This window comes from Butyrivibrio sp. INlla21, from assembly GCF_900116875.1.
Classification (GTDB): domain Bacteria; phylum Bacillota; class Clostridia; order Lachnospirales; family Lachnospiraceae; genus Butyrivibrio.
In genome coordinates this window covers 1-42,218 of the sequence record NZ_FPCC01000025.1, presented here as the reverse complement: position 1 = coordinate 42,218, position 42,218 = coordinate 1, and the positions used below count along the sequence as shown (strand labels likewise).

Genomic DNA, 42,218 nt, shown 5'->3' with positions numbered 1-42,218 from the left:
ACGCGAGCTGGGTTCAGAACGTCGTGAGACAGTTCGGTCCCTATCCGGCGCGGGCGTAGGATATCTGAGAGGAGCTGTCCTTAGTACGAGAGGACCGGGATGGACGGACCGCTGGTGTATCAGCTGCATCGCCAGATGCATAAGGCTGGGTAGCCACGTCCGGAAGGGATAAACGCTGAAGGCATCTAAGCGTGAAGCCCCCCTCAAGATGAGATATCCCTGCATATGCAGTAAGACCCCTTGGAGAGTACGAGGTTAGATAGGCACAAGGTGTAAGCATGGTAACGTGTTCAGCTGATGTGTACTAATAGGTCGAGGGCTTATCCAAACTAGGAGAACTTGATGAGGCATGGCCGAATCTAGTTCGAGTGTTGTTCTGGCGAGACTATGAAATAGTCGAGAGCAGAACTTCACCTGTATAGAAATTATCTGGAAATATTCAGTGTTCGGTTTTGAAGGTACAATAAAGGAAATAATCCTCCTTAGCTCAGTCGGTAGAGCATTCGGCTGTTAACCGAAGTGTCGTTGGTTCGAGTCCGACAGGGGGAGCTAAAGTGGTCGTCTGGCCAAATGGCTCAACTGAAGTTCTAAGTTCGGAAAGACCTCACTAAGAACTACAGCAGAGCCTACTGCTAAGCGTTCAAAAGACGCCCGCTAAGCATTAGGCTCCGTGGTCAAGCGGTTAAGACATCGCCCTTTCACGGCGGTAACACGAGTTCGATTCTCGTCGGAGTCATTAATCAAATATTATGGTGACATAGCCAAGCGGTAAGGCATAGGTCTGCAACACCTTGAGCGGCGGTTCAAATCCGCCTGTCACCTCTAATCTGTAAGTGGAATGCTTACAGATTTTTTTGTACTTTTTTTCTATATGGTATAATCATATGGACTAATAATATTGGAGGCACAAAATATGGCAGAAGAGACAATGAAAGATTATACCAGGGAGATAGAGAACTCCTTCAGAAAGATAAAGGAAGGAGATATTATAGACGGTACAGTCATCGGAGTGACTGATTCTGAAGTTATTCTTGATATCAAATACTATACGCAGGGAATTATCAGGGCTGAGGAACTCAGTGATGATCCTAAATTCTCAATCCATAAAGATATAAATGTTGGAGATGAAGTATCTGCTACTGTTATATCTACAGATGATGGGGAAGGAAATATTCTTTTATCCAAGAGAAAGGCCAATGAAGTTCTTGCATGGGATAAACTGAAGGCATTCCTTGAGTCGGAAGAATATGTTGATGTTAAGATCTCTGAGGCGGTAAAGGGAGGTGCTGTTGCTTTCCTCGAAGGAATAAGAGGATTTATTCCGGCATCCAAGCTTGACCTTTCATATGTTGAAGAAGACAACATAAAGGATTATGTCGGAAAAACAGTAAAAGCAAGAGTTATAACTGCTGATGAAGAGAACGGAAAGCTTGTCCTTTCAGCGAAAGAATATCTCAAGGAACAGGCTGATATTAAGAGAAAAGAGATGATCTCAAATGTGGAGGTCGGTCTTGTGACAGAGGGAACAGTTGAGAGCTTACAGAACTACGGAGCGTTCGTTGACCTTGGAAACGGAATGAGCGGACTAGTGCATATATCTCAGATCTGCAATAACAGGATCGCACATCCTTCTGCAGTACTTAAAGTCGGACAGAAGGTGAAAGTAAAAGTTATCTCGATCAAGGACGGAAAACTCAGTCTTAGCATGAAAGCACTTGAAGAAGTGGCAGCTACCGAGATTGCTGAGGAAAAGATTGAATATACGAGTGACGGTGATGCAACAACATCACTTGCAGCCCTTTTAAAGAATGCAGGATTTTGATAAAGCACCGAACAAACCGGTTTTTGTGATTCCGGAGGTAAACGATGAAAGGAGATAATATGGACGAGGCGGTAAAAGAGCTAAAAAAAATGATTGACGAATCCGACAATATTGTCTTTTTTGGCGGAGCGGGTGTTTCAACGGAAAGCGGAGTTCCGGATTTTAGAAGTGAAGACGGACTCTATCATCAGAAATATAAATATCCGCCCGAGCAGATACTTAGCCATACCTTTTATGAAAGAATGCCTGAGGAATTCTTCCGATTCTATAAGGACAAGCTTCTGATCACAGGTGTTAAGCCGAATAAAGCACATCTTAAACTTGCTGAGCTTGAGAGTAAAGGAAAGCTCAAAGCTGTTATAACCCAGAATATTGATGGCTTACATCAAGCGGCCGGAAGTAAGAAGGTTCTGGAATTACATGGCAGCGTTCATAGAAACTACTGTGAGAGATGCCATAAGTTCTATGATTTTGATTTTATGGCAAGTTATGACGGAATTCCCACATGTGAATGCGGAGGCAGGATTAAGCCTGATGTAGTCTTATATGAGGAAGGTCTTGATATGCAGGTCATAGAGGAGTCTGTGAATTATATCAGGAACGCAGATGTGCTTATTATAGGTGGCACATCACTTGCTGTTTATCCTGCAGCAGGTCTCATAGACTATTATTCCGGAAATAAACTTGTTTTGATAAATAAGTCGGCAACACCAAGGGACAGACAGGCGGATCTTGTTATACAAGGCCCTATTGGGGAGATTTTGGATCAGATTTAATGGACATTCAGGTTGGAAACATAATAAAACTAAAGAAACAACATCCTTGCGGTAGCTATGAATGGGAAGTTTTGCGAGTCGGAGCAGATTTTAGGCTTAAGTGCCTGGGCTGTGGACATCAGATTATGGTATCCCGTAAAAATGTGGAAAAAAACATTAGGGGAATACGATAAAAAGCTTGCATTTATCATGGGTATATGATAACATATCATCCTGTGATAAATTCCTTGCTGCTTGACTGATACAAGTAGCCAGAGACCAAAAGGAGGTAACAAATAGCATGAACAAATACGAATTAGCCGTTGTTGTTAGTGCAAAGATCGAGGACGATGCCAGAACAGCCCTCATCGAGAAGGTTAAGAAGACTATCGAGAAGCATGGTGGTCAGATTACCAACATTGATGATTGGGGAAAGAAGAAGCTCGCTTATGAGATCGAGAAGATGACAGAAGGCTTCTACTATTTCATCCAGTTCGATGGTGAGTCTACAACTCCCGCAGAGATTGAGACTCGCATGCGTATCATGGACGGCGTCATCAGATATTTATGCGTTAAGAACGAGGCTTAAATACAAGAGGACGAAAATATGAATAAAGTTATACTAGTGGGACGTTTGACAAGAGACCCTGATGTTAGATATTCACAGGGAGACACAGCAACAGCAGTCGCAAGATATACTCTTGCTGTTGACAGAAGATTTGCAAGAAGAGACCAGCAGGATGCTCAGACAGCTGATTTTATCGGTATTGTTGCATTCGGTAGAGCAGGCGAATTTGCAGAGAAATATCTTAAGAAGGGCACTAAGGTTATCGTAACAGGACGCATCCAGACAGGTTCTTATACGAACAAGGATGGCGTTAAGGTATACACAACTGATGTAGTTGCGGAGGACCAGGAATTTGCTGAATCCAAGAACGCTGCTTCCAATAACGGAGGTTCATTCGGTTCTGATTTTTCAGCTGAGGCACCGGCTCCTGCTGCAGCAAGCGATGGCTTCATGAATATTCCCGACGGAATTGACGAGGAGCTGCCGTTTAACTGATTCGAGGATATTGCTTTGGCATGACCGTTACAGTTATGTAAGCGTTATCCGTAGTTAAGGAGGAATAAACAATGGCTTTCACAAAGTCTGAGAAATCCGATGCTCCTGTAAGGAGAAAGGGTGGAATGCACAGAAGAAAGAAAGTTTGCGTATTCTGTGGCAAAGATAATGTTATTGATTATAAGGATGTAGCTAAGCTTAAGAAGTTCGTTTCTGAGAGCGGCAAGATTCTTCCCAGAAGAATCACAGGTAACTGCGCTAAGCACCAGAGAGAGCTTACATCTGCTATCAAGAGAGCAAGACATCTTGCACTTATGCCTTACGTAGCTGAGTAATTGGCAGTTAGATAAAAGAATTAGAGACACTTTTTGGAATAGATTCCAAGAAGTGTCTTTTTTATCATTTATAAATTCGGATTTAAGAGTATAAATATTAAATAAAGAATATTGATATGGGTATGACCATATACTACAATCAATGTTATGAAGTCAGAATATGCTTATAAGTGGGAGTGGTATGAGAATATTGTAGGCAATCCGGAATCTTACAAGACCGATCCATTCCGAATATATGGAAATCTGTTTTTCGTCGGAACCAAAGACAGTTCGAGCATTCTGGTTGATACAGGCGACGGGCTGATGCTTTTTGACACGGGATATCCGAATATGCAGGAATTCTTACCTGAGTCAATCGAAAAGCTTGGATTCAAGATTTCTGATATAAAGTTGATATTTCATACACATGGGCATTTCGATCATTTCGGAGCGACAAAGCTTCTTATCGAGAGAAGCGGTGCCAAGACACTTATGAGTGCAATAGATACACGTATTCTTAGAGATAGACCTGAGCTTGCTCTGGACTATTATCTTCCCGGAATTAAGACGGAATTTTTTACCACAGACAAGGAACTGGAAGACGGAGAAATAATTGAACTTGGAAACACAAAAGTAAAGTGTATCCTTACTCCGGGACATACCCCGGGGGCAATGAGCTATGAGATAGCACTTAAGGGTGATGAAGGGGAGAAGAAAGCTCTTTTGTGCGGAGGAACAGGATTAAATACGCTTAACCTTGAATTTATGGAGAAATACGGGGTTAATTACAGGAAAGATTTTGAGCGGAGTATAAAGCTTTGGAAGAGCATGGAGCCGGATATATATTTGGGAAATCATACAACTCAAAGCGATATTCTTGCTAGACATAAAGAGGGAAGATCATTTATTGACAAGGAAGCCTTGCGAAAATATATCTCTGATGTTGAGCATAATTATCTAAAGATGCTAAGGGATGAGGGCTGACTTATGGAGGGTGTCAATGTATACTTTGGTGATCGTCGATGACGAGCAAAAGATATTGGATGGAATAGCAGATCTTTTTCCGTGGGAGAATATAGGTTTTAAGGTGGTTGGAAAGTTTACCAATGCTAAAGAAGCATTGGAGTACCTTGACAGTAATCCGGCGGATGTTGTTATGACTGATATTAAGATGCCCGGTATTGACGGTCTTTCTTTTGCCGAAAAACTCAAAAAAGATCCAAACAGCATAGTGGTTATATTAAGCAGTTACAGCGATTATGAATTTATGCGTAAGGCGCTTAAGGTTGAGGTTACGGATTATCTTTTGAAACCGATCAATTACGGGGAATTATCTGAGTGCTTTGATAAAATAAAGGAAATTCTTGATTCCAGAAATAAGTTGAGCACAAACGATGAGGCGCCGTATTATTACAAGATTATCCGTCAGATTGACGACTACCTTGAGGAAAACTTTCAGAGAGCGAGTCTGGTAGGTGCGGCAGAAAATGTAGGGATAAGCTCGGGGTATCTTTCTAAAATATATAAAGAAAAAAAGGGTGTGGGTTTTCAGGAACAGTTGAGCAATGTGAGGATGCAAAAGGCAGCAAACATGCTTATGGATCCTTCGTATAAGAGCTATGAGATCGCATATCAGGTGGGTTATGACAGTCCTAAGAATTTTACAAGAGCTTTTAAGGCCTATTTTGGTGTTACACCGAGAGACTACAGAAACGGTATAAGGGGTAAAGAGTAAAATTGCTGAGGAAATATTTTATCAAACGTGCAAGATGGAACTTTATCGTAATGATAATACCCACTTTGCTTATATTTTTTCTTTTTGGGGTTTTCTTTTTGCATTCTCAGAGAGCAAGCGTTGAAAAAGAGTCGGTTAAATCGCTTGAGAGCTTTGAGGACAGTCTGGAAGCTTCTATATATAACATGGGGTATCAGCTGGATACTCTCATGAGTAATTCTTCTTTTTCCCTAGCATTTAAAACGATGCTGGATTATCGTGGTTTGAGCCATTCGGACCTTACTACTTTTAATATGCTTAAATATCTTTTTAACAGCTATGAGGCCTCATACTCATATATCCATTCGGTTTATATGTATTTGGATGGCAGGGAAAGATTTCTTACTTCGGATACAAGACAGATTGCCAATGTAGATACCTATTTTGACAGGGAATGGCTCGATGAGTATAAGAGCATGGCAGAGGATGAGAGGGTTTACACCGACCACAGATGGATTCAGAGGCATTCGTATGCGGAGCCTGTAGAAGTAATAAGTATTTTCTATAGGATGACATATATGGACGGCGTCATTGTCATTAACATCGATAAAAGCGAGTACGGAAAGCTTCTTCGCAGCGTGCTGATATCGGAGAATCAGAAGGTCCTTCTTTATAATTCCAAAGGCGACATTATATGTATTACGGATCCTGAACTTGAAGATTTTGAAGCTTCGGTGATAAACGAAGATATCAAAAAGAGGATTCAGGGAAAAGAGACTGAACTTGGGTCAAAAAAATGGGTCAAACTGGACGGGAAATACTATTTTGCGGATATGCTTTATTCAGAATATCTTAATCTGTACGAGGTATCCGTAACGTCGCGTGCACAGCTCATGGAGGATCTGCGCATCTACATAATCATGGCTGTAGTTATCCTTTTTGTTGAAATTATCTTAATGATCCTTCTTGCGTACATATATACAAAAAGGAATTTCTCATATATCGAGGAATGTGTGGATGTTTTTTCCGCTGCAGAAAGAGGAGAAGCGGTGGAAGAGAGATTCCGGTCGGCGGATGATGAGTATTCTTTAATCTTTAATAATGTTATCAGGATGCATCTTAATAATTCCAAAATGCAGATGGATCTTCTTGAAAAGCAGCACGAGGCTCAGATGGCACAGATGAATGCATTGCAGCTTCAGATCAATCCGCATTTTATATTTAATACACTTCAGACTTTGGACTTTGAGGCGATAAAAAAAGAAGGCTATGATTCCGAAGTTCACAGGATGATACAGAATCTATCAATGGTAGTAAAGTATGCACTTTCGGAGCCGACCAGAGATGTGACGATCAGGATGGAGCTTGAATATTTAAAGGCTTATCTTGAGATACAGAATATAAGATTTGGCGGAAATGTCATTACGTATTTTGAAGTTGATGAGACCATTTATGAATGCAAGGTATTCAGGCTGATGCTTCAACCTGTTCTTGAGAACTGTTTTGAGCATGGAATCAACAACGATGAGGGCAAGATCCATGTTAAGGTCAAGATATTTGACCGAGGTGACGAGATCACTGTTTTTGTGGTTGATAACGGACGCGGAATTACGGGTGATGAACTCAAAAAGCTCTATGAAAAGATAAATAATAAGGACTCCAGAAATATAGGTCTGACCAATCTGAACAGGAGACTTATATTAAGATACGGAGAAGACCATGCTTTAAAGATAAGAAGTAAAGCGGGCTTTGGAACAGAAGTCTCATTTTCGGTTCCGAAAAACGATCCGATACAATAAAAAGAAACTATACATTCATTAAAGAAACCAATAATAAAAAAATGATACCAATAACAGAATTCCTATAAAAAAAGAGTCTTTTTTGTAAGTGGGAATTCTGTTTTGTTTTTCGAGTGAATGCTAACATAATTTTACCTAATACGATATTGGAAACAAAAAGGGAGGTTACGTAATGACGAGAAAGAAATTGATTGCACTTGTTACTTCTGTAGCTATGCTCGCAGGCGTTATGTCCGGATGTGGAATCAGCGCTCCTGAGCAGACTACAGGCACCGGCGCAGATCAGAATGCACCTGCAGCACCTAGCGCTGCTGCTCCTGCATCAGACAGTTCCGAGCCGGTTACACTGCGATTCTCTTGGTGGGGTGGAGATGCAAGACATGAGGCTACACTTGCTGTTATTGAGGCATATGAAAAGCTTCATCCAAATGTAACTATAGAGCCTGAATATGGATCATATGACGGATATTCAGAGAAAAAGACTACTGAGTTTGCTTCAGGCACAGCTCCTGATATCTTCCAGATAGAGACAGGACTCGGACCCGAGTACTATAACCAGGGAGTGCTCTATAATCTGACAGAAGGTGGAATGGATTTTTCAAACTTTGATGCTTCATTCCTCGAAGAGAACGGTCAGTTTGGTTCAGGCGCACAGTATGCTATGCCTACAGGACAGGCAGGAACCGCACTTATTGTTAACAAGACACTTATGGACAAGGTAGGAATCGATCTTTCTCAGCCTTATGATTGGGATCAGTTCTTTGAGTGGGGTAAGAAGGTAAGAGAGTATAGCAAGGATTGTTATCTCCTTTCAGCTAATACATCTTATGCTTCAGCATTCTTTACACGTACATATTCAAGACAGAAGAACAATAAGCCTATCATCGACGATGATTACAATCTGAACATGACAGAGGAGCAGTTCGTTGAACTCTTCACATATATCAAGAGACTTTATGATGAAGAAGTATGTGCTCCCGCTGCATACAAGGCTCCTTTCGGAGATCAGGACCAGGAAGATCCCAACTGGATCAAGGGTAACTATGTTGCTTCTATCGGTTATACATCATCAGCAGACGTACTTTCGGCAGCTAATGATTCTGTAGATTATATTGCAGGACAGCTTCCTCTTTATGCAGACAGAAAGAGCGACGGATGGGTTAACGACTGCCCTCAGCTTATGGGTGTATATGCAGGAACACAGCATGCTAAGGAAGCAATCGATTTCCTTAACTTCTTCTACAATGATGAGGGTGCTATGAAAACTCTCGGCACTGTAAGAAGTGTTCCTCCTACAGCAAAGGCACAGGAGATCTGTGCTAAGGAAGGCACACTTAATCCTTTGACCAAGCAGAGCGTTGAGGTCAGCATGCAGTACAACGGAAAATCTGACAGTGGCCCTACAACCGGATCGGAGGTTACAGCCATTTTGACAGATGCTTATGAGAATATATCTCATGGCACAATGAGCCCTGAAGAAGCAGCTAAGGAAACAATGGAACTTCTTAAAGACTTCTGTGAAGCTCATAAATGATCCTTATAAATATAAGATTGAATGCGCGCCGGTTATGTCGGCGCGCAGGCTATCTTAGGTAGAAAGAAGAAGTATTATGAAGAAAAAGAAACTTTTTTCCCGTGATAATCAGGCTTATTTATACTTGCTTCCGTGGATCGTAGGAATGCTTGTTTTACAGATCTATCCTTTTATCACATCGTTTTATTATTCTTTAACTGAATACAATGCACTTACCGATCCGAAATTTGTAGGGATGGCGAATTATATACGCCTTTTCACCAGAGATAAAGAGTTTTTCAAGTCACTTACAGCGACGGTGACATATGCGGTACTTACCGTTCCTTTTAAGATAATCATGTCTCTTTTTATTGCGATTCTTTTGAATAAGGGAAGAAAAGGAATAGGTGCACTTAGGACGATCTACTATCTGCCTTCATTGTTTGGCGGAAGCATGGCAGTATCGATTCTTTGGAAAATAATGTTCATGGATGACGGAATGATCAATGCTTTCCTTCACAGCTTTGGACATGAAACGATATCTTTTCTCGGAAATCCCGCTACAGCTTTGCCGACACTGAGCGCACTTGAAGTATGGCAGTTCGGATCGTCAATGGTAATGTTCCTGGCGGCACTTAAGCAGGTACCTCAGTCGTTATACGAAGCTGCGAGAATTGACGGAGCAGGAAGGATAAAAAGCTTTTTCTCCATAACAATTCCTCAGATTTCACCGATCATTTTCTTCTGCATCATCATGCAGACAATAAACGCACTTCAGAACTTCACATCGGCATTTGTTGTTACACAGGGCGGACCGGTAAAGAGTACATATATGCTTGGTCTTAAATTGTATAACGACGGATTCCTTTTCATGAAGATGGGTTATGCAAGTGCAACGAGTTGGATAATCTTCGGTCTTGTAACAATCTTTACTTTGGTATTGTTCGGGACATCCAAATTCTGGGTATTTTACGGAGATGAATGATAGGAGAAGGGTATGTCAAAGAAATTAAAAAACAGGATCAATGAGGTAATCATGTATGTGGTTCTGATCACTATCGGAATTATAATGATCTACCCTCTCATATGGATGTTTTTTGCAAGCTTTAAAACAAATGAGGAAATATACGGAAGCATCGCACTCCTTCCGAAAAGCTACAGTTTTCAGGCTTTTGTGGACGGATGGAATGCGATAGGCGGAAATACGTATGCGGTATTTTTCAGAAATTCTTTTCTTCTGGTACTTCCCACAACGATACTTACGGTTGTTGCAAGTACGCTTACGGCATATGGATTTGCAAGGTTTAATTTTAAAGGAAAAAAGGCAATGTTTGCGCTGCTTATGTCAACTCTTATGTTGCCCAACGCTATCCTTATCATTCCAAGATATGCGATCTTCAGAGACTTGAACGTGCTCGACGGATACGGACCGTTTTATCTCATGGCGGCATTTGCGTGTTATCCGTTCTTCTCATATATGCTTATTCAGTTTTTGAGAGGACTCCCCAGAGACCTTGACGAGTCCGCATATATAGACGGCTGCGGAACATTTAAGACGCTCACGCACATTCTTTTGCCGCTTTTAAAACCGGCATTATTCTCCGCAGGATTGTTTCAGTTTTTGTGGACCTACAATGATTACTTCAATTCACTTATATACATAAATACAGTAAAAAAATATACAGTATCGATGGCTCTCAGGCTTTCACTTGATACCGAGTCGGTAGTTATTTGGAAAAACGTAATGGCAATGTCATGTCTGGCAGTTTTGCCGGTAGTTGTCCTGTTCTTCTTTGCCCAAAAGTATTTTGTTGAGGGAATTGCCACAACGGGCCTTAAGGGATAAAAGAGGAGTAGATTATCATGAACGTAAAAGACAAGGTTATAGTAATTACAGGTGGCGCTGGAGGCCTGGGATCCGAGATGGGAAGGCTTCTTTGCAAAGAAGGCGCAAAAGTCTATCTTTTGGATCTGGACGAAGAGAGGGGAAAAGAAACAGCGAAATCGCTTGAAAATGAGGGTGGAAAAGCAGCTTTTTACCGAATCGATCTTACTTCGGAAAAAGATTGGAACAATGTTATCTACGATATTAAAAATATTGAGGGAAAGATTGATGTTCTTGTAAATAATGCAGGCATCAACATCAGGAAGCCGATTGAAGAGATGAGCATTGAAGAGTGGGATAAGATGATGCTTGTAAATACAGGCAGCACTTTCCTTGGATGTAAAGCGGTTATTCCTATCATGAAAGAGCAAAAAGGAGGAGCTATCATCAACACTTCTTCTGTGTGCGGTCTGATAGGGCATAAGTATACACCGGAGGCATATACAGCAGCCAAAGGTGCGGTAACAATGTTCACAAAAGCAGTTGCATCAAGATACGGACAATTCGGAATAAGATGTAACTCGATCCATCCCAGCACTGTTAAGACTCCTTTGGTAGAGGAGATGCTCAAAAATCCGGACAGAGCAGCGGAAAGACTTGGCGAAGTACCTCTGGGAAGACTTGCAACAGCACAGGATGTTGCCAATGCGGTTCTATATCTTTCCAGTGAAGAGGCTTCTTTTATAAATGGAATAAGTATGCCGATTGATGGCGGAGTAACATGCTATTGATCAGGAGTTTGTCATTGTCAGAAAAAGGACACGATTGGGAGAAAACCCATGAAGTGTCCTTTTTTTGTAAAGATAGCAATAATTGATAAAAAATTAGCAAGAATATGTATAGTATATCTGCCTGAAATATTTTAGTTTATTATGGATGCAAAAGTTTCTATGAGCAGCCAAGTGACTGCGAGTATTAACATACAAGTAGTAAAGGAGAGTTAAGTATGAACCACAACGAATTAACAGACGAGTACTTAGCCAAAATGGACGCCTATTGGCGTGCGACTAACTATCTCGCTGCAGCTCAGTTATATCTTCTTGAGAATCCGCTCCTTCGTGAGCCTCTTAAGAAAGAGCATATCAAAAAGAAGATCGTAGGACACTGGGGTACAGTTCCCGGACAGAACTTTATCTATGTACACCTTAACCGTGTCATCAACAAGTACGATCAGGATATGATCCTTATTTCAGGTCCCGGCCACGGCGGAAACTTCTTCGTAGCCAACACATATCTTGAGGGATCATACAGTGAAGTATATCCTAACGTAAGCCGTGATATGGACGGTTTGCAGAAGCTCTGCAAGCAGTTCTCATTCCCCGGCGGTATCTCAAGCCACGTAGCTCCCGAGACACCCGGTTCTATCCATGAGGGTGGTGAGCTTGGTTATTCAATCGCACACGCTTTTGGTGCCGTATTTGATAACCCCGATCTTATCGCTACTTGCGTAGTAGGTGACGGTGAGGCTGAGACAGGACCTCTTGCAACATCATGGCAGTCAAATAAATTCCTTAACCCCGTTACAGACGGAGCTGTTCTTCCTATTCTCCACCTTAACGGATTTAAGATTTCAAATCCTACAATTCTCGCTCGTCTTTCACATGAAGAGCTTGAGTCATTCTTCAAGGGAATGGGATGGAAGCCTTACTTCGTAGAAGGTTCAGATCCTAAGGAAATGCACCGTAAGATGGCTGAGACTCTCGACAAGGCTATGGACGAGATCAAGGCTATTCAGAAGAATGCTAGAGATAAGGGCGATGCAACAAGACCTGTATGGCCTATGATCGTTCTTCGTACACCTAAGGGATGGACAGGTCCCAAGGTTGTTGACGGTAACAAGATCGAGGGATCATTCCAGGCTCACCAGGTTCCTGTAATGATGGATAAGCCCGAGCATCTTGATATCCTCAAGACTTGGCTTGAGAGCTATCATCCTGAGGAGCTCTTTGATAAGAACGGACGTCTTATTCCCGAGCTTGAGGAGCTTGCACCTAAGGGAGATAAGCGTATCGGTGCCAACCCTCACGCTAACGGCGGTAAGCTTCTTCACGACTTAAGACTTCCTGATTTCCGTGATTATGCTATTGATGTTCCTACTCCCGGTTCTGTTGAGAAGCAGGATATGATCGAGCTTGGCGGATACATCAGAGACGTATTCAAGCTTAACGACGATCAGAAGAACTTCCGTATCTTCGGACCCGATGAGACAATGTCTAACCGTCTCAACAAGGTATTTGAAGTAACAAATCGTGATTGGAACAATGCTATCGATAAGGATACAGACCAGTTCCTTGCACAGGACGGTCGTGTAATGGATTCAATGCTTTCCGAGCATATGTGCGAAGGATGGCTTGAGGGATATCTTTTGACAGGAAGACACGGATTCTTCGCTAGTTACGAAGCATTCATCCGTATAATTGATTCAATGGCTGCTCAGCATGCTAAGTGGCTTAAGGTATGTAACGGACTTTCATGGAGACGTCCTATTGCATCTCTTAACCTTCTTCTTACATCAAACGTATGGCAGCAGGATCACAACGGATTCACACACCAGGATCCCGGATTCCTTGATCATATCTCAAATAAGAAGGCAGACGTTGTAAGACTTTATCTTCCACCCGACGCTAACTGCTTGCTCTCAACTATGGATCACTGCTTGAAGAGTAAGAACTATGTAAATGCTATCGTAGCAAGTAAGCATCCCAGACCTCAGTGGCTTACAATGGAACAGGCTGTTAAGCACTGCACACAGGGTATCGGTATCTGGGATTGGGCTTCAACAGACACTGGTGAAGAGCCTGATATCGTACTTGCATGCTGTGGTGACACACCTACACTTGAGGCACTTGCAGCTGTTGATATTCTTCACAAGGAGATGCCTGAGATCAAGGTTCGTTTTGTTAACGTTGTAGACCTTATGAAGATGGAGCCTAAGAACAAGCATCCTCACGGACTTTCAGACGTAGAGTACGATACAATCTTTACAAAGGATAAGCCTATTGTATTTGCATTCCATGGATATCCGACTCTTATCCATGAGCTTACATATACAAGAACAAACAGAAATATCCACGTTTACGGATATCATGAGGAAGGAACCATCACAACTCCTTTCGATATGAGAGTTCAGAACAAGATTGACCGTTTCAATCTCGTTATCGCTATGCTCAACAATATGCCTCAGCTTGGTAATAAGGGAGCATTCCTCATCCAGAAGATGAAGGATAAGCTAGTTGAGCACAAGGCTTACATCCATGATGTAGGTGTTGATATGCCTGAAGTTGCAGAGTGGAAGTGGACAGGCGTTAAATAATCTTTTGCGGATTTAAATAACGATATATATAAGTAGGGCATTTGCGATTATTTCGCAGATGCCCTGCTTATGTTATAATAAAACTTGGAATGTCCGTTGGACAGGAAGAGGACAACATAATGTCAAATAAGAACAGAGTTAAATTAAAGGGCAAGTTGATAACATATCTTAGGATATTTACATATCTCGGTATTTTACTGGCACTTGTTAATGTGGCGATATTTACAATGAATCTGACGGCAGGTCTTATGCTTCTTGCATTTACCGCTTTGTATTTTATCGCGATCGTGTATCTTAATTTCTATAACAGGCCGATCATCATGAATGAGCTTGTAAGCTTTGCTACGGAGTACGGACAGATTCAGAAAAGGCTTCTTAGAGAGCTTGATCTTCCGCATGCCGTGCTCGATGATTCCGGCAAGATCGTATGGACCAACCAGGCGTTTGAGAGAGTGGTTCATCAGGAAAAAGGCTTCAGGAAGACTATCTTTTCTCTTTTTCCTACCATAACAGCAGATAAATTCCCACAGGGAAATGAAGAAGTTTCCTATAAGCTTGATTATGAGGACAGTAACTATACCATCAAACTCAAGAGAATATCGCTCAGAGAGATGGCTATGAACAGTGACATAATCGACGCTGACGGGTATGAAGGTAGTCTTATCGCTGTATATCTTTATGATGAGACGGCTCTTCGTCTTGCCATCCAGGAAGTAGATAACCAGTCTCTTGCGGCAGGTCTTATCTATCTTGATAACTACGAAGAAGCTCTGGACAGTGTTGAGGAAGTAAGAAGATCTCTTTTGACTGCTCTTATAGACAGAAAGATCAACAAATATATCGCATCCTGCAACGGAATCGCGAAGAAGATCGAGAAGGATAAATATTTCGTTGTTATGCCCAAGAAATCATGTGAGATGCTAACTGAGCAGCGCTTTGATATCTTGGAGGATGTTAAGACGGTAAATATCGGTAATGAAATGGCTGTTACCCTCAGTATCGGTATAGGAATTAACGGTCTGTCTTATGCGCAGAATTACGAATTTGCAAGAAACGCCATTGATCTTGCGCTCGGTAGAGGCGGAGATCAGGCGGTAGTTAAGAGTGCTGACAATATTTCTTATTACGGCGGAAAGAGTCAGCAGATTGAAAAAAGTACGAGAGTTAAGGCAAGAGTCAAAGCTCATGCCCTTAGAGAGATCATTTCCGGAAAAGATTCCGTTATCGTCATGGGACATAGAATGGGCGATGTGGACAGTTTCGGAGCATCGGTCGGAATATATAGGATTGCCAAGACTTTGGACAGAAAATGCCATATCGTATTAAATGACGTTACGGCTTCGATGTCACCTTTGGTTGATCTTTTCAGAAGCAATCCCGACTATGAAGAAGATATGATAATAAACAATCAGCAGGCAATCGATATTGCGGGCAGCAATACGGTTTTAGTTGTTGTTGATGTTAATAAACCAAGTATTACAGAGTGTCCTGAGCTTCTTAGGTTCTGTAAGACAATAGTGGTTCTCGATCATCACAGACAGGGAACAGAAGTTATTGAGAACGCAACGCTTTCTTACGTAGAGCCGTATGCTTCATCGGCATGTGAAATGGTTTCCGAGATTCTTCAGTATATAGGTGAAAACGTCAAGATCCATAACGAAGAAGCAGACAGTCTGTATTCGGGAATGATGGTTGATACCAATAACTTCATGAACAAGACAGGTGTAAGAACATTTGAGGCAGCTGCTTTTCTTAGAAGGAACGGCGCCGATGTTACAAGAGTGCGTAAGCTCTTTAGAGAAGATGCCATTGAATATAAGGCTAAGGCCGATGCGGTCAGCCAGGCTGAGATCTATAGAGACAGATATGCAATTTCCGTGCTTAGAACGGGTGATATAGAGAGCCCGACTATAATTGGTGCGCAGGCAGCCAATGAGCTCCTTAACATCAAGGGTGTAAAAGCAAGCTTTGTATGTACCGAGTATCAGAATCAGGTATATGTAAGCGCGAGATCCATTGATGAGGTCAATGTTCAGGTGATCATGGAAAGAATGGGAGGCGGCGGCCATATGAGCTCTGCCGGAACCCAGATGCAGGATGTGCCCGTAGAGGAAGCGATAGAAGCTGTTAAGCGTACAATAGACGATATGATTGAAGAAGGAGAGTTATCATAAATGCAGGTAATATTACTCGAAGATGTAAAAAGCCTTGGTAAAAAGGGCGAAGTTGTCAAAGTAAATGACGGTTATGCAAGAAACTTCGTTATTCCCAAGAAACTGGGAGTTGAGGCTACACAGAAAAATCTTAATGAACTTAAGAACCAGCAGAAAAGAGATTCAATAATTGCAAAGCAGCAGCTTGATGCGGCTAAGGAATATGGTGAGAAGATCAGCAAGGAGACGGTTCAACTTACCATGAAAGCAGGCGAGGGCGGAAGAGTATTCGGATCGGTTTCTTCCAAAGAAATCGTTACTGCCGCTAAGACACAGTTTGGATTTGATATAGATAAAAAGAAACTTCAGATGCCGGAACCTATTAAAGCATTCGGTACATATGAGATTCCGGTAAAGCTTCATCCACAGGTCACCACTACACTTAAGGTTTGCGTAAAGGAACAGTAAACATGGCAGATGAAACCCCTATAAAGCGCGTTTCTCCCAACAGTTTGGAGGCTGAACAATCCGTTGTCGGCGCCATGCTGATGGATAAAGAGGCGATAGAAATTGCATCCGAAATAATAATCCCGGAGGATTTTTACAACAGGCAGCTGGGGACAATATTTGAGACAATGGTGGAACTCAACAAGGAGGGCAGCGCCGTTGACTTTGTCACCTTGCAAAACCGACTTAGGGAAAAGAATGTTCCTCCGCAGGTTAGCAGCGCTGAGTACATAGGAGAACTGGTTTCCGCAGTTCCCACTTCGGCCAACATCAAGTACTATGCACAGATTGTGGCTGATAAATCAACGCTCAGAAAGCTTATTCATGTAAGCGAGGATACCATCAACACCTGCTATTCCGGTGGCGAGGATATGGAAGGGATTCTTAATGACGTTGAGAAGAACGTATTTAAGATCACTCAAAAGAGAAATATAGGGGAGTTCGTATCGATCGATCAGATCGTAATGAATGCCCTTAACAGAATAGAGAAAGCCAGTAAGATGAAAGGCAACGTAACGGGTCTTTCCACAGGATTTTTGGACCTTGATTACAGCACGGCAGGATTCCAACCTTCCGACCTTATTCTTATCGCTGCGCGTCCTTCAATGGGTAAGACTGCATTCGTTCTTAATATTGCGGAACATATGGCATTCCACGACGATAAATGTGTTGCTATCTTTTCGCTGGAAATGTCGAAGGAACAGCTTGTTAACAGACTTCTTGCGATGGAATCTCATGTTGATTCACAGCATATCAGAACGGGTAACATGTCAGATATGGACTGGGAGAAACTAATTGAGAGCGCAGATGTTGTCGGCAGTTCCAAACTTATCATTGATGATACTCCGGGTATTTCTATTCAGGAGCTTCGTTCAAAGTGCAGAAAATATAAGATGGAGCATGATCTTCAGATTATCATGATCGACTATCTTCAGCTTATGACAGGAGGAACCGGAAGAAGTTCTGAGTCAAGACAGCAGGAGATCTCAGATATTTCAAGATCGCTCAAGGCTCTTGCAAGAGAGCTCAATGTTCCTGTTGTTGCACTTTCGCAGCTTTCCCGTGCAGTTGAGCAAAGACCGGATCACAGGCCGATGCTTTCCGATCTTCGTGAATCGGGAGCTATCGAGCAGGATGCCGATATGGTTATGTTCATCTACAGAGATGATTATTACAATAAAGATACCGAGAAGAAGGGTATCGCGGATATAATCATAGCCAAGCAAAGAAACGGCCCGATCGGAACGGTAGATCTTTTATGGCTTCCGGAATTTACGAAGTTTGCAAATCTGGAGAAGGGTCATTAAAGAGATAGCGGAAGGGATAAGCCAATCTCTCAGGGCTAAAGCCAAGCGAGCACCCTCGGGGCTAAAACCAAGCCGAGCACTCGGAAATGCTGACGCGTTTCCTCGTTCTATCGGCTGCGCCAAATAAGAAAATAAAAAAGAGCATTTTCCTAAGTGAACTTGGAAAATGCTCTTTGTTTATTTCCTTGCTTGGTTTTAGCCCTGAGTGATAGCACCTACAGGACACTGAGCTGCACAAGAACCGCAATCGATGCATGTGTTAGCGTCGATAACGAACTGTGAATCTCCCTGAGAAATAGCTGAAACAGGGCACTGTGCTGCACATGATCCGCAGCTGATGCAACCATCACTTATAACGTATGCCATAATTAATCTCCTTCCATAATGTAATACAGAATAAAATTTGTAACAAAAACAGATTGGCTTTGCCGTTACCAACCTTTGATACATAGTAATGATATAATAATACACTTTTTTTAGCAATAGCATAAACGAAAACTTTTATCAGATGAAAACCTTAAATATTTATAAATTGTCAGATAATAAAGATGTAGACTGGGATTGTGATAAGAAATCATAAAAGCCTCTAAACCCTTGCCACCATTGACATACAGGGCGTTAAGATGATACTATTGAACTTGGCAGAATATGAGTAAGAAATCTCCGCACATCCGTTATTTTCAAGGGCGGGTTGGATGTGCAGAGTGTTTTTTGCGCTATTTCAAAGTTATTTTTTTATAATTTAATATAGCAGCCAAATTAATTCCAAAATAGAAGGTAGGAGGAAACCAAATGGCAAGAAACATGAAAACCATGGACGGTAACGAGGCAGCAGCATATGCTTCATATGCTTTCACCGAAGTTGCAGCCATGTACCCAATCACACCCTCATCAGTTATGCCTGAGCATGTAGATGAGTGGGCAACTGCAGGCAAGAAGAACATCTTTGGCAGAACTGTTCAGATTACAGAGATGCAGTCTGAGGCAGGTGCAGCCGGAGCGGTTCACGGCTCACTCGTAGTAGGTGCGCTTACATCTACATACACAGCTTCTCAGGGACTTCTTCTGATGATTCCCGACATCTACAAGGTTGCCGGTGAGAGACTCCCCGGAGTATTTAACGTATCAGCTCGTTGTGTGGCATCACACGCGCTCAACATTTTTGGAGACCATTCTGACGTATACGCTTGTCGTCAGACAGGTGCTGCAATGCTTTGCGATTCAAGTGTACAGGAAGTTATGGATCTTACACCTGTTGCTTATTGCTCAGCTATCGAAGGACGTATTCCTTTCATTAACTTCTTTGACGGATTCCGTACATCACATGAGATTCAGAAGATCGAAGTGTGGGATTACAAGGATCTTGACGAGATGGTAAATCATGAGGCAATCGATGCGTTCAAGGCTAATGCTTTGAATCCCAATCATCCTTGCCAGATGGGTTCTGCTCAGAATCCTGATATTTTCTTCCAGACAAGAGAAGCTTGTAACACAGGCTATAATGAACTTCCTGATATCGTTCAGAAGTATATGGATAAGGTCAATGCCAAGATCGGTACTGACTACAAGCTCTTCAACTACTACGGAGATCCCAATGCAGAGGTAGTTATCGTTGCTATGGGTTCTGTAAACGATACAATTGAAGAGACAATCGACTACCTTGAGAAGCAGGGCAAGAAGGTCGGCGTTGTAAAGGTTAGACTTTACAGACCTTTCTCAGCAAAAGCTCTTGTAGCAGCTATTCCCGATTCTGTTAAGAGAATCCAGGTTCTCGACAGAACTAAGGAGCCCGGATCATATCGTGAGCCTCTCGCTCTTGATGTTATCGCTGCTCTTAAGGGAACAAAGTTTGAGAGCGTTCCCGTATTTTGCGGACGTTACGGACTTGGTTCAAAAGATACAACTCCTGCACAGATCGTTGCAGTATTTGAGAATACAGATAAAGAAGAGTTCACTATCGGTATCGAGGATGATGTAACCAATCTTTCACTTAAGGTTGGTGCTCCGCTCGTTACTACTCCCGAGGGAACAACAAACTGTAAGTTCTGGGGACTTGGTGCTGACGGTACTGTTGGTGCTAACAAGAACTCTATCAAGATCATCGGTGACAACACTGACATGTATGCACAGGCATACTTTGATTATGACTCCAAGAAGTCAGGCGGTGTTACAATGTCACACCTTAGATTCGGTAAGACTCCTATCAAGTCTACATACCTTATCAAGAAGGCAGACTTCGTAGCATGCCACAATCCTTCATACATCCGCAAGTTCAACATGGTTCAGGAAATTGTGGACGGAGGATCATTCCTTCTTAACTGTCCTTGGACAGTAGATCAGCTTGAGGCTGAGATTCCCGGACAGGTTAAGAAATTCATGTATGATCACAAGATCAACTTCTACATCATGAACGGTTCCAAGATCGGTGTTGAAGTTGGAATGGGACCTACAAGAATTAACACAATCCTTCAGTCAGCATTCTTCAACATCACAAAGATCATTCCTGAAGAGGATGCGATCAAGTTCATGAAGGACGCTGCTCAGAAGACATACGGCCGTAAGGGTGAGGACGTTGTTAAGAAGAACTGGGCTGCTATCGATGCAGGTGCAGATCCGAAGAACCTTATCAAGGTTGAGATCCCTGAGTCTTGGAAGGATGCCAAGGACGAAGGTCTTGACTTCAAGAAAGCAGAAGGATCAAGAAAAGACGTTATTGATTTCGTTAATAATATCCAGACCAAGGTTAACGCTCAGGAAGGTAACAACCTTAAGGTTTCAGATTGTCTTCCTTATGTTGACGGTGCTACACCTTCAGGATCTGCTGCATACGAGAAGAGAGGTATCGCAGTTAACGTTCCTAAGTGGGATGCAACAAAGTGCGTAGAGTGTGGATTCTGTTCACTTGTTTGTCCTCATGCTGCTATCCGTACAGTCGCTCTTACAGACGACGAAGTTGCTAAGGCACCTGAAGGACTTCAGACTAAGGATGTTAACGGTGTTCCCGGATACAAGTTCTCAATTGTTATCTCAGCTCTTGACTGTACTGGTTGCGGATCTTGCGCTAATGTCTGCGTAGGAAACAAGCAGGGCGAGACACTTACAATGGGGGCTATCGCAGATAACAAGGATGAGCAGAAGTATTTCGATTATGCTGTAACTCTTCCTGAGAAGACAGAAGTAATCGAGAAGCTTAAAGAAACAACTATCAGAGGTTCTCAGTTCAAGCAGCCTCTCCTTGAGTTCTCGGGAGCTTGCGCAGGTTGTGGTGAGACACCTTATGTTAAACTCGTTACACAGTTGTTCGGTGACAGAATGTATGTTGCTAACGCAACAGGATGTACCTCTATCTGGGGTAACTCCTCACCTTCAACTCCTTATACAGTAAATGCCAAGGGACATGGTCCTGCTTGGGACAACTCACTGTTCGAGGATAACGCAGAGTTCGGTATGGGTATGGTACTTGCTCAGAACGCACTTCGTGATGCTATCAAGGAGCAGGTTGAGGCTGTTGTAGCTGCAGGCGGCGCTGCTAAGGATGCTGCTCAGAAGTGGCTTGATACATTCAGCAACGGTGCCGAGAATACAGCTGCTACAGATGCACTTATCGAAGCACTTAAGGGCGACAGCTCAGATGCTGCTAAGTACATCATTAAGAATAAAGACTTCGCTGCTAAGAAGTCACAGTGGATCTTCGGTGGTGACGGATGGGCATTCGATATCGGATTCGGTGGTCTCGACCACGTACTTGCTTCTGGTAAGGATGTAAACGTTCTCGTTGTTAACACTGAGGTTTACTCAAATACAGGCGGACAGTCATCTAAGGCTACACCTACAGGAGCTGTTGCACAGTTCGCTGCAGGCGGAAAAGAGATCAAGCAGAAGGATCTTGCTTCAATCGCTATGAGCTACGGTTATGTATATGTAGCACAGATCGCTATGGGTGCCGATATGAATCAGACACTTAAGGCAATCGCAGAGGCTGAGGCTTATCCCGGACCTTCACTTATCATCGCATATGCTCCTTGTATCAACCAGGGTCTTAAGGCCGGCATGAACAAGGTTATGGATGAAGAGAAGAAGGCTGTAGCTACAGGATATTGGGATATGTTCAGATTCAATCCTCAGGCTGAGCAGAAGTTCACACTTGATTCCAAGCCTGCTACAGAAGACTTCCAGAGCTTCCTTGACGGTGAGGTTAGATACCTTTCACTCAAGCTCAAGAATCCCGAGAGAGCTGCTAAGCTCAACGCTATGGCTGCTGAGCACGCTAAGGAGCACAGAGCTTATCTTGAAAAGCTTGTTACTCTTTACGGAGACAAATAATAGGTCATAAAAGCCTAAAAGACATAAAAAGGGCAGGTCCGAAAGGACCTGCCTTTTAATGTTGTAATTCCAAATAATTAAAGCGGTAATCCTGCGCGTATCAGATCTTTGCAAGTGTCTGAACGGCATTATCCTTGATGACTACCTCGTAGTGCTCTGCCAAATACTGTTCTTCGGCAGTGCTTCCTATCTCAGTCTTTCCATATTCGGTAAGAACCGAGCAGATGTTGGCAAAAACATTATCCTGAATATCGCCCTGGTGAAGAATCAGATAATACTTACCCTTGGCTTCGTTCTTATATAATGTGTTCTCACCGTTGAATTTCCTGCTTACTATAGCAGCGAATCTTGTAACTTCATGCATTGAATCAAATGAGAAGATCTTGGAACCATGCCTTGTCGGCTGATTTTTCTTTTTGGCTCCGGAAGTTTTCTCTTTTACCTTCTTGGCATCTGTTGATGAGCCGTTTGAAGAAGATTCAATAAAATCGGACATGTTGCTATGCTGAAGTCTCTTGAATAGACTTGCGACATCTTCGTCCTCGTCCTCCTCGTAAGAATCATCATCATATTCGTCGTATTCGTCCTCATCATCCTCATCTTCTTCGTGAACGGAAGGAGCGAAATTGGAATATCTTGTATCAAGCTCCTCGGGATCGTCTACCTTGGTAATGATAAGAACGATACATTCTGAATTGATCGGAATAGCCTCTATCATAAGAGGAGTATCCTCTGCATCGAATCCGTATTCTAAATTAGCCTGCTGCATCATGTCGTGGAAAAGCTCTTTGGCTTTGTCTGTTCCGTATGCAAGCTCCGTAATCTTAAGATCGCGCTTCGCAAGGTCATCTCTGGTAAGGGTGCATCTGATTTGGTGGTCATTGACTTTTTCTATTTTCATGATGCTCACCTCCTGACTTTGGAATACATAGATACTAATTTAAAGATAATTCTATGTCAATACATGTATCGACATATTTTAAAAATAAATCACCATCTACATAAAATCTTAAGAAATTTCGACGGTATTTCTTAAGATTTGTCTGATATGATTATTTTTGTGAGACGCCTTTCGAGGAAATAAATCCGGGAAGGAGGCGATAAAGGAATAATTTTTAGACTTTCTATCGTTCCGCGATCTGCGGAATGTCTATATTAGTTTCTAAAAAGAAATCCCCAAAACAAAAATAATCAACAACAGTAAACAACTACTATGTTTACACTTTTATTATAGCATAATTAGGCGCTTAAATAGCGCTAAAAAGCAGGATTTGAGGTCGGCGTCTTACATAGATTAAAATATGTCAAACCGGGTATTTTGAGCGAAAAAATGCAAGCATGGAATTATCACGATTATCAGCCTTTTGGTCAGAAAATACCCCTAAGACATGAGCAATATTTCATAAAAACAATCAATTATTAAAAGTTTATAAATGGACCCCACCATAACATACAAATCACATGATTGTTTTGTGTAGATATTGACTTTCATAATGACGTAAACATAATAGTCTGTTATAATAAAGGGCGATTGTAAAGGAGCTAGAACATGAAAAAAAAGGTGATTCCGGCGATTATTATAATCGCCCTTATTTTTATTATAGGATGTATTTATGCACTTCAGATTTACAGAGAGCGCTTTTCTTATAGTGAAGAGAAAAAAGATTTAAATGAGTATTTTGACATCACAAGTGACACGGATGTAGCCATTTTATTGGGAAATGATTATCTTGAGGAAAGAGCAAAACTGCTTGACGGAACATACTATATGGATTTCAATTCCGTTCGCAAGTATCTTAACAGAAGATTTTACTATGGAAAGAGCGATGAAACGCTCGTGTATACAATCCCTGATGCCATAATTACAGCCAAGATAGGCACAGGTAAATATGAAAGTACCAAGGACGGAGCACAAGAGGAAGATTATCAGATAGCCAGGCTTGACGATGACGGAACTCTTTTGGTCGCGCTTGATTATGTAAAGAAATATACCAATTTCTCATTCAAGAGCTTTACGGAGCCCAATCACATTCAGCTTGACACAAAGTGGGAAGAGCAGGAAGTGGCTACGATCTCCAAGGATACACAGCTTAGAGTAAGGGGCGGCGTAAAGAGTGCCGTTATAGAAGAGCTGGCAGCAGGAGATCAGGTTATTGTGCTCGATCAGATGGAGAAATGGGCCAAGGTTAAGAGTGCTGATTCTTTCATTGGATTTGTCGAGAACAATAAGCTTAAGGATATAACCACTCAGACTCCCATACCCGTTACGGATTATGCAGAACCTGAGTATACTTCGATCAAGAAGGATTTCAAGATCAACATGGGCTTCCACAATGTGAAAGGTCCTTCCGGAAATGATACATTGTCAGAGCTTGTATCAAATGCCAAGAGTCTTAATGTAATATCACCCACATGGCTTATGGTATCTGATAATTCAGGCGGTATTACAAGCTATGCTTCATCGAGCTATGTTAATTCGGCACACAAGATGGGACTCGAGGTATGGGTTCTTTTCGAAAATATAACGTATAAGGACAGCGTTTCCATGTCAGAGGTTCTTTCACATGCAGATACCAGAAAAGCTATGATCGATGCTGCTGTAAAGGAAACGGTCGCATGCGGAGCTGACGGAATCAACCTGGATTTTGAGAGCATTTCGGGAGAAGACGGACAGTCATATGTTGAGTTTGTTCGTGAGCTTTCAATTGCCTGCAGAGCCAACGGATTAGTCTTTTCAATAGACAATTATGTGCCCATGCACTTCAACGATCACTATGATCTTACTGAGCAGGGAATAGTGGCCGATTACGTTATCATCATGGGATACGATGAGCACTACGGCGGATCTTCCGAAGCCGGTTCGGTTGCTTCCCTTAGTTATGTGGAGAACGGTATCATCAATACTGTAGCTAAGGTTGATCCTTCAAAAGTAATAAACGCCGTTCCTTTCTATACAAGAGTATGGCAGACCAAGGACGGAAAGGTTACAAGTAAGGCATATCCTATGAATAATGCCAAGGAATACATAAGCAATCATTCGATTTCTTTGGAATGGGATCCGGAAACCGCTCAGAATTACGGAGAATACACATCTTCAGACGGAACACTTAATCAGATCTGGATGGAAGATAAGGCTTCTCTTGAGCAGAAGTTGACTGTTATGAAGTCCAATAATATCGCAGGTATCGCCGAGTGGTCACTTGGAATGGAGACATCGGATGTATGGGATGCGATTTCCGCTTATGTCGGAGGATAAAAATTGAATACAGAGCTGGTAGTAATTGATGAAAAGAATATAGATGATGCTGCCAAAGCCTCTATAGATAAAGCCGGTAACATCATAAAAAGCGGAGGACTCGTGGCTTTTCCAACGGAGACCGTCTATGGACTTGGCGGGGATGCGCTTAACAAGCACTCTTCAGAGAAAATATATGCGGCAAAAGGCCGTCCTTCCGATAATCCGCTAATAGTACATGTATCCGATATGGATGCACTTACCAAAATAGTTAAAGAAGTTCCCGAAGCAGCCAAAAAGCTTGCCGATGCATTTTGGCCGGGACCGCTTACAATGATAATGAATAAGACAGATGCCGTTCCTTATGAGACAACAGGAGGTCTTGATACTGTAGCTATAAGAATGCCAAACAACAAGATCGCTCTTGAGCTTATTAAGGCTTCGGGCGGATATATTGCTGCACCCAGTGCCAACACTTCGGGAAGACCAAGCCCCACAGTTGCCAGATACTGCGTGGAAGATCTTTCAGGCAAGATAGAGATGATAATAGATGGTGGACAGGTGGGAATAGGACTTGAGTCGACTATAGTCGATCTTACCTCAGATGAACCTATGATCTTACGCCCCGGATATATCACTGCTGATATGATAAAAGAGGTTTTGGGAAAAGTCAGCATAGACAAGACCATCATTGACAGTACATCGACGTTAAAGCCCAAGGCACCCGGAATGAAGTACAAGCATTACGCTCCAAAAGGAGAGCTTACCATTGTTCAGGGGCCCATGGAAGAAGTTATTAAATATATCAATGACAAGGCCGCTTGTGCCAAGAAAAGCGGAAAGAGAGTCGGAGTGATAGGAACCGACGCCACCAAGGATAAGTATGTGGCGGATATAGTAAAGAGCCTTGGTGACAGAGAAGACGAGAACACTATTGCTCACGAGCTTTTCAAAGCATTAAGAGAGTTTGATGATGATAAAGTTGATATCATGTTCTCGGAATCTTTTGATGACAACGGTATCGGTCAGGCGATCATGAACAGGCTTTTGAAGGCAGCAGGACATAAGATAATAGTCCTGTAAAAATATAAGTACTATAATTATATGAAAAGAGGTGTACAAATGATTGCGTTAGCTAGTGACCACGGCGGATTTGACTTGAAGGAGGCCGTAAAAAAGCATCTGGAAGAAAGGGGACTGGAAGTTAAGGACTTCGGTACTTATGACAAGAGCTCTTGCGATTATCCGGATTTTGGAAGACCGGCAGCGGAAGCCGTTGCAAGCGGAGAATGCGAGAAGGGCATTGTTATCTGCACTACAGGCATAGGGATCAGTATTGTTGCCAATAAGGTCAAAGGAATCAGATGTGCACTTTGCTCGGAAGTAACAAGCGCAAGACTTACAAGAGAACACAACGACGCCAACATGCTTGCGATGGGGGGAGGATTTACAGGAGAACTGCTTGCTATGGAGATCGTGGATACATTTCTTGATACTCCTTTTTCAGGGCTTGAGAAGCATAGCCGCAGAATATCCAAGGTTGCTGCCGGAGAGCAGTAATTCCGAACTATACAGTTACAATAATTAATCTCTAAGGAGGATACTATGGGAAAAGTTGTAATAATGGATCATCCGCTTATTCAGCACAAGATTGGTTATATCAGAAGAATCGATACCGGAACCAAGGATTTTAGGCAGACAATCGGTGAGATTGCAATGCTTATATGTTATGAAGCAACAAGAGATCTTCAGCTTCAGGATGTTCAGATAGAGACACCTATCTGCAAGACCACGGTTAAAGAGCTTAAGGGAAGAAAGCTCTGTGTTGTTCCCATCTTAAGAGCAGGTCTTGGTATGGTTGACGGAATGCTCGCACTTATTCCCGCCGCAAAGGTTGGACATATAGGTCTTTACAGAGACCCCGAGACACTTAAGCCTGTTGAGTATTATTGCAAGATGCCTGCGGACATAACAGAAAGAGAGATTTTTGTTGTTGATCCCATGCTTGCTACAGGAGGATCATCCGTGGCAGCAATACAGATGCTCAAAGACAGAGGATGCAGACACATTCATTTCATGTGCATCATCGCAGCTCCCGAGGGTCTTAAGGCTATGCAGGAGGCGCATCCTGATGTTGATATCTATGTAGGCGCACTTGATGAGAAACTTAACGAGCACGGATACATTGTTCCCGGACTCGGAGACGCCGGAGATAGGATTTTCGGAACAAAATAAGGAGAATAGATGAAAAGAGAAGATTATATAACCTGGGATGAGTATTTCATGGGTGTAGCCAAGCTCGCCGCAATGAGATCCAAGGACCCCAATACCCAAGTCGGTAGTTGTATAGTCAGTGAAGATAACAATATTCTTTCCATGGGATATAACGGACTTCCAAAAGGATGTTCCGATGAAGATTTTCCGTGGGAAAGAGACGGTGAAGATGAACTTAGTACCAAATATCCGTTTGTTACGCACAGTGAACTCAATGCCATTCTGAATTACAGAGGAGGAAGTCTTATCGGCTCCAAGTTGTACGTGTCATTATTCCCGTGCAACGAGTGTGCCAAGGCTATAATTCAGGCCGGGATAAGGACTGTTGTGTACGACAGTGACAAGTACAGTACATCTGCATCGACCAAAGCTGCAAAGAGAATGTTTGATGCTGCGGGGGTCCGCTACTACCAATATCAGCCGAGCGGAAGGAACATCAAAATAACAATATAATTACAGTTTGGGGTTATGAAAAAAAGAGGGGTAATCATAATACAAACAAAAATAAAATATAGCGTTTGCGTGTTATTCAGAGCAGTCGCTCTTTTGCTGGCGGTAATTTTGTTGTCGCTATCCATGGGAACATATTCTTACGCGACAGATTCGACTAAGAAAAAGCTTGAGGAGGCAAAAGAGAAAAAGGCCAAGTCTCAGAATGAGCTTAACAGCACTAAAGATAATATTGCCGAGATGAATGAGGAGAAATCCTCTCTTCAGGGCCAGCTTAACACCTTGAATTCTCAGCTTACGGAAGTCAGTAACAATCTTGAAGCTATAGAGGAACAGATCGGTGACAAGAAGACAGAGATAGAGAATACGCTCGCTGAGCTTGACGCCGCAAAAGAAACTGAAGAAAATCAGTATGCTTCGATGAAGAAAAGAGTTCAGTTTATATATGAAAAGCAGAACTTTGTACTGGTTGATATGCTTCTTGGAGCCACTGATTTTGCTGCATTTCTTAATCAGAATCATTATATTGAAGAGCTCTCTGCGTATGACAGAAAGATGTTTCTTCAGTATATCGAGACAAGAGAACTGATAGAGGAAAAAGAGGCAACGCTGGAAGTTGAACGCAAGCAGCTCGAAGAGTATCAGACTCAGCAAAAAGCGGAGCAGAGCAGAGTAGCGGGACTTGTTAATCAGACATCGGGATCGATCAAGCAATATGCCAATGATATTTCCGATGCCGAATCCAAGGCACAGGCACTTGAAGAACAGATAAAAGCGCAGGAGCAGGATATCAAAAATCTTGAAGCCAAGCTAGCCGAAGAGATGCGATTGTCCAAGCTTGCCGCCGCTTCTACCTGGAGAGACATTTCGGAGGTGACATTTGCCGAAGGAGACAGATATCTTTTGGCAAATCTTATTTACTGTGAGGCGGGATCTGAGCCGTATGAAGGAAAGGTAGCTGTAGGAGCCGTTGTTATCAACAGAGTTTTAAGTTCTGTATATCCCGATACGGTTGTGGGAGTGATATATCAGAACAGGCAATTTTCTCCTGTGGCAAGCGGACGACTTGCACTTGCTCTGGCAAACGGTAAAGCAACAGCGTCCTGTTACCAGGCAGCAGATGAAGCTATGAAGGGCTATTCTAACGTAGGAAACTGCGTATATTTCAGAACTCCGATACCGGGCCTTTCGGGAACCAATATCGGAGGACATGTTTTCTACTGATATTTAGTTTTGAATATGATCTTCAATCGGTTTTATAAGATTAGACATACCGTTTTTGTTGATTTCATCAAGGAGTCTGTTCAGTGAGAGCAGACTCTTTTTAAGAAGAGATTCATCTATAAGCTTTTTTTCAAAAGCTTCGGAGAGCTCGTCAAGATCGACAACGTTCATCTTGCCGTTGGGATATATTATTACATCCGCAAGAAGATCGATAGTGGTAAGAGTGTTGTCTGATTTGTTATAATCATAGGTGACTATGTCGCAATACCAGCAACAAAGAGACCCATCCGGTTTGAGAAACTTACTGACTTTATAGCCTTCGTTCAGATACAGACATGAATAACCGTGAGAAAAGTCATGTACCTTTCCCAAGGTTTTCCACTTGGTGACTAATATAGAATCGTTGCATTCAAGGATCACATCATCTTTTAACTTGATGGTCTCATCGGGAATGAAGCGTTTACGATAAAGAATAGGATTTTCCATAGTATTCCTTTCCAAATCTATATTATGAAAATCTTACTATTAAAGAAAATGAAAGTCAATTATGCGAGATAATTCAATCAAAAAAACGATAAGTAAAATTGCATATTTTATAGTCATTTTTATTCTGACGATCATAGTATTCGGACATCTGGCAAAAGGCGATCATGCGGATATGACTGCTAAGATGTCGGAAGCTACGCTTCCAATAGTTACTATTAAGGAAGATGGAAGAGATATAAACACCATGCACGGTTATATCTCTGATGTTGACGTGGCCAATATCAGAGGAACCGTTGTGCCTCTGGGAGAGAACAGGTCGCTTTCTTTTAACATTAATACTTACGGCGAAGATGTCACAGATATCGGGTACGAAGTTAGAAGTGTTGACGGCAAAGGCCTAGTAGAGAGCGTTATGTTGACCGACTACAAGGAGGATAACGATACCGTTTATGCCGATATTCAGCTTAAAGATCTGATCGATCAGAACAGAGAATATATGCTTGTCGTATTTATGAATACTGATATCGGAAAGGCCAAGTATTATACAAGATTTATATGGACAGGTGCTGATGAACGATATCATGTAAAGGACGAGCTTGATTTTGTTCTTGGTTTTTCCGGCGCAACATTTGATACCGCCAAGGCAAAAGAATATTCCAAGTATCTTGAAACAAGTACTGAGACCGATCATGCCACACTTAGCAAGATCAATATCCACAGCACGATGGATCAGATCACATGGGGAAAGATAAAAGATAAGATATCCAAACATACGGAACCGGAGATCTATATAACGGATATTCATGAGCAGACAGGCTGTTATGAGCTTAAGTACAGAGTAAGCGTCAAGGACGGTTCTACTGTAAGTGACTATGACATCGTTGAGGATTTCAGAGTCAGATATACTTCTGAAAGAATGTATCTCCTTGACTATCAGAGAAGTATGAATTATGTGTTTGATTCCGATTCATATTCCATTACTCCCAATTCGATAGATCTTGGAATTTCCGATCCTGATATAGAGTTCAAAGAAAGCAGCAGCGGAAGTGTATTTGCATTTGTAAACAGTGGCAGATTGTATTCATTTAACAATACTGAGAATAAACTTGCATATCTCTTTGGATTTTATGATTCGGATAATGATGATATAAGAGCAAGATGGAACAGAAACAGTATCAAGATACTAAGTATTGATGAAGCGGGTAATATAAAGTTTGCGGTTTCCGGATATATGAACAGAGGTATCCATGAGGGATGTACGGGAATTGCCGTATATGATTACAATTCATCGATCAATGCTGTTGAAGAGCTTGTATTTATCGAGAGTAACAAGTCGGCAGAAGTGATCACAAGCTATGTAGATAAGCTGGCATATGTCAGCAGTAATGATATTTTTTATGTAATGCTTGATCAGAATATTTACGAGGTGGATCTGGTCGACAAAACATCCAAAGCAGTTGTTGAGGATATTGGTTCGGGAACGTATAAGATATCCAAATCAAAGAACGTTATAGCATGGCAGGGTGATGAGCTGACATCACTTAACGTTATGAATCTGAATACCAGGGCCATTACGCCTGTTGAGGCTAATCCGGGAGAATATATTATTGTCCTTGGATTTAGAGGAGAGGACCTTGTATACGGAACGGTTAATCTTTCGGATATCAGGAACGATCAGATGGGTAATCCCATCTATGCTATGTATAGCATGAAGATTCAGGACAGTGACGGTAATATTCTTGAGGATTATCACCCGAACGGAATTTATATTACCGACGTGGATATACGCGGCGATATGATCATCTTATCAAGAGCGGTCAAGGATGCTGAAACGGATTCTTATGTTCCTACATACGATGATCCGATCACATACACATTGCCTGCTGAAAAAGGAAGTAATACTGTTGCGACCGTTGCAGAGGAAGGATATGAAAAAGTCACACGTATACTGACCAAGAGTGAGGTTAAGGTTAAAGAGATAAGGGTACTTACTCCTAATCTTACTCTCTATGAAGGTGACAGAAATGTACCTGTTTCCAATGATAGAGATATAGAAAAGAATCCTTTGTATTATGTATATGATATAGCAGGAAGCGAAAAGACATATTCCGATGCGGCTTCAGCCGTTATTGCCGCTGAACAATCTTCGGGAGTGGTTGTAAGTGATAAAAACAATTATGTTTGGTACAAAGGTAATCGTAAAGCGTCCAATCAGATTATGGACATTACCAGACGAGCTGAAGAATATGAGGATATGACATCCAAGAATTCCGCGGCAGTCTGCATTGACCTTATGCTGCAATTTGAAGGCGTCAACAGGAATGTTGAGGCGCTTATTTCCGGAGGGGAGAGTGTTGGACAGATTCTTGATGAGTCACTTCCCAATGGAAAAGTGATAGATCTGGACGGATGTTCACTGGATTCGATCTTATATTATGTGAATAAAGAAACTCCCGTTATGGCAATGCTAAGCAATGGTGAATCCGTACTGATAATCGGTTTTAACGAGCAGAATACGGTCATTGTCAATCCTTCAACGGGAAATTGGTACAAATACGGAATGAACGATTCCAAGAAATTATTTGAAGAGAACGGAAATCATTTTATAACCTATCTTAGGGAGGAATAATAAAATGAAGGATTTCGACTTTGGTATGGTAAAAGACCCGAAGATATTTAAGACCGGAGTTTTGCCGGCGCATTCGGATCATACCGCATATGCGTCAACAGATGAACTGGAAGAGGGCGCCAGCTCGCTTGTAGTGTCTTTAAACGGCACATGGAAATTCCATTATGCCAAGGAGTATAGCTGCGCCATACCGGGGTTTGAAAAAGATAATTATGACTGCAATTCATGGGATGACATTAAAGTGCCATCCCATATGCAGCTTGAGGGATATGATATCCCTGCATATATCAATTATCAGTATCCGTGGGATGGAAAAGAGAATATTGAGTTGGGAGAGATTCCCACTAAATTCAATCCCGTCGGAAGTTATGTAAAATACTTTACTTTGCCGCTTCTATGGAAAGACAAAGAAGTGCATGTCGTGTTTGACGGAGTGGAGAGCGGATACGCGCTTTGGCTTAACGGGAACTTCGTGGGCTATAGCGAAGACTCTTTTACCCCTTCTGAATTCGATCTTACGTCTTTTCTAAGAGAAGGCGAGAACAAACTTGCGGTGCAGGTGTTTAAGCACACAAGCGGAAGCTGGTTCGAAGATCAGGATTTCTACAGATTTTCAGGTATCTACAGAAATGTTTTCTTAAAGCTGATTCCCGATGTACACCTTGAAGATATAAAGGTGAGGACTCTTTTAAATGACGATTTTTCCGAGGCGGAGCTTGAAGTTACGCTCAAATATAATGGGGCTGTCGGAACAACGGATTATGTGCTGCTTAGGAATAATCACAAGGTTTTAAAAGGAACAGTTGATAATGACAAATCGGTTGTGATAAGTGAAACCGTACATGAACCTAAACTGTGGAGCGCGGAAGATCCGCAGCTTTATCAGCTTGTTTTGTATGTGAGCGGAACAGATGATGAAACCTGTGAAGTCATAAAGCAAAATGTCGGTTTTAGAAAGTTTGAGTTAAAAGACGGACTTATGCTTATAAATGGAAAGCGCATTGTGTTTAAGGGTGTAAACAGGCATGAGTTCTCATGTGACAAAGGAAGAGTTGTTTCGGATGAGGATACGCTTTTAGATATCATTACGATGAAAAGAAACAACATCAACGCCATAAGAACCAGTCACTATCAGAACTCTGCCAAATTATATGAGCTTTGCGATATCTACGGACTGTATATGATCGCGGAGAACAACATGGAGACGCACGGAACCTGGACGTACACATGGGATGATGAAGAACGAAGAGAAAAGGCGATTCCGGGAGATAGGCAGGAGTGTCTGCCCGCATTGCTTGATAGGGTCAATTCCACTTATCAGCTTGATAAGAATCATCCGAGTGTGCTTATCTGGTCTATCGGAAATGAGTCTTATGGCGGAAAAGTTCCGTATGAGATGAGTGAGCTCTTTAGAGAACTTGATCCCGACAGGCTCGTTCATTATGAGGGTATTTTTAACGACAGAAGATATAATGACACAAGTGATATGGAAAGCCGGATGTATGCCCCGGTAAAAGATATTGAGAAATCTCTTTCCGAGCACGATAATAAGCCGTTTATATGCTGTGAGTATACGCATGCCATGGGTAATTCTTGTGGAGGTATGTTTAAATATACCGACCTTGCAGACAGAGAGCCTCGTTATCAGGGCGGATTTATCTGGGATTATGTGGATCAGGCTATCAGAAAAAAGAACAGATTCGGCGAATATTATATGGCATACGGCGGAGATCACGGCGAGAGACCGACCGATTATAACTTTAGCGGAAACGGAATAGTTGACGCGAACAGAGAGCCTTATGCCAAGATGCAGGAAGTTAAGTTTAACTACAGGGATATCAAAGTTTTTGTAGAGGACTATAAGGTCAAGATCATTAATAGGAGCCTTTTTGCCGGAACTTGGGAATACGACTGCGTAGTGATCCTTGAAAGAGACGGAAAAGAAGTTATGAGAAAACTCATGGCGACCGATGTCCCTCCTCTTTCCGAAAAAGAATATGATCTCCCGGAAGCTATAGTGAATAAGCTTATGGTAACGGGGGCCGGAGTATTTGATGAAAACGGACCGTTCCCTCTGGATGAATATGTGGTGACGGTATCTTTCAGATTGCGCGATGATACCTTATGGGCTAAAAGAGGCCACGAAGTATCATTTGGGCAGGGAATATACAGAAATGCAGCCGCTACATATATTACCTGCAGTCCAATGGAAGTTGTAGACGGAAAATTTAATATTGGAGTACATGGCAAGAATTTCTCAGTTCTTTTCTCCAAGGATAAGGGCAATATTGTTTCATATAACTATGCGGGAAAAGAGCTTATAGAGGGAGTTCCAAAACCAAATTTCTGGAGAGCGCCCGTAGATAATGACAGAGGAAACAGAGAGCCTCAGCGATATGCGCAGTGGAAGATTGCAAGTATGTACGCTACGTCGCAGCTTGAAGATGTAGATACTGACGAGAATTCCGTATCTGTATGCTATGGGTTTACACTTCCCACAACTCCTGAAGCTTCAGTGCTTGTGACGTATACGGTTACCGGCGATGGAAGAGTATGGATAAAAGAGGAATATGAACCTGTAGAAGGACTTTCGGAAATGCCGGAGTTTGGAATGATGTTTAGGTTCAGCGCGGATTATGAGAATGTGGAATATTACGGAAGAGGACCTAAAGAGAATTACGTAGACAGATGCATGGGAGCAAGGCTCGGACTTTTTCAGACAACAGCTACGGATAGTATGGAGAAGTATCTACGTCCACAGGAAACCGGAAACAGGGTAGATGTAAGATGGGCGAAGATCACGGATAAAGACGGAAGAGGTATTCTTTTTGAAGCTCCCGATACCATGAATTTCAGTGCGATACCTTATGCGCCTGAGGAACTTGAAGCGGCTTTACATCCGTATGAACTGCCGCGTGTGTGCAAGACTGTAGTCAGATGCAGCCTTATGCAGATGGGGGTTGCGGGAGATGATACATGGGGATCCAGGACGCATGAAGAGTTTCTGCTTCCGGGTGATAAACCGATTTCATTTATTGTTAGTTTTAAAGGAATATAAATAATGAAAAACGCGGGAATGATTTAAGGTCATTTCCGCGTTTTATAATGCAATTATTTCTATAAATATCAGTTCTTTATCAGAATCCGAGATTATCGTTTACAAGGATCACATGAATCCTGTCCGCATGCTTGGAAAAGCGAGTAATAAGGAATTGGCAGCAGATAGTATCGGGTGATTTACAATTCATGCAAGAACCGGTCTTTGCGCAAGGAGTATTAAGTCCGAAGCGCTGTGCATTTATAGGAGCCGCAACATTTCTTGCTCTTTTGAGAGCTCCGTCAACATCATTGCATACCTTGTTCATGCCAACAATGAATACTACCTTTTTGGGGCCCTGTGCGATAGCAGATACGCGATTGGCGTTGCCGTCTATGTTTACAAGGATTCCGTCCTCTGTCATTGCGTTGGCACTTGCAAGAAAAACGTCTGCATCGTATGCGGCAAGCATAGCAGCGCGTTTATCGGCAATCTCGTTTCTGTCGATGAAATTGTAATTGCCGTTTTTAAGAGCATCTACAAGTCCGATCTCAACGGCACTCATGGCACCGCCCATTGTTACTGTGCTGTTTTCGGGAATTATGCTAAGTGCGATCTTAAGAGCTTCTTCTTTGTCCTTGGCATAATAACCTGTCATATTACGTGATTCAAGTCCGCTTATTACTTTCTTGGATAAGAGATCGTTTCTCTTAGTAATGTTTTCATTTATTGCCATAAGAACCTCCTATCATGATCCCGGCGCTTGCCCGCCGAAATATAGTTTAGCCGGTTACAGTCAGATCTTCTTTTCTGCCTCAAGAGAAGCTCTGAGCTCTCCGCTGTTATATCTCTCAATGATGTTGTTGATACGTTCAACAGGATTGAGAAGGTCGCTTATTGAAGCATCGTGGTTAAGTGTATCGATAAGGTAAGCAATGTATTTACTCATGTCGCAGCTGATATACCATTCACGAGAGAGAAGCTCGGGTGTCTGATATACGAGGTTAGTTGTAAATACTCTGTCGATAAGTCCTTCTTCGTAAGCTTTATCAAATGCTGTAAGTCCGCCTGTGAAAAGACCGAATGTAGAGAATGCATATATTCTTGCAGCCTTGCGCTGTTTAAGTGCCTTGGCAACATCGAGGATACTCTCACCTGAAGAGATCATGTCGTCTACGATGATAACTGATTTACCCTCAACGCTTGTTCCGAGGAACTCGTGTGATACGATAGGATTTCTTCCGTCTACAACCTGTGTGTAGTCACGTCTCTTATAGAACATTCCGACATCAAGACCAAGAACGCTGGCAAGATAGATTGCTCTGCTCATACCGCCTTCGTCGGGGGAGATTACCATCATGTTGTCGGAGTCGATCTTAAGATCCCATACATTTCTGAGAAGGGCCTTAATAAACTGATATGTTGTTCTTACGGTTTCAAAACCGTTGAGTGGAATAGCATTTTGAACTCTCGGATCGTGTGCATCAAAGGTGATAATGTTATCAACACCCATGTTAACAAGCTCCTGAAGAGCAATTGCACAGTCGAGAGACTCTCTTGAACTTCTTTTGTGCTGTCTTGATTCATAGAGGAAAGGCATGATAACAGTGATTCTTCTTGCTTTTCCGCCGACAGCAGCGATTATTCTTTTAAGATCCTGATAATGATCATCAGGAGACATATGATTTTCTTGTCCGAAAAGAGAATAGGTTTGTGAGTAGTTACATACATCTACAAGCAGATAAAGATCGTCACCGCGAACGGATGCCTTAATTACACCCTTTGCCTCACCTGTTCCGAATCTCGGAACTTCGGCATCGAGAATGTAAGAGGGGCGCTCATAACCTGTGAAGGCCAAGCTTCCTTTGTGTTCGTTCTCTCTTTCTGCTCTCCATTTAACGAGGTAGTAATCGACTTTTTCCGCTAAAGGCTTAACTCCCTTAAGTGGAATGATTCCTAGGGAACCTACAGGAATAGTTTCCAGATTACGTTTCTCTTCTCTTTTTGGCATTACTGAAAATCCTCACTTTCTTTTCTGGCAATCTTTTTGATTTTACGAATGTCCTGTCCGGTTAATTTAAGAAGCGTGTAATTGCTGGTTACCCGCGAAAAGATTCTTTCCGAATAGGTTGCCTGTAATTCTTCCAGAGAAAGGTTGGTTGTAATGACAGTAGACTTTTTTCTTAAATCTCTCTCGTTGAGGCATGAGAAAAGCTCAGATGCCACAAAGCTGTTGGTTCGCTCTGTACCGAGATCGTCAATTATCAGCAGTTCGCAATTGTATATATCATCATATATACTCTTTAGCTCCTGCTTGTTACGATAGTCGAATGAGTTCTCGGCCAAGAGTTCAAACAGTCCCGAAGAACTAAAATAAATAACCGAATGCCCTTTTTTGAGCAATTCGTTGGCAACACATGTGGACAGGAATGATTTGCCAACACCAACTGTACCATAAATAAATAGATTTTGGTAGTCGGAGTTAAAATTATTTATAAATTTTTCTGAAGCTTTTACAGCTCCCTGAAAACGCTTTAAATCCTCGCCTTGATAGTACTTGTCCGTGAGGAGTTTGAAGTTGGCTGTTTTGGCCAGAGTTTTAAGATTGGAACGGTCATAGAGAGTTTCTATGATCTTTTGCTTGAAACAGTGACACTTTTCGTTGCCGATATAGCCAGTGTCCTTACAGTCACTGCAGGTATAACCCATATCCAGATAATCGTCGGAGAAACCTGCCTCAGTCAAAAGAGTTTTCTTTTGGCGTGCAAGCTCTTCCAATTCACGCTTAAGAGCGCTTTTGTCCAGTCTCTCTCCGGAAAGAAGTCTTCTTCCGAAGTCAACACTGGCTGTTGCAGTCTTGTCTTCGAGCTCTTTGTAGCCCGGAACGGTATCATATACGTAGCGCTGTCTCTCTTCAAGCTCCTGCCTGTGGAGCGCGCGTCTTTCTTCGTATTCATGCATTATTTCATCAAATTGAGCATTTGAAAGTGCCATGTGATTCTCCTCTTAGCACAAAGTTATGCCCTGCACGTGTTTTGGGGAAGGCTGTGTGCCGCCGCCAAACCAAAGTACAGGGCTTGCTTTTGTGTAACTCTTACCGATTCCCCAACCGAATAAGAGTCTTAATTGTCCAGAAGTTTCTTTTCGAGCTCGGCAAAATCATATGTATTTTGCTGAAACTGATTGAAACGGTTCTGGGCGCCGCCGTGGCGAATATATGATTCGTCAGAGCGGAGTTTGCTGTCAATGGATGACACGGAAGCCTTCGATTTCTTCTTGCGAAGATCGGCGGTAAAGTCAGCATCTAATCTGGCAATGTCCTCCCTTGTTTTAACCTTACTCTCATGCCAGCTTCGAAGAATGCCGTCGCAATATCTAAGGCGATTCTTCTGTGTAGCCAGAACAGTGCGGTCGCAGGCTTCCATGATAATATCCATTGAAAATCCCAACTCCCCACGCCAGGAACGGATAAAGTTTCCTTCCTTCTCAGTGGGGCTGTTTTCCATACCGAGTGCTTTCATGATCTCGACGATTTCGGGATCACGTTTGTAATTTTCCACGCGAGCCTGTTTTGGCGTTTTGATGCCTTGCTGAGCCCAGTTTATAGCCACCTTTTCTACATACCTGAAATCAGCTTTATGATTATCGACGCAGTATTGCATCAGATAGTCCAAAAGATCATCGGAAAACTTCAGTTCATCTTTGATATAGAACAGTGTCATGATCTCTGTAGAAGTAAGAGGTCTGTTGAAATACTGTTCTGCCGGAAAGAGAATGCTGGACTCCGAAGACTGCTTGAATGAACGAAGCTGTGCTGCAGAGTAGCTTGGCTTTTCGGGAACACCGTCCGTAGCTTCATGTTTGATAGAAGAAACGGGCTTAAGTACGGTTTCGCTCTTTCTTGCCGAAATCTTCACGGGAGATGTGATATCTTCCATGTGGATGCCTGTGAGATTACCCATGGCATCATATTCCAAGCTGATCAGCTCTTTCTTTTCCCAATATTTGAGTGCTCGTATTACATCTTTTTCTGTATGGTTGAATTTATCTGCCAGAGCCGAAACACTGGTGGGTAAATTTGCATTCATCATTCTTAGCAGATAAAGGTAAATCTTAATCTGCGCATCATTGGCATCTTGCATATATTCATCAATGAATATATTGGAAACATTCGTTGAATCCTCCCCAAGATTATGACTTATAGTTACACGCCCCATCATCTTAAATAATCACCTGCTTTTTATTTTTCATCACAGGTTCGATTATAGCATGGTGATTTTTTAAAAGATATGGGAAAAGTGACGAAGAAATCCAGTAGCAGAGCGCATTTCGGGATTTTTACATTTCTTGTGGACAATGTGGATAACGTGGATTATTTATTGGAGATAAAATAAAAAACAGCCAAACCGCGCTGACGCCCGATATAATTACCTGAGCACAAAGCGGTAGGCTGTTATCCACCGAAAAAGATTTACATATAGTTCAAACTAAAAGTGGATATGTGGATAAGTACTATTTACCAAGGAGCTCATCCCCGATTTTAACGACATCTCCGGCACCCATGGTTATCAACAAATCTCCTTTAGTGCAATTTTGCAAAAGAAATTTTTCGATTTCTCCAAAGCCCTGAACAGTAGGAAAATAATTGCATTCATGGCCAAGTTCAACTATCTTGTCGCGAAGAGTTCTGGAGCTGATTCCGAGGTTATCGGTCTCTCTTGCGGCATATATATCTGCAAGGATAACGTGATCGGCAAGAGAAAGAGCTTCAGCAAACTCATTTAAAAGAGCTTTTGTCCTCGTGTAAGTATGAGGCTGGAAAACGCACCAGATCTTACTGTGAGGATAATTCTGCGCTGCGGTGAGAGTTGCTTTGATCTCGGTAGGATGGTGAGCATAGTCGTCTATTATGGTAACGCCGTGAATATCACCCTTGTGTTCAAATCTTCGGCTTGTTCCGCCAAAGAGAGAAAGAGCTGTGATCATATGGTCTTCGTCAATTCCGAGAACATTGCTTACTGCAATAGCGGCAAGTGAATTGTAAACGTTGTGAATGCCGGGAACGGCAAGCTTTATATCCAGGACTTTTCCTCCGGGCATATGAGCCTTGTAGGAAGGGTTACCTTTTTCGTCGTAAGTAATATCAGTAGGATAGTAGTCAAAAGAATCCTTGGAACCGTATGTAATCACGTCACAAGTTAATCCGGCTGTGATCTCATCTACATTGTCAATGTCACCGTTGATGACAAGAGTGCCGTCCTCCGGAAGAAGAGCGGCAAATCTCTTAAACGAATGTCTGATATCATCAAGATCCTTGAAGAAATCAAGGTGATCTGCATCAATGTTGGAAATTACACTGATCTTTGGGAAGAAGCTAAGGAAACTGTTGGTGTATTCACACGCTTCGGTTACAAAGAAGTCAGAGCTTCCGACTCTGATATTTCCACCGATATCCTTGAACACGCCACCGATAGAAAGAGTAGGATCTGTGCCTGCTTCAAGAAGGATCTTGGAAAGCATCGAAGTGGTTGTTGTCTTTCCGTGAGTTCCGCTAATGGCAACGGGAAGCTTATACTCCTTCATGATCTGGCCGAGCAGTTCCGCTCTTGTAAGCATAGGTATCCCTGCATTCTTAACCGCAATGAATTCAGGGTTGTCGGGGTGAACCGCAGCTGTATAAACAACTGCATCTATATGTTCCGAGTTCTCAATATTTTCTGCACACTGGCCGTAAAAAACGGTAACGCCGTTATCACTGAGAGTTCTGGTCATGGCAGATTCTTTTGAATCAGAACCTGAAACCTTAAAACCTTTCTCAATGAGAATATGTGCAAGCCCACTCATGGAAATGCCTCCGATTCCCATGAAATAGATGTGGACAGGCTTATTAAAATCAATAGTGTACATGATGATCCTCGTTTCCTTTTTCTGATTAATAATAAAGATATAACGGAATATATTCTAACACTTATTTACTTAAAGTCAAAAATTTATTAATGAAGGGATTAAGCGAAAAAACAAACAAAACAGTATCATATTTAGCTTAATAATGATATACTTTTATATATAAAAGTATCAGACTGTAGACAAAGTCCACGGCAAATGCTGTGGATTTTTCTTTTAAAAAGTGTCACAAGCCCTGTATTTATCTGGGATTGAGGCACTTTTTATGGTATAATAAAAGTATCAAAGTTGTGGATGGGGATAGCCTTTATGATGACTTCTAATACCGAAAGAAAGCGTGAACAGATGCAGTTTGTGAGCATGGATGATCTGGTACCTCAGGATCACATGCTCAGGCTTATTGATAAAGCAATTGACTGGTCATTCATATATGACCTTGTTGAAGATAAGTATTCATCAGATATGGGCAGGCCCAGCATGGATCCTGTCACACTCATTAAAATCCCTTTCA

General features: G+C 42.2%; 34 protein-coding genes, 3 tRNA genes, 1 rRNA gene and 1 pseudogene. 31 read left to right on the top strand and 8 right to left on the bottom strand.

Annotated features, from left to right (window positions below; genetic code table 11):
• The 21 genes from BM377_RS12810 to dnaB all read left to right on the top strand — a co-directional run.
• Nucleotides 1-328: ribosomal RNA gene (locus BM377_RS12810) — 23S ribosomal RNA — on the top strand; the annotation flags it as partial.
• A gap of 148 nt (nucleotides 329-476) precedes the next feature.
• Nucleotides 477-549: transfer RNA gene (locus BM377_RS12805), tRNA-Asn, on the top strand.
• A 115-nt stretch (nucleotides 550-664) separates the two neighbouring features.
• Nucleotides 665-736, top strand: a tRNA-Glu gene (locus BM377_RS12800).
• A gap of 15 nt (nucleotides 737-751) precedes the next feature.
• A tRNA-Cys gene (locus BM377_RS12795) sits at nucleotides 752-822 on the top strand.
• Nucleotides 823-913: 91 nt separating this feature from the next.
• Nucleotides 914-1,822: a S1 RNA-binding domain-containing protein gene (locus BM377_RS12790; RefSeq protein WP_092249159.1), complete on the top strand. Its 909-nt coding sequence runs from the start codon at nucleotides 914-916 to the stop codon at nucleotides 1,820-1,822.
• Nucleotides 1,823-1,881: 59 nt separating this feature from the next.
• Nucleotides 1,882-2,598, top strand: coding sequence for an NAD-dependent protein deacylase (locus BM377_RS12785; RefSeq protein WP_092249168.1), 717 nt, complete (start codon nucleotides 1,882-1,884; stop codon nucleotides 2,596-2,598).
• Nucleotides 2,598-2,771: a DUF951 domain-containing protein gene (locus BM377_RS12780; RefSeq protein WP_092249156.1), complete on the top strand. Its 174-nt coding sequence runs from the start codon at nucleotides 2,598-2,600 to the stop codon at nucleotides 2,769-2,771. Before BM377_RS12785 ends, BM377_RS12780 begins: the two co-directional genes overlap by 1 nt.
• Nucleotides 2,772-2,878: 107 nt before the next feature.
• Nucleotides 2,879-3,166: a 30S ribosomal protein S6 gene (gene rpsF / locus BM377_RS12775; protein ID WP_092249153.1), complete on the top strand. Its 288-nt coding sequence runs from the start codon at nucleotides 2,879-2,881 to the stop codon at nucleotides 3,164-3,166.
• 18 nt (nucleotides 3,167-3,184) lie between these two features.
• Nucleotides 3,185-3,640 (top strand): single-stranded DNA-binding protein, encoded by a 456-nt coding sequence (locus BM377_RS12770; protein WP_092249150.1) that lies wholly within the window; start codon nucleotides 3,185-3,187, stop codon nucleotides 3,638-3,640.
• Between the two features lie 71 nt (nucleotides 3,641-3,711).
• Nucleotides 3,712-3,975 (top strand): 30S ribosomal protein S18, encoded by a 264-nt coding sequence (gene rpsR, locus BM377_RS12765; protein ID WP_092249147.1) that lies wholly within the window; start codon nucleotides 3,712-3,714, stop codon nucleotides 3,973-3,975.
• Between the two features lie 147 nt (nucleotides 3,976-4,122).
• Nucleotides 4,123-4,938: an MBL fold metallo-hydrolase gene (locus BM377_RS12760; protein WP_092249144.1), complete on the top strand. Its 816-nt coding sequence runs from the start codon at nucleotides 4,123-4,125 to the stop codon at nucleotides 4,936-4,938.
• Nucleotides 4,939-4,954: 16 nt separating this feature from the next.
• Complete coding sequence (locus tag BM377_RS12755; protein WP_177223882.1) at nucleotides 4,955-5,689, top strand: response regulator transcription factor; 735 nt, start codon at nucleotides 4,955-4,957, stop codon at nucleotides 5,687-5,689.
• Between the two features lie 98 nt (nucleotides 5,690-5,787).
• Nucleotides 5,788-7,467: a cache domain-containing sensor histidine kinase gene (locus BM377_RS12750; RefSeq protein ID WP_177223881.1), complete on the top strand. Its 1,680-nt coding sequence runs from the start codon at nucleotides 5,788-5,790 to the stop codon at nucleotides 7,465-7,467.
• Nucleotides 7,468-7,639: 172 nt separating this feature from the next.
• Nucleotides 7,640-9,001, top strand: a complete 1,362-nt coding sequence (locus tag BM377_RS12745; protein WP_092249135.1) for an ABC transporter substrate-binding protein — start codon at nucleotides 7,640-7,642, stop codon at nucleotides 8,999-9,001.
• Nucleotides 9,002-9,077: 76 nt separating this feature from the next.
• Entirely contained in the window at nucleotides 9,078-9,965 is an 888-nt protein-coding gene (locus BM377_RS12740; RefSeq protein WP_092249132.1) for a carbohydrate ABC transporter permease, read from the top strand.
• Nucleotides 9,966-9,977: 12 nt separating this feature from the next.
• The gene (locus BM377_RS12735) at nucleotides 9,978-10,826 is read left to right on the top strand and encodes a carbohydrate ABC transporter permease (RefSeq protein ID WP_092249129.1); all 849 of its coding nucleotides are present in this window, start codon (nucleotides 9,978-9,980) and stop codon (nucleotides 10,824-10,826) included.
• 17 nt (nucleotides 10,827-10,843) lie between these two features.
• Complete coding sequence (locus BM377_RS12730; RefSeq protein ID WP_092249126.1) at nucleotides 10,844-11,596, top strand: SDR family NAD(P)-dependent oxidoreductase; 753 nt, start codon at nucleotides 10,844-10,846, stop codon at nucleotides 11,594-11,596.
• Nucleotides 11,597-11,811: 215 nt separating this feature from the next.
• A complete protein-coding gene (locus BM377_RS12725) occupies nucleotides 11,812-14,178 on the top strand; it encodes a phosphoketolase family protein (protein ID WP_092249123.1) in 2,367 nt (788 codons plus the stop codon).
• Nucleotides 14,179-14,297: 119 nt separating this feature from the next.
• The gene (locus BM377_RS12720) at nucleotides 14,298-16,352 is read left to right on the top strand and encodes a DHH family phosphoesterase (protein WP_092249120.1); all 2,055 of its coding nucleotides are present in this window, start codon (nucleotides 14,298-14,300) and stop codon (nucleotides 16,350-16,352) included.
• Entirely contained in the window at nucleotides 16,353-16,799 is a 447-nt protein-coding gene (gene rplI, locus BM377_RS12715; RefSeq protein ID WP_092249117.1) for a 50S ribosomal protein L9, read from the top strand.
• Nucleotides 16,800-16,801: 2 nt separating this feature from the next.
• A complete protein-coding gene (gene dnaB / locus BM377_RS12710) occupies nucleotides 16,802-18,145 on the top strand; it encodes a replicative DNA helicase (protein ID WP_092249114.1) in 1,344 nt (447 codons plus the stop codon).
• A 195-nt stretch (nucleotides 18,146-18,340) separates the two neighbouring features.
• Here the strand turns inward: dnaB and BM377_RS12705 are convergent, their stop codons facing one another.
• Nucleotides 18,341-18,511, bottom strand: a complete 171-nt coding sequence (locus BM377_RS12705; protein WP_026514366.1) for a DUF362 domain-containing protein — start codon at nucleotides 18,509-18,511, stop codon at nucleotides 18,341-18,343.
• Nucleotides 18,512-18,937: 426 nt separating this feature from the next.
• Between BM377_RS12705 and nifJ the strand changes: the two genes are divergently transcribed.
• Complete coding sequence (nifJ, locus tag BM377_RS12700; protein WP_092249111.1) at nucleotides 18,938-22,468, top strand: pyruvate:ferredoxin (flavodoxin) oxidoreductase; 3,531 nt, start codon at nucleotides 18,938-18,940, stop codon at nucleotides 22,466-22,468.
• 100 nt (nucleotides 22,469-22,568) lie between these two features.
• Here the strand turns inward: nifJ and BM377_RS12695 are convergent, their stop codons facing one another.
• Nucleotides 22,569-23,369, bottom strand: a complete 801-nt coding sequence (locus BM377_RS12695) for an adaptor protein MecA (RefSeq protein ID WP_092249108.1) — start codon at nucleotides 23,367-23,369, stop codon at nucleotides 22,569-22,571.
• Nucleotides 23,370-24,017: 648 nt separating this feature from the next.
• Here BM377_RS12695 and BM377_RS12690 point away from each other — a divergent pair.
• The 6 genes from BM377_RS12690 to BM377_RS12665 all read left to right on the top strand — a co-directional run bounded on the left by BM377_RS12690 (nucleotide 24,018) and on the right by BM377_RS12665 (nucleotide 29,651).
• Nucleotides 24,018-25,724: a glycosyl hydrolase family 18 protein gene (locus BM377_RS12690; RefSeq protein WP_092249105.1), complete on the top strand. Its 1,707-nt coding sequence runs from the start codon at nucleotides 24,018-24,020 to the stop codon at nucleotides 25,722-25,724.
• Between the two features lie 3 nt (nucleotides 25,725-25,727).
• Nucleotides 25,728-26,786 carry an L-threonylcarbamoyladenylate synthase gene (locus tag BM377_RS12685; RefSeq protein ID WP_092249102.1) on the top strand — a complete coding sequence of 353 codons (1,059 nt, stop codon included), beginning with the start codon at nucleotides 25,728-25,730 and terminating at the stop codon, nucleotides 26,784-26,786.
• A 39-nt stretch (nucleotides 26,787-26,825) separates the two neighbouring features.
• Complete coding sequence (gene rpiB / locus BM377_RS12680) at nucleotides 26,826-27,263, top strand: ribose 5-phosphate isomerase B (RefSeq protein WP_092249098.1); 438 nt, start codon at nucleotides 26,826-26,828, stop codon at nucleotides 27,261-27,263.
• Nucleotides 27,264-27,308: 45 nt separating this feature from the next.
• Nucleotides 27,309-27,938 carry a uracil phosphoribosyltransferase gene (gene upp, locus BM377_RS12675; RefSeq protein WP_092249027.1) on the top strand — a complete coding sequence of 210 codons (630 nt, stop codon included), beginning with the start codon at nucleotides 27,309-27,311 and terminating at the stop codon, nucleotides 27,936-27,938.
• A gap of 9 nt (nucleotides 27,939-27,947) precedes the next feature.
• Complete coding sequence (locus BM377_RS12670) at nucleotides 27,948-28,430, top strand: deoxycytidylate deaminase (protein ID WP_092249024.1); 483 nt, start codon at nucleotides 27,948-27,950, stop codon at nucleotides 28,428-28,430.
• 93 nt (nucleotides 28,431-28,523) lie between these two features.
• Nucleotides 28,524-29,651, top strand: a complete 1,128-nt coding sequence (locus tag BM377_RS12665) for a cell wall hydrolase (protein WP_242948173.1) — start codon at nucleotides 28,524-28,526, stop codon at nucleotides 29,649-29,651.
• Between the two features lie 3 nt (nucleotides 29,652-29,654).
• Here the strand turns inward: BM377_RS12665 and BM377_RS12660 are convergent, their stop codons facing one another.
• Nucleotides 29,655-30,137, bottom strand: a complete 483-nt coding sequence (locus BM377_RS12660; RefSeq protein WP_092249019.1) for a ribonuclease FAU-1 family protein — start codon at nucleotides 30,135-30,137, stop codon at nucleotides 29,655-29,657.
• A gap of 61 nt (nucleotides 30,138-30,198) precedes the next feature.
• Here BM377_RS12660 and BM377_RS12655 point away from each other — a divergent pair, with 61 nt between their 5' ends.
• Nucleotides 30,199-32,766 carry a hypothetical protein gene (locus BM377_RS12655; protein ID WP_092249016.1) on the top strand — a complete coding sequence of 856 codons (2,568 nt, stop codon included), beginning with the start codon at nucleotides 30,199-30,201 and terminating at the stop codon, nucleotides 32,764-32,766.
• A 4-nt stretch (nucleotides 32,767-32,770) separates the two neighbouring features.
• The gene (locus tag BM377_RS12650; protein ID WP_092249013.1) at nucleotides 32,771-35,824 is read left to right on the top strand and encodes a beta-galactosidase, LacZ type; all 3,054 of its coding nucleotides are present in this window, start codon (nucleotides 32,771-32,773) and stop codon (nucleotides 35,822-35,824) included.
• 79 nt (nucleotides 35,825-35,903) lie between these two features.
• Here the strand turns inward: BM377_RS12650 and BM377_RS12645 are convergent, their stop codons facing one another.
• The 5 genes from BM377_RS12645 to murC form a co-directional block, all read right to left on the bottom strand.
• Nucleotides 35,904-36,533: a lactate utilization protein gene (locus tag BM377_RS12645; RefSeq protein ID WP_092249165.1), complete on the bottom strand. Its 630-nt coding sequence runs from the start codon at nucleotides 36,531-36,533 to the stop codon at nucleotides 35,904-35,906.
• 66 nt (nucleotides 36,534-36,599) lie between these two features.
• Nucleotides 36,600-37,814 (bottom strand): ribose-phosphate pyrophosphokinase, encoded by a 1,215-nt coding sequence (locus BM377_RS12640; RefSeq protein ID WP_092249010.1) that lies wholly within the window; start codon nucleotides 37,812-37,814, stop codon nucleotides 36,600-36,602.
• Nucleotides 37,814-38,797 carry an ATP-binding protein gene (locus BM377_RS12635; RefSeq protein WP_092249007.1) on the bottom strand — a complete coding sequence of 328 codons (984 nt, stop codon included), beginning with the start codon at nucleotides 38,795-38,797 and terminating at the stop codon, nucleotides 37,814-37,816. Before BM377_RS12635 ends, BM377_RS12640 begins: the two co-directional genes overlap by 1 nt.
• 128 nt (nucleotides 38,798-38,925) lie before the next feature.
• Complete coding sequence (locus BM377_RS12630) at nucleotides 38,926-40,023, bottom strand: DnaD domain protein (protein ID WP_242948172.1); 1,098 nt, start codon at nucleotides 40,021-40,023, stop codon at nucleotides 38,926-38,928.
• 292 nt (nucleotides 40,024-40,315) lie between these two features.
• A complete protein-coding gene (gene murC / locus BM377_RS12625; protein WP_092249004.1) occupies nucleotides 40,316-41,710 on the bottom strand; it encodes a UDP-N-acetylmuramate--L-alanine ligase in 1,395 nt (464 codons plus the stop codon).
• A 306-nt stretch (nucleotides 41,711-42,016) separates the two neighbouring features.
• Here murC and BM377_RS12620 point away from each other — a divergent pair.
• A pseudogene (locus BM377_RS12620) lies at nucleotides 42,017-42,218 on the top strand (IS5/IS1182 family transposase); the annotation flags it as partial.

What these genes read in the sequence shown, in the direction of transcription:
- BM377_RS12790 (WP_092249159.1), top strand. Translation starts at nt 914, where the DNA reads ATGGCAGAAGAGACAATGAAAGATTATACCAGGGAGATAGAGAACTCC.
- BM377_RS12785 (WP_092249168.1), top strand. Translation starts at nt 1,882, where the DNA reads ATGGACGAGGCGGTAAAAGAGCTAAAAAAAATGATTGACGAATCCGAC.
- BM377_RS12780 (WP_092249156.1), top strand. Translation starts at nt 2,598, where the DNA reads ATGGACATTCAGGTTGGAAACATAATAAAACTAAAGAAACAACATCCT.
- rpsF (WP_092249153.1), top strand. Translation starts at nt 2,879, where the DNA reads ATGAACAAATACGAATTAGCCGTTGTTGTTAGTGCAAAGATCGAGGAC.
- BM377_RS12770 (WP_092249150.1), top strand. Translation starts at nt 3,185, where the DNA reads ATGAATAAAGTTATACTAGTGGGACGTTTGACAAGAGACCCTGATGTT.
- rpsR (WP_092249147.1), top strand. Translation starts at nt 3,712, where the DNA reads ATGGCTTTCACAAAGTCTGAGAAATCCGATGCTCCTGTAAGGAGAAAG.
- BM377_RS12760 (WP_092249144.1), top strand. Translation starts at nt 4,123, where the DNA reads ATGAAGTCAGAATATGCTTATAAGTGGGAGTGGTATGAGAATATTGTA.
- BM377_RS12755 (WP_177223882.1), top strand. Translation starts at nt 4,955, where the DNA reads ATGTATACTTTGGTGATCGTCGATGACGAGCAAAAGATATTGGATGGA.
- BM377_RS12745 (WP_092249135.1), top strand. Translation starts at nt 7,640, where the DNA reads ATGACGAGAAAGAAATTGATTGCACTTGTTACTTCTGTAGCTATGCTC.
- BM377_RS12740 (WP_092249132.1), top strand. Translation starts at nt 9,078, where the DNA reads ATGAAGAAAAAGAAACTTTTTTCCCGTGATAATCAGGCTTATTTATAC.
- BM377_RS12735 (WP_092249129.1), top strand. Translation starts at nt 9,978, where the DNA reads ATGTCAAAGAAATTAAAAAACAGGATCAATGAGGTAATCATGTATGTG.
- BM377_RS12730 (WP_092249126.1), top strand. Translation starts at nt 10,844, where the DNA reads ATGAACGTAAAAGACAAGGTTATAGTAATTACAGGTGGCGCTGGAGGC.
- BM377_RS12725 (WP_092249123.1), top strand. Translation starts at nt 11,812, where the DNA reads ATGAACCACAACGAATTAACAGACGAGTACTTAGCCAAAATGGACGCC.
- BM377_RS12720 (WP_092249120.1), top strand. Translation starts at nt 14,298, where the DNA reads ATGTCAAATAAGAACAGAGTTAAATTAAAGGGCAAGTTGATAACATAT.
- rplI (WP_092249117.1), top strand. Translation starts at nt 16,353, where the DNA reads ATGCAGGTAATATTACTCGAAGATGTAAAAAGCCTTGGTAAAAAGGGC.
- dnaB (WP_092249114.1), top strand. Translation starts at nt 16,802, where the DNA reads ATGGCAGATGAAACCCCTATAAAGCGCGTTTCTCCCAACAGTTTGGAG.
- BM377_RS12705 (WP_026514366.1), bottom strand. Translation starts at nt 18,511, where the DNA reads ATGGCATACGTTATAAGTGATGGTTGCATCAGCTGCGGATCATGTGCA.
- nifJ (WP_092249111.1), top strand. Translation starts at nt 18,938, where the DNA reads ATGGCAAGAAACATGAAAACCATGGACGGTAACGAGGCAGCAGCATAT.
- BM377_RS12695 (WP_092249108.1), bottom strand. Translation starts at nt 23,369, where the DNA reads ATGAAAATAGAAAAAGTCAATGACCACCAAATCAGATGCACCCTTACC.
- BM377_RS12690 (WP_092249105.1), top strand. Translation starts at nt 24,018, where the DNA reads ATGAAAAAAAAGGTGATTCCGGCGATTATTATAATCGCCCTTATTTTT.
- rpiB (WP_092249098.1), top strand. Translation starts at nt 26,826, where the DNA reads ATGATTGCGTTAGCTAGTGACCACGGCGGATTTGACTTGAAGGAGGCC.
- upp (WP_092249027.1), top strand. Translation starts at nt 27,309, where the DNA reads ATGGGAAAAGTTGTAATAATGGATCATCCGCTTATTCAGCACAAGATT.
- BM377_RS12670 (WP_092249024.1), top strand. Translation starts at nt 27,948, where the DNA reads ATGAAAAGAGAAGATTATATAACCTGGGATGAGTATTTCATGGGTGTA.
- BM377_RS12660 (WP_092249019.1), bottom strand. Translation starts at nt 30,137, where the DNA reads ATGGAAAATCCTATTCTTTATCGTAAACGCTTCATTCCCGATGAGACC.
- BM377_RS12655 (WP_092249016.1), top strand. Translation starts at nt 30,199, where the DNA reads ATGCGAGATAATTCAATCAAAAAAACGATAAGTAAAATTGCATATTTT.
- BM377_RS12650 (WP_092249013.1), top strand. Translation starts at nt 32,771, where the DNA reads ATGAAGGATTTCGACTTTGGTATGGTAAAAGACCCGAAGATATTTAAG.
- BM377_RS12640 (WP_092249010.1), bottom strand. Translation starts at nt 37,814, where the DNA reads ATGCCAAAAAGAGAAGAGAAACGTAATCTGGAAACTATTCCTGTAGGT.
- BM377_RS12635 (WP_092249007.1), bottom strand. Translation starts at nt 38,797, where the DNA reads ATGGCACTTTCAAATGCTCAATTTGATGAAATAATGCATGAATACGAA.
- BM377_RS12630 (WP_242948172.1), bottom strand. Translation starts at nt 40,023, where the DNA reads ATGATGGGGCGTGTAACTATAAGTCATAATCTTGGGGAGGATTCAACG.
- murC (WP_092249004.1), bottom strand. Translation starts at nt 41,710, where the DNA reads ATGTACACTATTGATTTTAATAAGCCTGTCCACATCTATTTCATGGGA.